Origin of the sequence: Streptomyces sp. NPDC059524, from assembly GCF_042749255.1 — a bacterium.
Classification (GTDB): domain Bacteria; phylum Actinomycetota; class Actinomycetes; order Streptomycetales; family Streptomycetaceae; genus Streptomyces; species Streptomyces xanthii.
In genome coordinates this window covers 1-55,845 of sequence record NZ_JBHYTK010000014.1, presented here as the reverse complement: position 1 = coordinate 55,845, position 55,845 = coordinate 1, and the positions used below count along the sequence as shown (strand labels likewise).

General features: G+C 72.2%; 53 protein-coding genes (1 of these 53 only partly in view). 21 read left to right on the top strand and 32 right to left on the bottom strand.

The window, feature by feature from the left end:
* The 6 genes from ACFW9D_RS06675 to ACFW9D_RS06650 all read right to left on the bottom strand — a co-directional run.
* Positions 1-529 carry the 5' portion of an ABC transporter permease gene (locus tag ACFW9D_RS06675; RefSeq protein ID WP_384618664.1) on the bottom strand. The gene continues 269 nt to the left of window position 1, outside the view, so the window shows 529 of its 798 coding nt (coding positions 1-529); the start codon lies at positions 527-529; its stop codon lies beyond the left edge, outside the window.
* A complete protein-coding gene (locus ACFW9D_RS06670; RefSeq protein ID WP_384618718.1) occupies positions 516-1,361 on the bottom strand; it encodes a 2-aminoethylphosphonate ABC transporter permease subunit in 846 nt (281 codons plus the stop codon). Before ACFW9D_RS06670 ends, ACFW9D_RS06675 begins: the two co-directional genes overlap by 14 nt.
* Before the next feature lie 22 nt (positions 1,362-1,383).
* Positions 1,384-2,496, bottom strand: coding sequence for an ABC transporter ATP-binding protein (locus tag ACFW9D_RS06665; RefSeq protein ID WP_384618662.1), 1,113 nt, complete (start codon positions 2,494-2,496; stop codon positions 1,384-1,386).
* A 180-nt stretch (positions 2,497-2,676) separates the two neighbouring features.
* Positions 2,677-3,444 carry a GntR family transcriptional regulator gene (locus tag ACFW9D_RS06660; protein ID WP_384618656.1) on the bottom strand — a complete coding sequence of 256 codons (768 nt, stop codon included), beginning with the start codon at positions 3,442-3,444 and terminating at the stop codon, positions 2,677-2,679.
* A 47-nt stretch (positions 3,445-3,491) separates the two neighbouring features.
* Positions 3,492-4,277, bottom strand: a complete 786-nt coding sequence (locus ACFW9D_RS06655; RefSeq protein ID WP_384618654.1) for a hypothetical protein — start codon at positions 4,275-4,277, stop codon at positions 3,492-3,494.
* A 314-nt stretch (positions 4,278-4,591) separates the two neighbouring features.
* The gene (locus ACFW9D_RS06650; RefSeq protein ID WP_384618652.1) at positions 4,592-5,743 is read right to left on the bottom strand and encodes an ROK family transcriptional regulator; all 1,152 of its coding nucleotides are present in this window, start codon (positions 5,741-5,743) and stop codon (positions 4,592-4,594) included.
* 55 nt (positions 5,744-5,798) lie between these two features.
* On the opposite strand from ACFW9D_RS06650, the gene ACFW9D_RS06645 reads away from it, so the two are divergent.
* Both ACFW9D_RS06645 and ACFW9D_RS06640 read left to right on the top strand, forming a co-directional pair.
* Complete coding sequence (locus ACFW9D_RS06645; protein WP_188338700.1) at positions 5,799-6,908, top strand: Gfo/Idh/MocA family oxidoreductase; 1,110 nt, start codon at positions 5,799-5,801, stop codon at positions 6,906-6,908.
* Positions 6,905-7,375 (top strand): heme-degrading domain-containing protein, encoded by a 471-nt coding sequence (locus ACFW9D_RS06640; RefSeq protein WP_384618648.1) that lies wholly within the window; start codon positions 6,905-6,907, stop codon positions 7,373-7,375. The genes ACFW9D_RS06645 and ACFW9D_RS06640 overlap by 4 nt, the downstream gene beginning before the upstream one ends.
* 149 nt (positions 7,376-7,524) lie before the next feature.
* Here the strand turns inward: ACFW9D_RS06640 and ACFW9D_RS06635 are convergent, their stop codons facing one another.
* The 6 genes from ACFW9D_RS06635 to ACFW9D_RS06610 all read right to left on the bottom strand — a co-directional run bounded on the left by ACFW9D_RS06635 (position 7,525) and on the right by ACFW9D_RS06610 (position 12,313).
* The gene (locus tag ACFW9D_RS06635) at positions 7,525-8,382 is read right to left on the bottom strand and encodes a fumarylacetoacetate hydrolase family protein (RefSeq protein WP_384618646.1); all 858 of its coding nucleotides are present in this window, start codon (positions 8,380-8,382) and stop codon (positions 7,525-7,527) included.
* A gap of 143 nt (positions 8,383-8,525) precedes the next feature.
* Positions 8,526-9,296, bottom strand: coding sequence for a YidC/Oxa1 family membrane protein insertase (locus ACFW9D_RS06630; protein ID WP_384618715.1), 771 nt, complete (start codon positions 9,294-9,296; stop codon positions 8,526-8,528).
* 116 nt (positions 9,297-9,412) lie between these two features.
* Positions 9,413-9,730, bottom strand: a complete 318-nt coding sequence (locus ACFW9D_RS06625) for a DUF6412 domain-containing protein (RefSeq protein WP_384618643.1) — start codon at positions 9,728-9,730, stop codon at positions 9,413-9,415.
* A 50-nt stretch (positions 9,731-9,780) separates the two neighbouring features.
* Positions 9,781-11,292: a sodium:solute symporter gene (locus ACFW9D_RS06620; RefSeq protein ID WP_384618641.1), complete on the bottom strand. Its 1,512-nt coding sequence runs from the start codon at positions 11,290-11,292 to the stop codon at positions 9,781-9,783.
* Positions 11,289-11,525, bottom strand: coding sequence for a DUF3311 domain-containing protein (locus ACFW9D_RS06615; RefSeq protein WP_384618639.1), 237 nt, complete (start codon positions 11,523-11,525; stop codon positions 11,289-11,291). Before ACFW9D_RS06615 ends, ACFW9D_RS06620 begins: the two co-directional genes overlap by 4 nt.
* 26 nt (positions 11,526-11,551) lie before the next feature.
* Positions 11,552-12,313 (bottom strand): class E sortase, encoded by a 762-nt coding sequence (locus tag ACFW9D_RS06610; protein WP_384618713.1) that lies wholly within the window; start codon positions 12,311-12,313, stop codon positions 11,552-11,554.
* Between the two features lie 232 nt (positions 12,314-12,545).
* Here ACFW9D_RS06610 and ACFW9D_RS06605 point away from each other — a divergent pair, with 232 nt between their 5' ends.
* On the top strand, positions 12,546-13,580 hold the full coding sequence (locus tag ACFW9D_RS06605) for an SEC-C domain-containing protein (RefSeq protein ID WP_384618636.1): 1,035 nt from the start codon (positions 12,546-12,548) through the stop codon (positions 13,578-13,580).
* Between the two features lie 64 nt (positions 13,581-13,644).
* Here the strand turns inward: ACFW9D_RS06605 and ACFW9D_RS06600 are convergent, their stop codons facing one another.
* Complete coding sequence (locus ACFW9D_RS06600; RefSeq protein WP_384618633.1) at positions 13,645-13,983, bottom strand: hypothetical protein; 339 nt, start codon at positions 13,981-13,983, stop codon at positions 13,645-13,647.
* Between the two features lie 166 nt (positions 13,984-14,149).
* Here ACFW9D_RS06600 and ACFW9D_RS06595 point away from each other — a divergent pair, with 166 nt between their 5' ends.
* Positions 14,150-14,575, top strand: coding sequence for a hypothetical protein (locus tag ACFW9D_RS06595; protein ID WP_188338690.1), 426 nt, complete (start codon positions 14,150-14,152; stop codon positions 14,573-14,575).
* A 111-nt stretch (positions 14,576-14,686) separates the two neighbouring features.
* Here the strand turns inward: ACFW9D_RS06595 and ACFW9D_RS06590 are convergent, their stop codons facing one another.
* The 3 genes from ACFW9D_RS06590 to ACFW9D_RS06580 form a co-directional block, all read right to left on the bottom strand.
* Positions 14,687-18,214 carry a tetratricopeptide repeat protein gene (locus ACFW9D_RS06590; RefSeq protein WP_384618630.1) on the bottom strand — a complete coding sequence of 1,176 codons (3,528 nt, stop codon included), beginning with the start codon at positions 18,212-18,214 and terminating at the stop codon, positions 14,687-14,689.
* Between the two features lie 98 nt (positions 18,215-18,312).
* Positions 18,313-19,389, bottom strand: a complete 1,077-nt coding sequence (locus ACFW9D_RS06585; RefSeq protein WP_384618628.1) for a hypothetical protein — start codon at positions 19,387-19,389, stop codon at positions 18,313-18,315.
* Between the two features lie 59 nt (positions 19,390-19,448).
* Positions 19,449-20,888 carry a serine/threonine-protein kinase gene (locus ACFW9D_RS06580; protein WP_384618625.1) on the bottom strand — a complete coding sequence of 480 codons (1,440 nt, stop codon included), beginning with the start codon at positions 20,886-20,888 and terminating at the stop codon, positions 19,449-19,451.
* A 201-nt stretch (positions 20,889-21,089) separates the two neighbouring features.
* On the opposite strand from ACFW9D_RS06580, the gene ACFW9D_RS06575 reads away from it, so the two are divergent.
* Positions 21,090-21,635: an AAA family ATPase gene (locus ACFW9D_RS06575; RefSeq protein ID WP_384618622.1), complete on the top strand. Its 546-nt coding sequence runs from the start codon at positions 21,090-21,092 to the stop codon at positions 21,633-21,635.
* 11 nt (positions 21,636-21,646) lie between these two features.
* Here ACFW9D_RS06575 and ACFW9D_RS06570 read toward each other — a convergent pair whose 3' ends face one another.
* Entirely contained in the window at positions 21,647-21,955 is a 309-nt protein-coding gene (locus ACFW9D_RS06570; protein WP_188338685.1) for a hypothetical protein, read from the bottom strand.
* A 240-nt stretch (positions 21,956-22,195) separates the two neighbouring features.
* Here ACFW9D_RS06570 and ACFW9D_RS06565 point away from each other — a divergent pair, with 240 nt between their 5' ends.
* From ACFW9D_RS06565 to ACFW9D_RS06530, 8 genes are all read left to right on the top strand, one after another.
* Positions 22,196-22,585 (top strand): hypothetical protein, encoded by a 390-nt coding sequence (locus tag ACFW9D_RS06565; RefSeq protein ID WP_384618620.1) that lies wholly within the window; start codon positions 22,196-22,198, stop codon positions 22,583-22,585.
* 213 nt (positions 22,586-22,798) lie between these two features.
* On the top strand, positions 22,799-23,194 hold the full coding sequence (locus ACFW9D_RS06560; protein ID WP_384618710.1) for a very short patch repair endonuclease: 396 nt from the start codon (positions 22,799-22,801) through the stop codon (positions 23,192-23,194).
* 229 nt (positions 23,195-23,423) lie between these two features.
* A complete protein-coding gene (locus ACFW9D_RS06555; RefSeq protein WP_384618617.1) occupies positions 23,424-26,021 on the top strand; it encodes a Z1 domain-containing protein in 2,598 nt (865 codons plus the stop codon).
* On the top strand, positions 26,018-27,034 hold the full coding sequence (locus ACFW9D_RS06550) for a PD-(D/E)XK motif protein (protein ID WP_384618614.1): 1,017 nt from the start codon (positions 26,018-26,020) through the stop codon (positions 27,032-27,034). Before ACFW9D_RS06555 ends, ACFW9D_RS06550 begins: the two co-directional genes overlap by 4 nt.
* Positions 27,031-29,001: a hypothetical protein gene (locus ACFW9D_RS06545; RefSeq protein ID WP_384618612.1), complete on the top strand. Its 1,971-nt coding sequence runs from the start codon at positions 27,031-27,033 to the stop codon at positions 28,999-29,001. The genes ACFW9D_RS06550 and ACFW9D_RS06545 overlap by 4 nt, the downstream gene beginning before the upstream one ends.
* On the top strand, positions 29,001-29,900 hold the full coding sequence (locus tag ACFW9D_RS06540; protein WP_384618609.1) for a hypothetical protein: 900 nt from the start codon (positions 29,001-29,003) through the stop codon (positions 29,898-29,900). Before ACFW9D_RS06545 ends, ACFW9D_RS06540 begins: the two co-directional genes overlap by 1 nt.
* A complete protein-coding gene (locus ACFW9D_RS06535; RefSeq protein WP_384618607.1) occupies positions 29,897-31,804 on the top strand; it encodes a DUF6339 family protein in 1,908 nt (635 codons plus the stop codon). The genes ACFW9D_RS06540 and ACFW9D_RS06535 overlap by 4 nt, the downstream gene beginning before the upstream one ends.
* Before the next feature lie 10 nt (positions 31,805-31,814).
* Positions 31,815-32,921: a DNA cytosine methyltransferase gene (locus ACFW9D_RS06530; RefSeq protein WP_384618604.1), complete on the top strand. Its 1,107-nt coding sequence runs from the start codon at positions 31,815-31,817 to the stop codon at positions 32,919-32,921.
* A gap of 42 nt (positions 32,922-32,963) precedes the next feature.
* Here the strand turns inward: ACFW9D_RS06530 and ACFW9D_RS06525 are convergent, their stop codons facing one another.
* Complete coding sequence (locus tag ACFW9D_RS06525) at positions 32,964-33,653, bottom strand: DUF4352 domain-containing protein (protein ID WP_384618602.1); 690 nt, start codon at positions 33,651-33,653, stop codon at positions 32,964-32,966.
* A 211-nt stretch (positions 33,654-33,864) separates the two neighbouring features.
* Between ACFW9D_RS06525 and ACFW9D_RS06520 the strand changes: the two genes are divergently transcribed.
* A complete protein-coding gene (locus ACFW9D_RS06520; protein ID WP_384618600.1) occupies positions 33,865-34,803 on the top strand; it encodes a hypothetical protein in 939 nt (312 codons plus the stop codon).
* Between the two features lie 7 nt (positions 34,804-34,810).
* Here ACFW9D_RS06520 and ACFW9D_RS06515 read toward each other — a convergent pair whose 3' ends face one another.
* Positions 34,811-35,296, bottom strand: a complete 486-nt coding sequence (locus tag ACFW9D_RS06515) for a hypothetical protein (protein WP_384618597.1) — start codon at positions 35,294-35,296, stop codon at positions 34,811-34,813.
* Positions 35,297-35,495: 199 nt separating this feature from the next.
* Here ACFW9D_RS06515 and ACFW9D_RS06510 point away from each other — a divergent pair, with 199 nt between their 5' ends.
* A complete protein-coding gene (locus ACFW9D_RS06510) occupies positions 35,496-35,696 on the top strand; it encodes a superinfection immunity protein (protein WP_188338676.1) in 201 nt (66 codons plus the stop codon).
* A gap of 2 nt (positions 35,697-35,698) precedes the next feature.
* On the opposite strand, the gene ACFW9D_RS06505 is transcribed toward ACFW9D_RS06510, so the two are convergent.
* Positions 35,699-36,574, bottom strand: coding sequence for a GyrI-like domain-containing protein (locus tag ACFW9D_RS06505; RefSeq protein ID WP_384618595.1), 876 nt, complete (start codon positions 36,572-36,574; stop codon positions 35,699-35,701).
* Positions 36,575-36,696: 122 nt separating this feature from the next.
* Here ACFW9D_RS06505 and ACFW9D_RS06500 point away from each other — a divergent pair, with 122 nt between their 5' ends.
* Positions 36,697-37,428 (top strand): alpha/beta fold hydrolase, encoded by a 732-nt coding sequence (locus ACFW9D_RS06500; protein ID WP_384618592.1) that lies wholly within the window; start codon positions 36,697-36,699, stop codon positions 37,426-37,428.
* Here ACFW9D_RS06500 and ACFW9D_RS06495 read toward each other — a convergent pair.
* The 3 genes from ACFW9D_RS06495 to ACFW9D_RS06485 form a co-directional block, all read right to left on the bottom strand.
* Entirely contained in the window at positions 37,408-37,725 is a 318-nt protein-coding gene (locus ACFW9D_RS06495; RefSeq protein WP_384618589.1) for a hypothetical protein, read from the bottom strand. The genes ACFW9D_RS06500 and ACFW9D_RS06495 overlap by 21 nt on opposite strands.
* On the bottom strand, positions 37,722-38,516 hold the full coding sequence (locus ACFW9D_RS06490) for a class I SAM-dependent methyltransferase (RefSeq protein WP_384618587.1): 795 nt from the start codon (positions 38,514-38,516) through the stop codon (positions 37,722-37,724). Before ACFW9D_RS06490 ends, ACFW9D_RS06495 begins: the two co-directional genes overlap by 4 nt.
* A 109-nt stretch (positions 38,517-38,625) precedes the next feature.
* Entirely contained in the window at positions 38,626-39,084 is a 459-nt protein-coding gene (locus tag ACFW9D_RS06485; RefSeq protein ID WP_384618585.1) for a GNAT family N-acetyltransferase, read from the bottom strand.
* Positions 39,085-39,235: 151 nt separating this feature from the next.
* Here ACFW9D_RS06485 and ACFW9D_RS06480 point away from each other — a divergent pair, with 151 nt between their 5' ends.
* Positions 39,236-39,709, top strand: coding sequence for a carboxymuconolactone decarboxylase family protein (locus ACFW9D_RS06480; RefSeq protein ID WP_188338671.1), 474 nt, complete (start codon positions 39,236-39,238; stop codon positions 39,707-39,709).
* 42 nt (positions 39,710-39,751) lie between these two features.
* Here the strand turns inward: ACFW9D_RS06480 and ACFW9D_RS06475 are convergent, their stop codons facing one another.
* The 4 genes from ACFW9D_RS06475 to ACFW9D_RS06460 form a co-directional block, all read right to left on the bottom strand.
* Complete coding sequence (locus tag ACFW9D_RS06475; protein ID WP_384618581.1) at positions 39,752-41,959, bottom strand: acyltransferase family protein; 2,208 nt, start codon at positions 41,957-41,959, stop codon at positions 39,752-39,754.
* 202 nt (positions 41,960-42,161) lie between these two features.
* On the bottom strand, positions 42,162-42,473 hold the full coding sequence (locus ACFW9D_RS06470) for a hypothetical protein (RefSeq protein WP_188338670.1): 312 nt from the start codon (positions 42,471-42,473) through the stop codon (positions 42,162-42,164).
* Between the two features lie 130 nt (positions 42,474-42,603).
* A complete protein-coding gene (locus ACFW9D_RS06465; RefSeq protein WP_384618578.1) occupies positions 42,604-42,975 on the bottom strand; it encodes a VOC family protein in 372 nt (123 codons plus the stop codon).
* Positions 42,972-43,964, bottom strand: a complete 993-nt coding sequence (locus ACFW9D_RS06460) for a GlxA family transcriptional regulator (protein WP_384618576.1) — start codon at positions 43,962-43,964, stop codon at positions 42,972-42,974. The genes ACFW9D_RS06465 and ACFW9D_RS06460 overlap by 4 nt, the downstream gene beginning before the upstream one ends.
* A gap of 72 nt (positions 43,965-44,036) precedes the next feature.
* On the opposite strand from ACFW9D_RS06460, the gene ACFW9D_RS06455 reads away from it, so the two are divergent.
* Both ACFW9D_RS06455 and ACFW9D_RS06450 read left to right on the top strand, forming a co-directional pair.
* Positions 44,037-45,269 carry an MFS transporter gene (locus ACFW9D_RS06455; protein ID WP_384618574.1) on the top strand — a complete coding sequence of 411 codons (1,233 nt, stop codon included), beginning with the start codon at positions 44,037-44,039 and terminating at the stop codon, positions 45,267-45,269.
* 10 nt (positions 45,270-45,279) lie between these two features.
* Positions 45,280-45,720, top strand: a complete 441-nt coding sequence (locus ACFW9D_RS06450) for a GNAT family N-acetyltransferase (protein ID WP_384618573.1) — start codon at positions 45,280-45,282, stop codon at positions 45,718-45,720.
* 920 nt (positions 45,721-46,640) lie between these two features.
* Here ACFW9D_RS06450 and ACFW9D_RS06445 read toward each other — a convergent pair.
* Positions 46,641-48,044, bottom strand: coding sequence for a DUF445 domain-containing protein (locus ACFW9D_RS06445; protein WP_384618570.1), 1,404 nt, complete (start codon positions 48,042-48,044; stop codon positions 46,641-46,643).
* A 214-nt stretch (positions 48,045-48,258) separates the two neighbouring features.
* Here ACFW9D_RS06445 and ACFW9D_RS06440 point away from each other — a divergent pair, with 214 nt between their 5' ends.
* A complete protein-coding gene (locus tag ACFW9D_RS06440) occupies positions 48,259-49,581 on the top strand; it encodes an SGNH/GDSL hydrolase family protein (protein ID WP_384618568.1) in 1,323 nt (440 codons plus the stop codon).
* Between the two features lie 157 nt (positions 49,582-49,738).
* Here ACFW9D_RS06440 and ACFW9D_RS06435 read toward each other — a convergent pair whose 3' ends face one another.
* From ACFW9D_RS06435 to ACFW9D_RS06420, 4 genes are read right to left on the bottom strand one after another with little or no spacing between them, the layout of a single operon-like run.
* The gene (locus tag ACFW9D_RS06435; protein ID WP_188338664.1) at positions 49,739-50,500 is read right to left on the bottom strand and encodes a DUF1707 domain-containing protein; all 762 of its coding nucleotides are present in this window, start codon (positions 50,498-50,500) and stop codon (positions 49,739-49,741) included.
* 10 nt (positions 50,501-50,510) lie between these two features.
* Complete coding sequence (locus ACFW9D_RS06430; RefSeq protein WP_384618564.1) at positions 50,511-51,503, bottom strand: ATP-binding cassette domain-containing protein; 993 nt, start codon at positions 51,501-51,503, stop codon at positions 50,511-50,513.
* A gap of 9 nt (positions 51,504-51,512) precedes the next feature.
* The gene (locus ACFW9D_RS06425) at positions 51,513-52,289 is read right to left on the bottom strand and encodes an ABC transporter permease (RefSeq protein ID WP_384618708.1); all 777 of its coding nucleotides are present in this window, start codon (positions 52,287-52,289) and stop codon (positions 51,513-51,515) included.
* Between the two features lie 43 nt (positions 52,290-52,332).
* A complete protein-coding gene (locus tag ACFW9D_RS06420) occupies positions 52,333-53,127 on the bottom strand; it encodes an ABC transporter permease (protein WP_384618705.1) in 795 nt (264 codons plus the stop codon).
* A gap of 174 nt (positions 53,128-53,301) precedes the next feature.
* On the opposite strand from ACFW9D_RS06420, the gene ACFW9D_RS06415 reads away from it, so the two are divergent.
* Positions 53,302-55,593 (top strand): transglycosylase domain-containing protein, encoded by a 2,292-nt coding sequence (locus tag ACFW9D_RS06415; RefSeq protein WP_384618561.1) that lies wholly within the window; start codon positions 53,302-53,304, stop codon positions 55,591-55,593.
* Positions 55,594-55,845 lie beyond the last annotated feature (252 nt).

Below are 55,845 nucleotides of genomic sequence, written 5' to 3'. Positions count from 1 at the left end.
CGGGCCGGGCGCCGAGCGACGCCGCGGCCTGCTCGTACGCCGGGTCGAGACGCACGATGGCGGCCGAGACCGACTGGTAGGCGAACGCGGTGACAAGAATGGTGTGCGCGAGGATGACGATCCAGCGGGTGCCGTTGAGCAGCATCGGCGGCTTGCTGAAGGCGACGAGGACGGCGAGGCCGACGACGACGGACGGCACGGCGACCGGCAGCATGAACAGGGTGTCCATCGCACGCCTGCCCCGCTTCTTCAGCGCGGCGGCGGCGAGCGCGGCCCAGCCGCCGACGACGAGGGCGAGCACGCCGGCGGTGACGGCGGTGACGAGGCTGGTGGTGAGCGCGGTGAGCGAGTCACCGCTGGTGGCGGCGTCGTAGTGCCCGGTGGTGAACCCGGAGGGCAGGGCCCCGGACCAGTTCCCGGCGAACGACGCGGCGAGGATCACGAGCAGCGGCACCGCGAAGAGCGGCAGGAAGAGCGCGAAGAAGAGGACCCAAACGGCCCACTTCCCGGCCCGGCTATGCACCAGCACGACGGCTCACCGCCCGGTAGACGCCGTAGAGCCCGACGGAGATCAGCACGTTGACGACGGCGACGACGCAGGCGCCGGGGTAGTCCGACTCCAGGATCGCCTTGCCGTAGACGAGCATCGGCAGGGTCGTGACGCCCTTGGCGCCGGTGAACAGGACGATCCCGAACTCGTTCAGGCACATCACCAGGACGAGGGACCCGCCGGCGGCCAGCGCCGGCAGCGCCTCGGGGAGCACGATCTGCCGGACGATCCGCCAGGGCCGGGCGCCCAGCGACGACGCCACTTCCAGCTGCGCCGTGTCGATCTGGGAGAACGCCGCGAGCAGGGGCCGCATCACGAACGGCGTGAAGTACGTGATCTCGGCGAGGAGAACACCCCAGGGCGTGGACAGGAACTGGAACGGTCCGGTGGCGGCGCCGGTGACGTCCGTCCACAGCCCGTTGGCCATGCCGGCCTGCCCGTACACGAAGAGCAGGGCGAGGGTGATGAGGAAGGACGGGAAGGAGAGGAAGACGTCGATGAACTTGGCGACGGCCTTCCCGCCGGGGAACGGCACGAACGCGATGACCAGCGCGAGGGCGAAGCCGAGGACGAGGCATCCGGCGGTCGATCCGGCGGCGAGCCACACCGTCGTGCCCAGCGCATCGCGGAACGCCTCGGAGGCGAACACGTCGCGGTACGGCTGGACGGACGTGCCGCCGCTGTCGGGCCGGAAGGACTGCTGGACGACGAGGAACAGCGGGTAGAGGAAGACGAGCGCGAGCCCGGCGACGGGTGGCAGCGCCCACACCCAACCGCCCATGCTTCTACGGGACTTGAGGGCACCGCGCATTGCGGGCGCCCCGATGGCGGCACTAGTCATCGCGCGCCCCCGTTCCCGCTCCCGCTCCCGCTCCCACACCGGCGCCGATCAGTACGGCGTCCTCGGGCGCGAAGTGGACGGTGACGGTGTCGCCGGGGGCGGGCGGGGTGCGCAGTTCGCGCAGGTCGGCCTTGACCTGGTGGCCGCCGATGTCGACGAGGAGGCGGTGGGTGGAGCCGCGCCACTGGACCTCGGCGACCTCGCCGGTGAGCGCGTTGGGCCCGTCGCCGAGTCCGACGAGGTGGGGCCGGACGCAGAGGGTGGCGGAGGCTCCGGCCGCGGCGTCCGGGGCGGCGACCTTCAGTTCGGCGGTCCCGAAGGTGACGGCGGAGCCCGAACCGACCTGGACGGGAAGGAGGTTGGCGTTGCCGACGAAGGAGGCGGTGAACTCCGTGCGGGGCTTGCGGTACAGGTCCTGGGGTGTGCCGACGTCCTGGAGCCGGGCGCGGTCCATGACGGCGATCCGGTCGGCGAGGGTGAGGGCCTCGACCTGGTCGTGGGTGACGTAGAGGATCGACACGTCGGGCAACTCGCGGTGCAGCCGGGCCAGTTCGGCGAGCATGCCGGAGCGGAGCTGCGCGTCGAGCGCGGAGAGCGGTTCGTCGAGGAGCAGGACGTCGGGGCGGACGGCGAGGGCGCGGGCGATGGCGACGCGCTGCTGCTGGCCGCCGGAGAGCTCGCGCGGGTGGCGTTCGGCGTAGGCGCCCATGCCGGTCATCTCCAGCGCCTCGGTGACCCGGCCGGGTATCTCGGCCTTGGGCACCTTCCGCGCGCGCATGCCGAAGGCGACGTTGTCCTTCACCTTCATGTGCGGGAACAGCGCGTACTGCTGCACGACCATGCCGATCCCGCGCCGGTGCGGCGGCAGGTCGGTGACGTCGCGCCCGCCGATGAACACGCGCCCGGCGGCGGGCCGCACGAAGCCGGCGACGGCCCGCAGCGCGGTCGTCTTGCCGGAGCCTGAGGGCCCGAGCAGGGCCATGACCTCGCCCGGCTCGACGGTCAGGTCGAGGGAGTCGAGGACGGTGTTCCCGCCGTAGGCGACGGACACCCGGTCGAACCGGATGCCGCTGCGGGCGCCCGGAGGGTCGGTCAGCTTTTCCATCAGTCCCGCTCGTTCGCAGTCGGCTCGATGACTCTCACGGCGGCTACGTTCGTGGGATCGGGTGTCCCGGACGGGTCCGGCCGGGAACGGGCCGGTGAACGACCCCCCAAGCTTGGCCCAGACCCGTTATCGCGGCGTTACATACGGAGTTGGGGGCGGGCCCGTCGAGTCTTTCGCCGACTACTGGCTGTCGGCGCCGAGGCGGGTCGTGAAGGAGAAGCGGTCGCCGCGGTAGAGGGTGCGGACGCGTTCGGTGGCGCGGCCCGCCGGATCGTAGGAGACGCGGTGGATGAGGAGCATCGGGAGGGCGGGCGGCGTGCCGATGAGGAGGGCCTCGCGAGGGGTGGCGAGGACGGTCTCGATGCGTTCGTCGGCCGAGCCGAAGTCGATGCCGAGCCGCTCGTGGACGTAGGAGTAGAAGGAGGAGTCCGGGTCGAACTCGGTGTCGAGGTGCGGCATGCGGGCCACGGCGACGTAGGTGGACTCGAGGCCGACGCGTTCGTCGTCGGCGAGCAGGACGCGCTCCATGTGCCAGACGGGCTCGCCGTGTTCGAGGCCGGTCTCGGCGGCGAGCGCGGGCGGGCAGGGGAAACGGTCGAGGCCGATGAGCGTGCGGCCGGGGCGGCGGCCCTGGCGGCGGACGCCCTCGGTGTAGGAGGCGAGGGAGAGGGGCTGGGCCAGTTTGGGGCCCGCGGCGACGGTCCCGCGGCCCTGGCGGCGCAGCCGCCCCTCCAGGAGCAGTTCGCGCAGGGCCTGGCGCACGGTGTCGCGGGAGACGGCGTACCGGACGGCGAGATCGCGCTCGGTCGGCAGCGTCTCGCCCTCGGCCAAGTCGTTGAGCAGTGCGGTCAGTTGGGCCTTGACCGCGTAGTACTTGGGGATGCGTCCGTGCTCGGGCACGCCGCCGCGCACGGGGGCGCCGGGGTCCAGGTCGTTCGGGTAGTCCACGCGGGGATCGTCGCAGACGTGGGTGAACCGCCGGCGCCGGGTACCGGTCAGTGGCGCCGGGCCGCCGTGCGGCGCCGGATCAGGAGGAGTGCGGCGGCGCCGCCGAGCAGGCAGAGGCCGGCCGTGGCGGCGAGGGCGGTGAGGGGGGCTTCGGGGCCGGTGCGGGCCAGTTCGCCGGCGAGGGTGGTTCCGCCGGGGCGGTCGGAGGTGGCGGCGTCCCCGCCCCCGTTCTCCGCGTCGGCCCGGGCCTCCCCTGCCTCTTCCTCTCCTCCTCCCTCGTCGTCGGTGACGATGTCGAAGGGGTAGTGGCCGGACTCCCCGACCCAGTCGCCGTCGTCGTCCCTGCGCTGGACGAGGGCGGCGTCGGCGACGACGTGGTCGGGGCGGGCGTCCTCGCTGAACGCGAGCCGTACCGGCACGGTGACCGTCTCGCCGGGCTCCACGGAGAAGCCGCCGGTGTCCGCGCCGATGACGCCCACGTTCTCGTCCTGGTCGGTGTGCTCGAAGGCGACGGGGTGCCAGCGGGTGCCGTCGCGGAACTCGAGCCGGATGCCCGTGGGGCGGAGTTTCCTGCTGTCGTCCACGAGGACGAGGACGGGGTGCAGGGCGGTACAGCGGGTGAGGGTGCGGTTGGTGAGGGTGATCGACCAGGTGCGGGGGTCGGCACCGGGGAGGTAGGTGTCGGGGCCGGCGTCGATGCGGGTGGTGATCGGGAAGCGGGCGGGGGCGGGGGCGGTTTCGCAGGCGCGGGGGGCGGCGGTCGCGGTGGGGTTCAGGGGGAGGGTGAGGGCGGCGGCGGTGAGGGCGAGGGCGGTCGGGCGGCGCAGTCGCATGCGGTTGCTCTGCCTTTGCTGGTCGCGGAACCGGGTCAGCCAGGCTGGCACCCTTGCCGGTCCCCGCCTCGCCCGGCACGCCTGGGCTCCGCCCGGCTCCCCTCGATCGGACCAGTACGACTGTCATTCCGGGGGGGTGGGGCAGGGGCCCGCCGTGAGGGCCTCGCGCCGTCGCTGACTGCTGCACCGTCGTGGTTGCTCGCACAGTTCCCCGCGCCCCTGAAGGGCAGACTCCGTGCGCCCCCAGGGGCCCCGTTGGTCGCACCCCGTGACGGAGTCGCTGATCGGGCACAGCCCCGCGTCGGAGGCCCCGGTCAGGCCCGCCGGGACGGGACCGCGCCCGTGCCTCGGCCGAAGAGCGGGGCCAGGATGAGTTGGGCGGCGCCCTCCACGACCAGGGTGGGGCCGCCCGGCGCCGAGCGCACCGGTATCGAGCGGCCCCCGCCTCCGCGCCGGGCCCGCGTCTCCACGACGGCGCCGACTCCTCGTACGAAGAGGTCCTCCGCCGCGCTCACCGTCCGGCCCCCGAGCAGCACCGCGTCGATGTCGAGCAGGCCGACCAGGTTCCCGGCGCCCTCCCCGAGGACCCGTGCCGCCTCCTCGACGTCCCCGGCGGCGACGGCGGCCAGGCAGATCGCCTCGATGCAGCCCCGGTTCCCGCACTCGCACGGAGGCCCGTCCAGCTGGATCACCTGGTGCCCGAACTCCCCGGCCCCGGTCCGCTCCCCCCGGTACAGCGCCCCGTCGAGCACGAGCCCCGCCCCGAGTCCCGTCCCCAGATGCAGATACGCGAACGAACGCCCGCCCTCCCCCGCGGCCCCGACCAGCGCGAGCCCGAGCGCCGCCGCGTTCGTGTCCTTGTCGACGACGACCGGCAGCCCGAGCCGCTCGGCGAGCGCGTCCCGCAGCGGGAAGCCGTCCCACTGCGGGAATCCGGTGACCCGGTGCAGCACGCCCCCGGCGTGATCGAGCGGTCCCGGCACGGCGACGCCGACCCCGAGCACGGAGTCGCCCCCGGCCGCTTCCCCTTCGGCGAGCAGCTGGTCGATCTCGCAGGCGGCGGTGGTCAGGACCGCGTCGGCCCCGGCCCCGAGGTCCAGGGGGGCGCGCCGCGCGGCCACCACGTCCCCGGCGAGGTCGGTCAGCACGGTCCGCAGTTCGTCCCGGTCCAGGTGGAGCCCGACCGCGTGCCCGGCTCCGGCGACGAGCCGCAGCACGGTGCGCGGCTTGCCGCCGGTCGAGGCGCGCCGGCCCGCCTCGACGACGAGTCCGTCGGCGCGCAGCCGCGCCGTGATCTTGCTGACGGCCTGCGGGGTCAGACCGGTGCGCTCGGCGAGCTCCAGGCGGCTGATACCGGGTTCGCCCGCGGTGCGGAGGAGGTCGAGGACGAGCGCGGCGTTGTGCCCGCGCAGGGCCGCGAGGTTCACCCCCGTGCTGGGGCCGACATGGGTGACGTGCGTGTTCACCTGGCCATTGTGCCTCCCGCTTGCACTTTGGCAACAGCGTTGCTTAAGTGGGTGCATGACTGGCACGACTGGTACGACTGGCATGAATGGTGGAAGCGGGCCGCTCCGCGTGGGGCTCGTCGGATACGGCCTGGCGGGTTCCGTCTTCCACGCCCCGCTGATCGCCGCGACCGAGGGCCTCGTCCTCGACACGGTCGTCACCTCGAACCCCGAGCGGCAGGAGCAGGCCCGCGCCGAGCACGGCGCCGGGCTGCGCTTCGCCGGGCGCCCCGAGGAGCTGTGGGCGCGGGCCGGCGAGCTCGACCTGATCGTCCTCGCGTCGCCGAACAAGACGCACGTACCGCTCGCCACCGCCGCCCTGGAGGCCGGCCTGCCGGTCGTCGTGGACAAGCCGATCGCGGGCACGGCGGCCGAGGCCCGGACGCTCGCCGCCCTCGCCGAGGAGAAGGACCTGTTCCTCTCCGTCTTCCAGAACCGCCGCTGGGACAACGACTTCCGCACCCTCCAGCGGCTCCTCGCCGACGGCACGCTCGGCGACGTGTGGCGTTTCGAGTCCCGCTTCGAGCGCTGGCGCCCGCGCCCCAAGGGCGGCTGGCGCGAGTCGGGGAACCCGGAGGAGATCGGCGGTCTCCTCTACGACCTCGGCAGCCACGTCGTCGACCAGGCCCTGGTGCTGTTCGGCCCGGCGGCCTCCGTGTACGCGGAGTCGGACGTGCGCCGGGCGGGCGCGGAGGCGGACGACGACACGTTCATCGCGATCACGCACGCGAACGGGGTCCGCTCGCACCTCTACGTCTCCGCGACCACCGCCCAGCTCGGGCCGCGCTTCCGCGTCCTCGGCTCCGAGGCGGGCTATGTGAAGTACGGCCTGGACCCGCAGGAGGCGGCGCTGCGCGAGGGTGAGCGGCCGCGGGCGGGGAAGCCGTGGGGCGTGGAGCCCGAGACGATGTGGGGCCGCGTCGGCTCCGGAGAGTCCCCGCTGACCGGCGGCGGCACCCCGGTCCCGACGGCCGACGGCGACTACCCGGCCTACTACGCCGCCGTCGCCGCGGCGCTGCGCGACGGCGCCCCGAACCCGGTGCCGGCCACGCAGGCCGCCGCCGCGCTCGACGTCCTGGAGGCGGCGCGGCGCTCCGCCCGCGACGGACTGGTGGTGACCCTGTGACCGCGAACGAGACCCCTTCGGTGGCGGAGCTGGAGGAGCAGGAGCGCACTCTGATCCTCGACTCGTTCTCGTACGAGGACGCGTGGCGGCTCGGCACCCTGCTCGTGGAGCTGGCGCGCGGGCGCCAGGCGCCGGTCGCGATCGACATCACGCGGGGCAGGCAGCAGGTGTTCCACGCTGCGCTGCCCGGTTCGACGCCGGACAACGACGCGTGGATCGCCCGCAAGCGGCGGGTCGTGGAGCGCTATCACGCCTCGTCCTACCTGGTGGGGAGCCGGTTCCGCGCCAAGGGCACGACGTTCGAGGCGTCCTCCCGCCTCGACCCCGACGTGTACGCGGCCCACGGCGGCGCGTTCCCCCTCCGGGTACGGGACGCGGGCGTCATCGGCGTCGCCACGGTCTCGGGCCTCCCCCAACTGGAAGACCACGCCTTGGTGACAGAAGCCCTGACCGCGTTCATGGCGTAACGGGCACGCCAAGGCCGAGATGCCCCTGGGGGCGCACGAAGTGTGCCCCTCAGGGGCGCGGGGAACTGCGCGACCAGCCACGACGGCGCAGCACCCGACCACGACACAAACCCCTACGGCGCGAACCGCCCGCCCCCCCCGGCGGAGCCCTACGCCGGCTTGAGTTCCTGACGCTGGCGCCCGAGCCCGTCGATCTCCAGCTCCACGACGTCCCCGGCGCGAAGGTACGGCTTGGGCTCGGGCTGCCCCATGGCCACGCCGGCCGGCGTCCCGGTGTTGATGACGTCGCCGGGGTACAGGGTCATGAACTGGCTGACGTACCGCACGACCTCGGCGACCGAGAAGATCTGGTCGGCCGTGCTGCCGTTCTGCTTGAGCTCGCCGTTCACCCAGAGCCGGAGGCCGAGCGCCTGCGGGTCGGCGACCTCGTCGGCGGTGACGAGCCACGGGCCCAGCGGGTTGAACGTCTCGCAGTTCTTGCCCTTGTCCCACGTGCCGCCGCGCTCGATCTGGAACTCGCGCTCGGACACGTCGTGGGCGACCGCGTACCCCGCGACACAGGCGAGCGCGGCCTCGTGGGACTCGACGTAGCGGGCCGTACGTCCGATGACCACGGCCAGCTCCACCTCCCAGTCGGTCTTCTGCGAACCGCGCGGCACGAGCACCGTGTCGTGCGGCCCGACCACCGTGTCCGCCGCCTTGAAGAAGACGACGGGCTCGGCGGGCGGCTCGGCACCGGTCTCGGCGGCGTGGTCGTGGTAGTTCAGGCCGATGCACACGACCTTGCCGATCCGGCCGACCGGGGCCCCGACGCGCAGTCCGGCGGCGTCGAGCGCGGGCAGCTCGCCGGAGGCCGCGGCGGCACGGACCCGGTCGAGCGCGGCGTCGTCCGCGAGCAGCGCCCCGTCGACGTCGGGCACGAGGCCCGACAGGTCGCGCAGGATGCCCCCGTCGTCGAGGAGCGCGGGGCGCTCGGCTCCGGCGGGACCGACTCGCAGCAGCTTCATGGTGTAACTCCCTCTGATCTAGGAGGAGCCCCGAAGGCCAGGTGCGGCGTCAAGCCATCGGAGGTCTGGTCGATCCTCCAAGCTCCCCGTCCAGTCCGCAAGACCCCGTTCACGGACTGGACCCACCGGGGCCGCGGGGCCCGTCAGAGCGCGGGCGCGGCGGCGGCCCCGTACGGCATGTCCCGGTACAGGACGGCGCGCTCGACGGCGCTCCACGTCGTGGAGGTCACGATGTAGAGCGCGGCGGCGAGCGGCACGAACGCCACGGAGAAAAGGGTCATGAAGGACATCAGCGGCATGAGCCGGTTCATCGCCGCCATGCCCGGCACCTGCTGGCCTCCGCCGTCACCGCTGGCCTCGGGCCGCGCGGACAGCGCCATCTGTCGCTTGGTCCGCCGGTAGTTGAACGTGGCCACGGTCGCGACGAGCGCGAACAGCGCCACGTACACGAGCCCCTGCTCGCCGAGGAGCCCGCCGTGTCCGAGCGCGTCCGCGAACCGGCCGCCGAGCGGGGCGCCACCCAGGGTGTGCCCGAGGAGCTCGTTGGGGTCGCCGCCGATGCTGCGGCTGGAGAACAGGTGGTAGAGCAGGAAGAACGCCGGCATCTGGAACAGCATCGGCAGGCACCCGGACAGCGGCGAGACCTTCTCCTCGCGGTGCAGTTCGAGGATCGCCTTCTGCAGCGCCTCGGGGTTCTTCTTGTGCTTCTTGCGCAGCTCGGCGATGCGCGGCTGCAGCTTGAGGCGTTCCCGCTGCCCGCGCGCCCCGGCCCGGGACAGCGGGTGGACGAGGAGGCGGACGAGCGCGGTGAACAGGACGATGGCGGCGGCCGTGGAGGCGCCGTGGAAGAGCGGGTCGAGCACGTCGGCGAGGCCTGCGACCAGGCTCGCGAAGACGGACATGAACGACGACAGGATGGACGACATGAGTGGTGAGCCCTCCGGGGGTCTCGTCGTGCCGGGACAGAGAACGGACTGCGCGGCGTGACGGACTGCGGAGGGAGGGGCCGGTCACCGGGGACCGGGCCGGGTCAGCAGGCCGTCGGGACGAGACGTCCGGGTGCTCGGGGCCTGGTGCGGCCCCGCGCGTCGGGATCGCGCTGGGGCAGGAACGCGGTGCGCTGCTCCCGGTCGCGGATGGCCGTGCGGACCCGGGTGGGCGGCACGGCGGGCGCGCTGCGCGCGGCGAGCACGGAGCAGACGGTGAGGGCGGAGCCCACGGCGGCGGTCGCGGCGAGGGCGACGGCCCCGGCGAGGCTGCCGGTGTCGACGACGACGGCCTCGACGAGCAGGAACAGCAGGAGCGCGACGGGGCGCAGGGCGGCGCCCCAGGTGTTCTTCCTGTCCATGCGCTCCCCTCCGTTCCTCGTCCGCTCCGGGTCCTGTCCCGCTCCGTCAGTTATACAGGCACCCGGTCGTGCGGCGGCGGGTCGATCGGGTCCCGGGCGAGGAGCTCGTGGTCCGGCCGGGGATCGCGGTCCGCCGGCCGCACGTAGGTGATCAGGAGGGTGACGGCGAGGTTCGCGGCGAGGGCGACGATGCCGGCGTTCACTCCGAGCACCGGATCGTGCTCGCTGAAAACGAGCGCGCACACGACAGCGACGCCGACCGTGAGCCCGCCGACCGCCGCGGCGAAGCTGAGCCGCCGCCACAGCAGCCCGACGAGCAGCATGGGGACGAGCTGGGCCATGCCCTCGTAGGAGATGAGGGAGAGCCGGACGAGGGTGTTGGGCGCGGCGTAGGTGAGGATCAGGGCGAGGCCGCCGGCGATGACGACGACGATCTGCGAGCCGGTCTTCTGCGCCCGTGACGAGTCCTGCCAGCGGGGCACGAGCGACAGCACGCTGCTGCCCCACATTGTGCCGATGACCAGCATGAACACGGCCATCGGCACGATCGAGGAGAGTGCGGCGGCGACCCCGATGACGCCGACGGCCCAGGCGGGCAGCGAGTCGACGACTAGCTTGAACAGGGCGAGGTTCGACTCGGCGCCGGTCAGTCCGGGCACGACGAACAGGGCGGCCATGCCGAGCAGCATCGGCACGAAGAGCAGGACGTTGTAGGCGGGCAGCCAGATCGCGTTGCGGCGCAGCGCGTCGGCGTTGCGTGCCCCGAGGTAGCCGGCGACGGTGGTCGGGAAGATGACGACGGTCAGCGCGTTGAGGACGGTCGTGGTCGCGAACCAGCCCTGCCCGTACGGGCTGCCCCCGGCGCCCGGCAGCGTCAGCCACGCGCTCTTCTCGTCGACGAGCCGCCCCATGAAGTCCCCGTAGCCGTCGAAGTAGTGCAGCGGCACGTACACGGCGAGGAGGGCGAGCGTGACGATGACGAGGAGGTCCTTGAGGACGGACACCCAGGCGCTGCCGCGCAGGCCGCTGACGACGACGAACGTGGTGGTGACGGCGAAGCCGACGAAGTAGGCCCAGTTCAGGCTGACGGCGCCGTAGGAGATCGTCGAGACGACGACGCCCATGCCGGTGATCTGCAGCTGGATGTACGGGAGCAGGAAGACGGTGACGAGGATCGCGACGGCGGCGCCGAGCCAGGGCCGGCCGTAGCGGTGGGCGATCATGTCGGTGATGCTGACCAGGCCGTGGGTGCGGGCGTACGACCACAGCATCGGACCGACGACGTAGCCGACGGCGTAGCCGCAGGACATGTAGGCGACGACGTAGAGGACGGGCGCGCCGAAGTTGTAGCCCCAGCCGGCGGCGCCGAGGTAGCTGAAGCTGGTGTAGCCCTCGCCGGCCATGAGGACCCAGATGAAGACGGCGCCGAGGCTGCGGCCGCCGACGGACCACTCGGTGAGCCCGCCGCCGCGTCCCTTGCCGCGCACGGCGAGCAGTCCGAGGGCGACGGTGGCGACCATGAAGGCGCCGAACAGGGTGGTGGCCACGGCCGCGTCGCTCATCGCCGGCCCCCTTCGGCTTCGGTTTCCGCTTCCGCTTCCGTGCGCAGCCTGCGGTCCCCGCGCCAGGTCAGCCCGACGGCGACGGGCGTGAGCAGGGTGGCCGCGAACAGCCATACGAAGAGGAAGGGCACCCCGAGCAGGACCGGCTCGACCCGGTTCGCGAGCGGGAGCGCCCCGGCGTACAGCACGAAGGGCACGAGGAGCCAGAGCAGATGGGGCCGTCGCTTGATCACGGACGACGACCTTACTCAGTGACGGTTCAGCGGGGCCGCATGGACCGCAGCTCGCCCCACACGACGAGCCGGTACCGGGAGGTGAACTCGGGGGTGCAGGTGGTGAGCGTGATGTAGTACCCGGGTTCCGTGTATCCGGCGCCGCGCACGACGCGGCTGCGCGGCACCGGTGCGATGACGCCGCCGTCGCGGGCGGAGGTCTGCGCGAGGCTCTTGTCGACGACGTACGTGTAGGTGGCCTGTTTCGTCTCGACGGTGAGGGTGTCGCCGCGGCGCAGCCGGTTGATGTAGCGGAACGGTTCGCCGTGGGTGTTGCGGTGCCCGGCGAGCGCGAAGTTCCCGGCCTGGCCCGGCTGGGCGGTGCCCGGGTAGTGGCCGGCGTAGCCGTGGTTGAGCACGCTCGCCTTGCCGACGCCCTGCGCGACGGGCACGCGCAGGCCGAGGCGCGGGATGCCGAGGACGGCGTAGGCCTGGTCCCAGCGGGGGGTCTGGCGGGCGGCGCGGGCGCCGGTGCCCGTACCGGTACGGGTGCGCGGGCCGCTGTCCACGGCGGGGTCGTCGTCCTGCGGCGTGGACTCCTCGGCGGGATCCGGCGACCGCGCGGCCCCGCCGGCGTCGGGCGGCGAGTCCCCGGGCCGCTCCCACTCCCGCTCCAGGGCCTGCACCTGCCGTTCGGCGCCCGCCTTCGCCTCCCGGTTGGTCCACCACAGCTGGTGCGCGACGAACAGCAGGAGCACGAGCCCGAGTGTCACGGCGCCCTCGGCCCCGTTCCACAGGGCGCGGCGCATCCGGGACCGGCGGGGCGGTGCCCCCTGGGCCACGGTCCGGGGTCGGCGTCGGTCGTCCTCCGTACGCTGCAGCAGCACGCGCGCAGGGTAGACGCCGCGGCCTCAACTCACCAGGGTCGTGCGAGGTGCGGGCCCCGGAGCCGGGGCGCGGGGCGTCTCACCTGTGTCTGTCGCAGGTGTCTTGGGCGGGCGATCGGCCCCTCCCCCGGCCCGCGGCAGTACCGTGTTCTGCATGCGCCCCGACACGCCTGCCACGCCCGCCGAGAACGACCACGCCGATCACGTCGCGGAAGCCGAGCGCCTGGAACGCACCGCGTCCCTCTACCCCGAGGACTCCGAGCCCCTGCTCCTGCAGGCCGCGGCCCACTACGAACTGGCCGAGGCCCGCGACCGCGCGACCGGCCTCTACGACGGCCTGCTGTCCTCCGAAGGCCTGCACAACGGCTCCCTGGTCCGCGCCCTGAAGGCCGCGAACCTGTGGGAGTACGGCCACGAGGCCGAGGCCCGCGCGATCATCACCGGCCTGCGGGCGACCGCGCCGCAGGACCCGGCGCCGTGGGTGATCATCGCGGAGTCCCTGGAGGCGCACGACGAGCTGGAGCAGGCGCACGAGACGTTCACGGAGGCCCTGACACTGCTGGTGTCCGAGGCGGAGCGGGACGCCGGCGAGGTCCCTTACGCCCGGCATCCGCTGGTCCTGGGCCGGCACCGGGTCCGCCGGCTGCTCGGCGCGGACCACGACGTGTGGGACGCGCTCGCGGACCGCGTGAACCGCGCCTCCGTCTCCCTCGACGAACTCCACGACCCCAAACGCCTGTGGGCCCTCGGCTCGGACAACCCGGCCGACCTCCAGGCCGAGATCACGCGCCTGCGCGCGGAGTTGGGCTCGTACCGCGAGGCCCTGTCCCGCCCGTTCCCCGTCGCGGTCCTGCACTGGCCCTCGACCGAGTACGCCGAACTCATCGCCGCGTACCCCGCCCTCTCCGCCGAATACCCCTCCTACGAAGCCCACTTGGCGTCGATAGAGGGTGCGCTGCGGGAGCTCGCCGCGTCCGGCACCCGGAACCTGGGCATCGTCACGGGCACGGTCCCCTCCTACGAGGCCTTCGCCGCGTCCGAGGCCTCCTCCCCCGACGACGCGACCCTCCTCCCCCAGTACGCCACGACCCTCGCCGCCCGAGGCCGCGCCGTACCGTGGCCGCCGGAGGCGGGGGCGGCCTGCTGGTGCGGGTCGGGGTCGGCTTACGGGGAGTGTCACGGGGCGTAGGGCCCAGCGTCCGTCGCCCGGCGTGTCGTGCGCGCCGGGCGACGGCGGGCTCAGGAACCCCACCTCAACTCCCCCCACCTGCACCCCACTTGACGACGCCCACCACCTCCCGGGCGATCTCGCCCACGGACCACCCGTCGGTCGCCACCCGCACCGTGTCCGCGGGCACCTGCTCGTCCAGCAGCCGCGCCTTGCGCGCGCTGCTCCTCAGCTCGTCCTCCAGTTCGGAGCCGATCTCCCGCCCCGCGAGGCGGGCCCGGGCCGTCTCGTGCTTGTACGTCTCCGAGACCGCGATCTGGTGGTACGCGCTCTTGACCCTGCCCTCCGCGCAGGCCAGCGGAAACTCCAGCCCGATCGGCCGCACGGTCACCTTCAGCGCGCCCCTGCCCTGACAGTTGACCATGATCGACAGTGGCCGCTTCCTCGACTTCCTTACCCCACCGTCGAGTTCGACCACGCGACTCCCCCGCGCCGAGGTCCGGATCGCGCTCTGTTCAAGAAGCTGACTGACCGTCACCATGAGACAGGCGCGGAGCTTTGGCGCGCGGGCGCATCGCGAGGGGGACGGGATGAGCGAGTCAGCGAACGACACCGAGGGCACCGGCGTACTCATCGTGCTCGGACTGACGATCGCGCTCTCCGTGGCGTGGGCGTACGTCGTCAAGGACCAGGGGGAGCTGATCACCTGGGGCGCCCTGCTGATCGCCGGGATCACCGGGGCCGCGGCGGGCAGTCAGAGCAAGGGCAGTCAGACGGTCGGCCTGACCTGCGCGATCGCCGCCCCGCTCGGCACGTACCTGGGCACGCTGCTCGGCATCAGCCTGATCGCCGTCACCCCGCTCGGCGGCGACTTCAGCGACGCCTGGACCCTCCTGACCGAGCACACGAGCGAGGCGGCGAAGGTCTTCAAGATGGAGGCGCAGGACCGGGACTGGGTGTTCCTGTTCCTGTCGGCGCCGGTGGGGTACGTGGCGACGACGGCGATGGACGACTGACCTCCCTCAGCACGGGTGGGCGAACCCGGTCGTCCGGCGTCCGTCGGGCGAGGTCGACGGAACCGGCCGTCGCGGCGGCGCGGATGCGGGCTCGCCCTCGCCTTCCGCGCGTCACACGGCGGGCCACTCCGCGACGATCTCGCGGCAGCGGCCAGCGCGCCGGGCGGTCGGGCCGTCCGTAGCGGCGAGCTCGGACAGGGTCACGAGCGTATAGGTGACGATCTCGCCGTCGGGGGCTGTCCGCCGGAACGCCGCGGCGGCGTCCTCGACCGTGCGGTCCGGTTCGAGGAGGAGCGCCCTGAGCAGGCCGAAGACCTTGCCCCAGTCCTCGTCGTCCACGGGAGTGCGGAGCAGTTCGCGCCACCGTGTCTCGCATGCGACGAATCCGTGCACCAGCGTGTCGAGCAGCAGCAGTTCGAACTGCGCCTCGTACTCCTCGACGCCCTCCAGTCCTGCCGCTCGTTCGAAGTCCTCGCGTGCGCGCTCATGGTGTCCCGCCTGACGCAGCCAGCGGCCGCGCTCCCGAACCACCCAGCCCTCTTCGGGACTCATCGCGAGGGCGGCGTCCAGGTCCCTGAACGCCTCCTCGGTCCTGCCTGCCAGATGGTGGGCCTGTCCGCGGGACGCCAGGACCCAGGACTCGTCCGGGTCGATCGCGAGGGAGGCGTCGAAGTCCGCGATCGCGCTGTCGAGCCGGCCCGCGAGCCGGTGCGCCTCGCCGCGCAGGGCGAGGGCCTCCGCGCGGTCAGGGGGGTCGAGGGCCAACACGGCCGTGCGGTCACGCACCGCGGCGTCGTAGTTCCCCGTCATCCGGTGGGTGTTGCCGCGCAGGGCCAGGGCCCAGCCGTAGTCGGGGGCGAGGGCGAGGGCCGCCGTGAGATCCCGTACCGCGGCCTCGTAGCGGCCGGCCAGCCGGTGGGCGAAGCCGCGCCCTGCCAGGACCTCGGGATCGTCGGGAACGAGAGCGTGCGCGGCGTCGAAGTCGGCGACGGCCGCGTCGTACCGACCCGCCTGACGATGGGTGCTGCCGCGCTCCTCCAGGGCCCAGGCGTAGTCGGGCCTGACGTCGAGCGCGGCGGTGAGGTCCGCGACCGCGTCCTCGAGCCGCCCTGCCGACCGGTGGACGAGGCCTCTCCTGGCAAGGGCCCAGGCGTAGTCGGGCGAGAGCTCCAGCGCGGCGGTGAAGTGTGCCACAGCCTCGTCCCACCGCTCGGCGGCCTGATGTACGGCTCCCAGCTCGGCCAGGATCCGTTCCTTCGTCGGCGCGAGAGCCAGCGCGGCAGAGAGATCGGTGATCGCCTCGTCCAGGTGGCCGGCCTGCCGGAGGACGGTCCCCCGCACGGCCAGCGCCCGGGCATTCGCCGGGTCGATCTCCAGAGCGGCGGTCTGGTCACGCACGGCGTCGTCGTAGCGGTCGGCCAGCCAGTGCATCTCGCCGCGAGTGATCCTGAACGACGCGTTGCCCGGGTCGAGTTCGATCGCGGTGTTCAGGTCGGCGATGGCATCGTCCAGGCGGCCCGCGTCCCGGTGGGCCTCGCCGCGCGCCTCGAAGAGGAGCGCCTCGCCCGGCATCAGGTCGATCGCGGTGGTCAGGTCGGCGACCGCCTCGTCGTGCCGGCCCGCGTCCTGGTGGGCGTCACCGCGGTTCGTGAACGCCCACGCGTCGGCCGGGTCCCGCTCGATCGCCGCCGTGAGGTCCGCGACGGCCTCCTCGTAGTGGCCCGCGAGCCGGTGGGCCTCGCCGCGCCACGCGAGCGCCCAGTACGTGGGTGAGAGGTCGAGCGAGGCGGTCAGGTCGGCGATCCCCTGGTCATGACGCCCCTGCCAGGCGTGCAGGGCACCGCGGGTCGCGAGGGCGTGCCGCCGAATGTCGGTGGGTGTCTCCACGCGGTCCAGTTCGCGGTCGAGCGCGGCGAGCACCTCGTCGTCCCGGTCGGCGTAGAAGAGCTGCCGGCAGCGGTGGACGCGGGCCCAGGAGGCCACCTCGGACGGCAGCACGCCGCGCGCCAGCAGCATGTCGAGCACGGCGAGTTCGGAGTCGGCGGTACGCAGCCGCGCCGCCCACGCCCGCAGGTCGCGGTCATCGGTGTCCCGGGCCGCCTGCTCCCACGTGTCGACCCACTCCTGCAGCATCGCCGCGGTCCGGCCCGCCGCGTGCACCGTGAGTTCGAGTGCGCCCTCCAGCCCGGCGACCGGGTCGGCGCACATCCGGTGGTACTCCTCGGCCATCCGGTGCCGCCGCCACCGGGCGTCCTGCCACAGCCCGTCGGCCGGGAGCCGGCTTTCGATCGCGGCCCGCCATCCCGCCTGCGCCTCGGCGAGCCGCAGATGCGCCGCCGTCCAGCGCTGCGGCGACTCCAGGCGCTGCTGGCGCACCATGCCGGCGCGCACCACCTCGTGGTACTGCTTGAAGTCCCCGTGGCCGCTGACGAACGGCTGCTCGTTCAGCCATCCCCACAGGTGCCGCCCTTCCTCGGGCGCGACGGCGGCGAACACGTCCTCGTTCAGCTGTGGCGCCAGCGCGCAGGCCAGCACCGTCTTCTGCTGGTCGGCGTCGCTGATCCACCGCACGAAACGCTTCACGACGGCCTCGATCGCGTCCCCGCCGTCCACCAGCCCCCCGCCGTTCACCGACCCCCCGGCGGCGTGCGCCCGCCCGCCGGCGTCGGTCTGCTCGGGTGGGGTCAGCGCCAGCAGTTCCACGAGCAGCGGCAGCCCCAGGGACAGCTGGTACACCGCGTCGACCCGGGCCGGGTCGGACACTCCGCGCGCCGCGAGCAGGGCCCGCGTCTCGTCCTCGGTGAACACCTCGAGGGGCAGGTCGTTCACGAGGTGCCGCAGCGGAGCCCAGTCCCGCTCGGACAGCTCCTCCCGCCCCGCGAGCACCACCATCACGTTCACCGGCAGCGGCCCGAACGCGTCCTGCACCAGGTCCCGTACCCACGCGTCCAGATGGCGCCCGGTCTGCTCCCACGTGTCGAAGAACAGCACGACCCAGCGGTGCTGGCGGCACAGCCGCTCCAGCTCCGTGACGAACGCGCGGGACAGCCCGCTCGCATCGGCGGCCATCCCGCGCCGGCCACGGCCCCGGGCGCTCTCCCGCAGCCGGTCGATTCCCAGCGCCGCGGTGTCGGGGTTCGCCATCGAGGTCACCGCCCCGGCCCCGGGGACGAACGACAGCGCCCCGAACGTGGCCTGTGCCACCACCCGGCTCGACAGCGAGGCTCCACCGGCTCCGTCCGCCGGCTCCTCTCCCGCGGCCGCCTGCTCCCGCGCCTGCTGCTCGAACTGCTCGACGGCCCGGTCGAACCCCTTGAGCACCCCGGCCTCACGGGCGATCTGCCGCGCCAGCTCCGTGAGTGCCTGCGGCACCCCGTGCGCGTCGTTCTCGTCGACCACCGCCGTCAGCGCCCCGGCCCGCTGCGCGGCCTCCCGCCACTGCCGCAGCAGCGTCGACTTCCCCACCCCGCCGAGCCCATGGACGCAGAACAGGAAATCCGCGGGGTCGCTCTCCGAGAGCGGGTCCTTGGCGAGGTTGTCGCTGAACAACGAGAGCTGCGCCCGCCGTCCCACGAACTGCGCCTGGGTACGCTGCCGGATCAGCTCCCCGCGCGACCGCCGCCGCTCCTGCGCCGCCATTCCCGCCCCCTCGTCAGACCCGCCTGCGCTCCCGTTCTACACCGGACGCGGCGGCCGGCGGGTCCGGTACGAGTCACTGACCCGCCCCCGCCCGACGATCACCCTCGCGGGCAGTCCATCTGCCCGCGCGCCGCCGGTTCGCACTCCTGAATCTCCTGGGTGCTGAACTCGTACATCTGCGCGGGGTGCTCCGCGATGCCGTGCACAGAGAACGGCTTCCCGTTGTCGGTGATGTCCTGGGTGTGGGTCCCGTCCGCGTCGACGTACGTGACCTCGAACGCCTTCCAGGTGCAGTCCTTCGTACCGGACGTCACCTGCACGCGCAGCCCGCCGGGCGTGGCCCCGTTGCCGAGGTCGATCTTCTTGTGGGCGAAGTACGGCTTGCCGTAGTCGTTGGTGGGCTCGGTGAGCAAGGGGACGTCCGCCGAGCGCGTGAGATCGAACAGCATGCCCTCGTATCCGCCGTCGCCCTCGCCGCGGGTCACGACCACGGTGTTCGCCTTGGCCGGCGTGCACTTCACGCCCTTCGCACGCATGCCGTTGATGACGAAAGCGGCCTTGCGGTCGCTGATCAGGTCCACGAGCCACGCCTGGGAGTAGCCCCTCCATGGCGAACGCATCGAGGGGTTCCAGACGTCGGACAGGTACACGCCGCGGGCGTGATGCGCCTTGGCGAACGGCCGCAGGTCCTTGGGCGGCCCGACGAGCTGCGCCTTCTCCGCGTCCGTGAACGGGGCGTCGTAGAGCGACGCCTCGGTGTACTCGGTGTCCGCCTTGACGCTCGCGGTGAACGCGGGCCCCGCTCTGTCGACCTTGTCGTCGGCCTCGCTGGCGACCTTGGCGTCGTGCTCCGAGAAGATCCAGTCGACCCCCTTGGTCACGAGGAACAGCACGACGGAACTGGCCACGAGCCAGCCCACCCGGAGATAGATCTTCCGGTTCCGCGTACGCCGGTCGGCGCCGGCGGCCTCGGGCATGACGCTCTGCACGACGTCGTCGACGAACGACAGCCGATTCCTGCCGCCGTCGTCGGCTCCGGCCGGACTGCCGACCCCACGGCCGGTTCCGGCCCCACTGCCGGTGCCCGTCGGACTGCCGGTGCCCGCCGGACTGCCGGTTCCGGCCGGTCTGCCGTCCGAAGGCGCGGCCTCCCCAGGCCGCCCTCGTTCCGCCATAGGTACGTACACCCCTACCCGATGTAAATGACAACAGTGAAACGGCAGTTGATGCTACGTCACTGACTTTCCGTCACCCGGATCCGCTGCCATCGCGCGAACGCCCGCACACTCAGGTCCAGTTGAGGAGCCGCGCCCACCGGCGTGAGCCGGCGCGTACGGATGTGAATGACGTCCGCGGGGTCGCTTCGGACCCAGCTCGGATGGTGGTAGCCCGTCGGGAGCGGACGCACCACGCTGAGGCGGACGGTCAGATCCGTCCACCCCGGGCGCCGGTTCAACTCCAGGGACTGGATCTCGTCCCAGGGCATGACCAGGAGATTGTTCGGCGGGCCCAGTCCGATGCCGCGGCTGTTGAGGGTGAGGTTGTCCTTGGCGGCGCCGAGCAGCCCCAGGAGCCGTACGCCCAGGAGAAAGGCGGCGACCGCGCACACCACGACGAGCCATGCGGGCCATTGGGCCTGCGCGCCCACGACCGCTACGGCGACGAGTCCGGCCACCCCGGCCACGTTGCGCAGGACCTGCAGAAACCAGACGCTCCGGTCGACGAGGTACATCGCGAGCGCCGGTGACGGGTTCGGCGGCGCTGTCTCGGTCGGCCGCTGTGACGGGTCATCCGTCCTCGACGGCGGCGGGGCCGCGCGAGGAGGAGGCGGGGCCATGCGAGCAGGAGGTGGCCCGTCGTCCACCACGGTGGCGTCGTGCCCGGGTGCGGCGGCGGCCCCGGCATGCGCGGCGCACAGATCGAGCAGTTCGAGCGGGGTCGGGCGGCCGGAGGGGTCCTTGGTGAGGCAGGCGAGGACCAGGGGCCGCAGCGACGTCGGCACCGTGGAGACGTCGGGCTCCTCGTGCACCACCCGGAACATCAGCGCGGTCGGCTCACCGTGCCCGAACGCGCTGCCGCCGGACGCCGCCACGAGAACCGCGCCGAGGGCGAACACATCGCTCGCGCCCGTGACCGCACGCCCGAGAGCCTGCTCCGGCGAGTGGAAGCCCGCGGTGCCGACCACCACGCCGTCGGTCGTCAGCCGGGTCTCCTCGACGACCCGGGCGACCCCGAAGTCCAGGACGCGGGGCCCGTCGGAGGCCAGCACGATGTTGGAGGGCTTCAGGTCGCGGTGCACGAGGCCGTGCCGGTGGATGGCCGCGAGCGCCTCGGCCAGGACCGCGGTCAGCCGCCACAGCTCCCCCTCGGAAAGCCGCTCGCGCCGCGCGACCTCCGCCTGAAGTGTCGGCCCCTCGATGTACGCGCTGGCCATCCAGGGCCGCACGGCATCCGGATCGGCGTCGACCACCGCGGCGGTATGGAAACCGCCGACCTTGCGAGCCGCCTCGACCTCCTGCCGGAAGCGCTCCCGGAACCGGGGATCCGCGGCGTACTCGGGCCGGATGACCTTGATGGCCACCAGCCTCTCGGACCGCGAGCGCGCCAGATAGACGGAACCCATGCCGCCGCTGCCCAGCAGCCGCAGCACCACGTAGCCCCCGATCCGCTCCATAGCCACTCACCCCCGCCCCAACACCCGTACCCCACCGACCACTTGGGCTTCCCCCGAGCGTATCGAAGCCGGTACGGCCGCACAGCAAGAACGATCCGCTCACGCCCCTGCGGCGCCGGCCCCGCGGTCGATATCCGGCGGCGCCCGTCCCACGACCCTGACAGCATGGTCGCCCCCACGTAACGCCGACGGAGGTCGTCAGTGCAGGAGCTCGACTCGGCAGTCATCCTCATCACGGGCGCCATGGCGGCCGGCAAGTCCACCGTCGCCCAACTCCTCGCCGAACGCCTCCCGCGTTCCGTACACCTGCGCGGCGACACCTTCCGGCGCATGATCGTGTCCGGCCGCGAGGAGTTCCTGCCCCAGCCGAGCGCGGAGGCGACGGCCCAGCTCCGCCTGCGCCACGAGGCGACCGCCACGATCGCCGACCTGTACGCCCGCTCGGGCTGGACCGTCGTGGCCCAGGACATCGTCCTCGGCGACCACCTCACCGCGTTCCTCACCTCGGTGACCACCCGCCCCCTGTACCTCGTGGTCCTCTCCCCACCCCCCGAAACCCTCACGTCTCGCGAGGCGTCCCGCCCCAAGACCGGCTACGGCGGCCCCTGGACCCCGACCACCCTCGACGCCACCCTGCGCCGGGAGACACCGCGACTCGGCTTGTGGCTCGACACGTCGGAGCAGACGCCGGAGGAAACGGTGGACGCGATCCTCGCGGGCCTCACCACGGCCCGCATCACCGACTGAGAGAACCCAGGTCACCTCAGGTAATCGGCCATCCCAGGGTTCTCCGAGAGGGCCAGCTCGACCAGCTCCCCCACGTGCAGTTCGCCCGCGCCCAAGTCCCCCAGGCACCGCTCCAGAGCAGCCCCCACCCCCAGCACCCCGGGCGAGGTGGTCTCCTGCGCCCCGCCCTCCGCGAACTCGTTCCGCTCCAGCGTGAGCCTGCGACAGATCACCGCCGCGATGGCCAGATCCTGAGCTGAGCACTCCCGTGCCCCCCGGCTACGGGCGAGTTCCTGAGTGACGGTGAGGATCTCGCGGGCGCCGTCGGACATTCTGCGCACGCCGTTTCCCTTCTGATGGACCGGCAATGACCAGCCCATGCTGCCCGGCCCCCCGCCTGCGGTACGGGGTGACACACCCCCGGCCTTGACCTGCCCTGGTCACCTCCCGAGCACCACGCCACTTGGAGGACCCCCGACAGTAGGCTGCACCGACGCACGCCGACGGGATCGCGGACGGCCCGGCACCTCGAGCGGCAGACGCGGCCTCGGGCAGGAACACGTCCCAGGAAGAGGTGGACGATGCCGCACGACACAACAAGGGCCAGCGAACTGCTGACACCCCCAGAGGTCAAGCTGCTCGCTCGCGCGCTCACAGAGTGGGGCGGCCCGGCGCACTGCAGCGATCAGCTCGCCTACGGCATGGGATTCGCGGACAGGCAGAACCTGCTCGACGAGTGCCGACGCCTCCGGACCGCGCTGAAGTCAGACACCCCGCTCAGCCCGGCGGACTGGGCACGCACCCTCTTGGCCGCGGAGATCGTATTCGTCAGTGACCTGGTCGGCTCTGGCGTCGAGTGGCCGACGACCACGGGGTACGACGACGCGGAGACGCTTGCCACCCTGCGCTCGATCCAACGGAAACTGTCCCGAACGATCAGCCCCTACTACGGAAGCCGCCCGGGTTCATAGCCCGGCTGGGGAGCGCGGCTTCCGACGTGGGCGCAGACGACACCGCAGCATGCCGACCGGTCCAGATCGAGCCTGGATGCTCTCGGTCCGACCACGCCGTACGTGGTTCCGGTCCCGCACCGTTCCGTACGATCGACCCCGTCAGGAACAGCTCGGCAGGCATGAGGCCCCCAGCAGATGATCACGCCCTCCTCCCCCGGCGTATCCGCCCGTATGAAGCGCCAGGTCAGCAAGGACACCGGCGCCGAGCTGGCGGTGCGGCGCCTGCTGCACGCGGCCGGGCTCCGGTATCGCGTCGAGTACCCGGTGCCGGGGATGGCCCGGCGGCGGATCGACGTGGCGTTCACTCGAGCCAAGGTCGCCGTGCTGATCGACGGTTGCTTCTGGCACGGCTGCCCGCAGCACGCGACTCAGCCCAAGGCCAACGCCGAGTGGTGGCGCCAGAAGCTGGACAGGAACATGGCGCGGGACCGTGAGACGACCGAGCATCTGACGGCAGCGGGATGGACCGTGCTGCGGTTCTGGGAGCACGAGGCCCCGGAGGACGTGGTCGAGCGCGTGATGCGCGCCGTGCGCGAGCAGGGCCAGAGCTCAGGACCCGGAACTTGATCAACTGATCCACCCTGAATGCCGCACATGACCTGGGCATATCCAGCCAAACTCGCCCTCTGTCAGGAAGTAGTGCCTCCACTGTCTGCCGCGCTGTCGTGACCACCCGCTACGGTTTGCTTGGTTCGAGACAAACAGGTGCGGAACCGTGCGCAGATCCGTGTCTGCGTTGCCGACCCGGCCCCGCCCCCTGGTTGTTCTCCGTGGTGACAGGGGGAAGAGAGGCACCGTGTCCGACGAGATCGACGACATGTACGACACCTTCAGCGAGATGCTCGACAAGTGGCCGCCGGCCGAGACGGTGAAGCGGCTGGAGCAGTTCGGCATCGACGCCGAGAAGATCGAGCTGATCCGGGAACGGCACGAGCAGAAGCTCGCCCGGATCCGGGAGCTGGAGGAGCCGCAGACCGTCGTGCGCGGCAATCGCGACACCTGGTACACCGGCCCGCGCCCCGGGGACCGGTGTTGGCCGGCGCTGGAGCGCTCGCTGCAGGACCGTGGCTGGAGCGACGCGTCGATCAAGTCGCTGGACGAGTCGTCGTCCCGGGTCGTGTCTCTCCTGGACCACCCCCGCGAGCCCGCCTTCTCCACGCGGGGCCTCGCGCTCGGCTACGTGCAGTCGGGCAAGACGACCAACTTCACTGCGGTGATGGCCAAGGCGGCTGACCGTGGCTACAAGCTCTTCATCGTCCTCTCCGGGATCCACAACGGGCTGCGCCGGCAGACGCAGGCCCGACTCGTCTCCGAACTCGTCGAGCCGAACCCGGATCGTTGGAGCCAGCTGACGAACCTCGACCACGACTTCGTGCCGCCCGCGAACGCCGCGTCCTTCTTCGGCAACAGCAACAAGACGCGCGTCCTGTGCGTGGTGAAGAAGAACGCGACGGTACTGCGCAAGCTCGCGAAGTGGCTGGAGGGGGCCGAGAGCTATCTCGAGGGCTGCCCCGCGCTGATCATCGACGACGAGGCCGACCAGGCGACCGTCGCCACCAAGTCGATCAATCCCCTGATCCGGCGCATCATGGCCGGGCTTCCGCGCAGCGCCTACATCGGTTACACGGCGTCGCCGTTCGCCAACCTGCTGATCGACCCCAGCGCCGACGACCTCTACCCCCAGGACTTCATCGTCAACCTGCCCAAGCCGGTGGGTCACTTCGGCACCGAGGTGCTGTTCGGCCGCTACGCGCTGGACGGCGAGGACCCCTCGGACATCGACGACGGCCACGACATGATCCGTACGGTCCCCTGGACGGACATCGAGCACGTCCGCCCGAGCACCCGCGCCGAGGTGGACGGGTTCACGCCGGAGATCACTGAGACCCTGCGTCGCGCGGTGCTCTACTTCTGGCTCGTCGTGGCAGCGCGGCGGGTGCGTGGCACCGGGAACCCGCACAACACGATGCTCATCCACACCAGCGTCAACACCTCGGTCCACAACAGCTTCCGCGCGCCGCTCGAGGAGCTGAGGGCCGAAGTGCGTGACGCGATCGACGACCCGAGCCTCCTCGAAGAGCTGCGCGTCCTGTGGGAGAAGGAGACCGGCCGGGTCCTCGCGGAGGAGTTCGGCGAGACGGCAGTCCCCTTCGACGCCCTCCTGACCGAACTGCCCGGCGTGCTGGGCAGCTGCCGGGTCATCATGGACAACTCCAGCAGCCAGGACCGTCTCGACTACGAGAACGGCCCCTTGGTCGCCATCGCGGTAGGCGGCAACACGCTGTCGCGTGGTCTGACCCTGGAGGGTCTCTCGGTCAGCTACTTCGTGCGCGCGGTGTCCGCCTACGACACCCTGCTGCAGATGGGACGCTGGTTCGGCTTCCGCAACGGCTACGCCGACCTTCCTCGTATCTGGATGACCGACGAACTCTCCGAATGGTTCCGTCATCTGGCGACCGTCGAGACGGAGATGCGCCGGGACATCGACGTCTATCTGCACAACCCGAACGAGAACCCGCTGACCTTCGCCGTACGTCTGCGCACCCATCCCTCGCTCCAGGTGACCGCCGCGGCGAAGATGAAGAGCGCCGTGAAGGCCGTGTCCTCGTACGGCGGCGCGCGCGTGCAGACACACTGTTTCCGTACCGACGCCCCGTGGCTGGGGCAGAACCTGGCGGCCGCCCGGGAGCTGATCTCCCAGATCACGGCCAACAACGCGGTGGCCAAGGAGGACCGTTCCTCCGACGGCAGCATCATCTTCCGTGACGTCCCCTACGACGTCGTCCTGAACTTCCTGGGCGAGTACCAGTTCCACGAGGGATCGGGCGAGAAGAGCACCAAGCTCGCCCGCGAGAACAACGCCAAACTGATCACCGAGTACATCCAGAAGCGTGTCCGCGGTGCCGGCGCACTGCGCCGCTGGAACGTGGCCGTCATCGGCAGGCCGCCGAAGGGCCCCGACAGCGATCTCGAGTTCGCACCGGGCGTCACGGTCGGTCGCGTCACCCGTGCGAAGCTCGCCACGGGGTCCCAGGGCTTCGCGGACATCAAGACGCTGATGAGTCGCAAGGACGCGGGCATCGACCTCGAGGGCGAGATCAGCTCCATGACGGAGCACCAACTCCGGGACGCACGACGCGTACAGCTCCCCACCACGGGCTTGCTGACTCTGTATCCCATCGACCGCTACTCCGAGCCCGTCCCCGCCAAGAAGCAGCGTCAGCCGCTCGACGCGGAGGAACACGTCATCGGCGTGGGCCTCGTCTTCCCGGAACCCGACGGCCCGGACTCCGCCGTCGAGCCGGAGTACGTCTCGGCCGACCTCTCCGGCGTCCAGCTGGAGGACTTCGAGGAGGAGGAGATGCTGCGCCTCATCGAGGGTGAGGACGCATGAGCACCGACTCGTGGCGAGACCTGCTCGACGAGCGCTGGGCCGAGCTGGAGGCCGAGCCGGTGACGGCCGAACGTCGACTCCGGGTCACCGACCTCTCGATCGGTACGGACGACGGCGCGCTGATGGCGGCGGTCGACTACGAGGGGCACCGCCATCTCCTGGTCCCCATGAAATCCCGTCAGCAACTGCGCCGGGGCCCCGACGGCCCCGTCCTCAAGCTGCGCAAGCGGCCCCTTGAGGACGAGACCAGCTACCGCACCTACGCGGACCTCAGCTGCCTGGAGCGGAACCTCAACGACCTCTTCGCCACCCTCTGTTCGGATGTCCTGGACACCGCCGAGCAGCTTCCCGCCAACCCGGTCAAGGCGCTCTACCGGGCCATGGATCGATGGAAGTCGCTGTTCCGCGTCCAGGGGGCACCACTGAGCGGTGAGCGGATCACAGGGCTGTTCGGCGAACTGCTCGTGCTGGTCGCGATGCTCGAACGTGACCCCAGTGCGCACCGCCTGTGGCTCGGCCCCTCGGGTCACCGCCACGACTTCGCCTCTCCTCACGGCGCCGTCGAGGTCAAGAGCTCCACGTACACCGAAGGCCGCCGCGCCCGGATACACGGCCTCGACCAGCTGGAAGCACCGGAAGGGGGCCCGCTCCACCTGGTGTGGTTCCGACTCGAGGCGTCCGCTTCAGGCACGTCGCTGCCCGAGCTGGTCGACCGGGCGCTGGAACTGTGCGACGACGAGACGTCCCTGCGCGGGTTGCTGAGCCACGTCGGCTATCAGCCCGCGGATGTCGAGCGATACGCCGAGGCGCGCTTCGTGGCGACGGAGCAGCGTTGGTATCCCGTGGACAAGGACTTCCCCCGGCTCACCGGACGTGAGCTCGAGCAGGCGGGCGTGCCGGTGACCGTCGAGGACGTCGCGTACACCGTGGACCTCACCGGGCCGTCCCTCGCACCACTCTCCGAGGAAGCCGTCACCGAGGTCCTCGATGCCCTTCTGCGGGAGCCCGCGTGAGCGCCCCGGCCTGGCACTCGCAGCCCTATCCTCCGGAGGGTGCCAGCGCGGCGGAGGGCATTCGCAATCAGCTCGGTCGACCGGAGCTGGACCTGTTGACCATCCTGGTCCGCGAGTCCACGCAGAACAGTTGGGACGCGCGCCCGCCCGGCTCGTCCGACCCGGTCGACTACCGGATCGACCTGTCCACGGTGGGGCCCGCGCACGGCCCGGTGTGGCGTGAGCTGCTGCTCAACAAGGCGCCGCTGAAGAGCGAGCACCTGCCCCTGCGAGCTTCGCTCTCGCGCAGCACCATCCCCCTGCTGATCGTGTCCGACCGAGGCACGACAGGACTGGGCGGGCCGACGCGCGCCGACCGTACGACGGACGAGGCGTCCCGGGACTTCGTGTCGTTCGTCCGCAATATCGGTGAACCCCGCGACACCCCGTTCGGCGGTGGCACCTACGGGTTCGGCAAGGGCATCTTCTACCTGCTCTCCCGCTGCGGCACCGTGCTGATCCACACCCGGTGTCGCAACCCGCGCGGCGAGCTGGAGACCCGGCTCATCGGGTGTGCCATGTGGGAGAGCTACTACGGGGACACACCCGAGAACCCCCTGCGCTACACGGGCCGGCACTGGTGGGGCGACACCTCCGGCGATGTCATCGAACCGCTGATCGGCGATGAGGCCGATGCCGTGGCGCACCAACTGGGGCTGCGTCCGTTCGGCCCCGAGGAGACCGGCACCTCGGTCGTCGTGGTCGATCCCAAGCTGGAGCGCGACGAACAGCGGCTGGAGGTCCCTCAGGCCGCGGAGTACCTGGCCGAGACGATCAGCTGGCACCTGTGGCCGAAGATGCTGGAGAAGGACGGGGCCGCTCCTCCCATGCGGTTCGAGGTCAGGAGAGACGGTCAGACCGTCCCTGTTCCGGATCCGCGCACGCACCAGCCGCTCAAGCTCTTCGTCGCCGCGTACGAGCAGATGCGCGGCGAGAAGGGGCGAGAGCTCTTGTGCGGCAAGCCTCGGAAGCTGCTCGGCCGCTTCGGCGTCGTGAAGCGGATCATGCCTGCGCTCCGGTCGTCCTCCGCGTCGAGCATGGTCGGGATCACTGATCTGGTCCACCACGTCTGCCTCATGCGCCCGGCCGAGTTGGTGGTGACGTACCACCCGGGCCCGAAGCCGCCCAGCGAGAACCAGGGATATGCCGGCGTGTTCCGCGGCGATCACGGCATGGACGAGGTGTACGCCAAGGCCGAGCCGCCCACGCATGACGCCTGGCACCCGCACTCGCTCGAGGCCCCGGACAGCACTTACGTCAGGACCACGTTCCGCCGTATCCAGGAAGAGATCAGCAACCTGCTGTCCCTGAGCGGCGGGGCCAAGTCCGGCGGGGCTCAGGTACCGCTCGGTGCGGCCAGCAGTCGCTTCTCCGGGCTGGTCGGCGGGGCCTGGGGCATCGGTGGCGCGACATCGTTCACCAGGCCCGGCTCGGGACTCACCTCCCGCAAGCGGGGGAACGACGAGGAGGAGGGCCCTGAGACCGAAGTACCCGTGCGCGGGTCTCGAGGAACAGCGCGGGACGGGGCCGATCGGCACTCGGAAGGCGGCGCAGACGGACCGGCCGTTTCGGAACCTTCCGCGGTGCGACGCATCAGGCCTCGCGTCCAGTACGTGGGTGACCCGTACTTCGACGACCTGGGCGAACGGTCCGTGCTCGTGCAGGCGTTCCGGCTGCCCGTCGACGCTGTTCAGCGGGTGTCAGCCGATCTGGCCGTCACGCTTCCGGGCACGGGCGGGCGGGAGACCGACCCACCGGCGGGAGCACGCGTGCCCGTGCTGCTCGGTTGGCAGGATCCCGAGGGCGCGCTGCACACGTCCCCCGAGTGCGACATCAGCGGTGGTGACGCGGTGTGGCGGGCTCTCGTGGAGCCGGCTCCGGACACCATGACCGAGATCGCGATCAAGGTGCGGGCGGTGACGGACTGATGCCCCGCCAAGCACTTCCCTACCGTGTCCCGCCCCGGGACGTCGTCACTGCCGAGGCGTGGTCCCTGGTCACACCGGACGGCGAGGTGCCGCTGCCGCGGGCCATCGACGACTGGGACTACCAGATGGACCTTCACCTGCGCAGGCGCGTGACCGTCGATCTGACGCGCGCCCGTGCCGATTCGGGGCTCCCGGAGGACACCGATCTCCTGTTGTCCGTCGTATGGACGGCCACGGGGTCGAACCTGCGGGGGCCAGGTCGGCTCATCCGCTTGAACGGAGTCGAGGAGAGCACGGTCGATCTCGACTTCCGGCTCCGGGGCGCCGACCTCGGTGGTGTCCTTCTCCTGGACACGGCTCTCGTTCTGGCGGAACGGCGCGACGACGCCCGACCCGCGGCACCGAGACGCGCCGGCTCCGTTCTCTGGGACGACGGTGTCGAACTGCGCCTCCAGGGCGATGCCCCGCAGTTCCCCATGGCTGTCATCGACTTCGCGCACACCACGTTCCCGAACGGTGCCGCCTGGCACATCCAGATCAGCGGTGAGTTGGACAGCGCCGCGATGGGCTCCCTGCTTCTGCTCGTGAACGAGAAGAACACGACCACGTCCGAGGCGTTCCAGAACGCGGCCCGTCCGCGACCGGTCGACCGCGTCGTGCTTTCGGCGGTGTACGCGGATGTCGCGCGCACCATGATCGAGTACGCCCTGTCGCAGGACGAATTCACGGACGACGCCGACCACCCCGAGGAGTCCTTGGGGGCGACGCTGCTGTCCCTGTTCCACCGGCTGTTTCCGGAGCAGTCGATCAACGACGTGCGGCTGCGCCGGCAACATGACCCGAGCCACTTCGCCTCCGAACTCCAGGCCGCCGTGAAGATCTTCGAGGAGCCGCAGTGAGCCTGCTCTACCCTCGCCTGCTCGCGGGCCAGGCCAAGCCTCTGTTCGACGAGTACCGCGACCTGTCGATCATCGACGTGGCTCGACGTGTGGATGTGTCGCATCCGTCAGCCGTCTACGTCGCGACGGGCGGCGACCGGATCGGTACCGAGCAGCTGTGGACGCTGCGGGAGTCCGTCGTGGATCTGGCCCGGCAAGCGGGGTTCCCCGAGGAATCGGACCGCACCCGTAACGCCGATTTCGATCTTCGGCTCGCCGAGCTGTTGCACTCCCAGATGAATCTCGTGCCCGCAGAGGCGGCGTCGCGCGATCTCTGGGCGTTCCTCGGGCTGGTGCTGCTCCCGGATGTCGCCTTCTGGCGCTATCCCCACCCTCCGCGCGATCGTGTGCTGGGCACCGACCTGACGCGCCACGTGTTCGGGCGTCTGTGGTGGCGCGCGCAGTTGGTGTACTCGCCCGGTGATCCCAGCCCGTACGAGGCACTCGGCATCCTGGGTGAGGCGGCGTTCGACCAGATCTACGCCCGCCGAGCGGCGCTCGGTGGAAGCCCGCACCTGGTCAAGGCGATCCTGCGCGTGTGGAACGAGCTGGACCTGAAGGGGCTCAACCAGCGCGAGACGCTCCAGGACTTCCTCAAGAGACTGCTGCGTCTGGCACCCTTCGTGCTGTTCGACGGGATCGAGGAGGAGACGCTCGACGCCGAACTCCGGGCCGTCGCAAGAGAGTCGGTCGCCGCGCTGCTGCACGTCAAACACGGTGAGTCCCCGGAGAGCGCCTCCGTGGTGGAGGAGCACCTCGCCACCGTGTTCGCGCAGTCCTCCCAGGACAGTGCGCGGGGCCCGGCTCCGGATGAGACGCCCGTCGAAAGGGCGTGGCCCACGGTCGAGGCCGTCGCCGTGCCCGCCGCGGCGACAGCCTCGACCCACGTCACCGCAGGCCTCCCCGAACCCTCCAGGGTCCTGTCCTCGTTCGAGGTCTGTTCCGGATCGGGTGCCCAGGCCCTCGGGTTGGAACAGGCGGGGTTCCGTCCGGTGCTGCTCGTGGACAGGAAGGCTCACGCCTGCTGGACGATCGAGATCAACCGACCGGAATGGAAGGTCGTCTGCGGCGATCTTCTCCACTTCGACCCCGCGGATCACCCCGAGGTCCAGGGCGTCGACCTGTTCAGCGCGGGCCTGCCTCGGATCAAGTCCGCCGCCACCACGAAGCGCCACGACGACGAGGAGGAGCGCGCCGTGCTGCGGCAGGCCGTGGCGCTCGTTCCGCAGATCCGCCCCAGGGCCGTACTGCTGGAGAACCTCTCGGAACTCGTCGAGGGGGACGACTTCAAGAACGAGCGCATGTGGATGGAGGCCGAACTTCGCGACGCGGGATATCGCGTGTTCTGGAAGGTGCTGGACGCCGCGGACTTCGGTGTTCCCCAACATCGAAAGTCCGGGTTCCTCGCGGCCCTGCGGGAGCCGTACGCCGATCGGTTCGCCTGGCCGTCCCGGAACGTTCTGCGCGTCCCCACCGTCGGTGAGACGCTCGGCCCGTCCATGGCCTCCGGGGGCTGGCCCGGTGCGGATCAGTGGATACGCGGCGCCTGGCGGCCGGCACCCGCGCTCGTCGGCGGTTCGGATCGGCGAGGCGGAGCGGACCTGGGGCCCACGGGTTCCAAGAAGGCCTGGCAGCAGCTGGGCGTGAACGGGAACAGTCTGGCCGACCACCTTCCGGACGCGGACACCCCGCTCACCGAGCAGCCGAAGCTCACGATCGCCCAGACGGCGATGCTGCAGTCGATCCCCTCGACCTGGCAGATCGCCGGCGGGAAGACGGCCGCCTACCGTCAGATCGGCAACGCGCTCCCGCCCCCGCTGGCCCGAGCGGTGGGAGAGGCGATCGCCACCGCACTCGCCGGCTAGGATTCGCCCTATGAACGCAGCACCCCCATCCACCTCCCCGTTCAAGATCATTGATCTCTTCGCGGGGCCCGGTGGGCTCGACCAGGCCGCACGGCAGCTCAAGGTGCCGTCGATGGGTATCGAGTGGGACAAGGACGCCTGCGCCACCCGCGCCGCGAACGGGCTGCCGACCGAAGCCGGCGACGTCCGCGACTACGGGCCGACCACCGTGGGCGAGGATTTCAACGTCCTCGCCGGTGGACCCCCGTGCCAGACGTTCACGGTCGCGGGCAGGGGTTCCGGCCGACGGGCGCTCGACCATGTCCTCACCTTCGCCGACCGGCTGCGCAACCGTGACCCGCTGGCGAAGGTCAGGGAGGACCTCGCGGCGCTCAAGGACGAGGAGACCGACAAGCACGACGAGCGCACCGGCCTGGTCCTCGAACCGCTGCGCTGGGCGCTCGAGGCCATCGACGCCGGACGCCCGTTCCAGGTGATCGTCCTGGAGCAGGTGCCCGCCGTTCTGCCTGTGTGGCAGCGGTACGCGCAGATCCTGCGGGCGGAGGGGTACGCCGTGGCCGAGCCTCAGGTGCTGCACACCGAGGAGTACGGCGTGCCTCAGACTCGACGCCGCGCGATCCTCATCGCCCGGTGGACCGGGGAGGGGCGCCTGCTGCAGGGTGCGCCGTGCATGCCCGAACCGACGCACGGGCGGTACCACAAGCGCACGTCACGCCAGGACCACGGCCTTGGGCTGCAGCCGTGGGTGAGCATGAGGGACGTTCTCACCGACCGTGACGAGCCCTTCACCGTGGTCTCCAATTACGGAACCGGCGGTGATCCCAAGGCTCGCGGGCAGCGCGGATCTCACGAGCCTTCGGCCACGGTGACGGGCAAGATCTCGCGCAACCGCATCGTCGGACCTGACGGCCGTGACCGCCCGCGCCTGACGGAGTCCGAAGCGGGTCAGCTCCAGACCTTTCCCGCGGTACCGGACTGGCTGTGGGCCGGCGCCGCTGTTGCCCAGCAGATCGGAAACGCCGTTCCACCTCGCCTCGGCATGCACGTCCTGGCCTCGGCGCTGGGCTTCGAACGTGAGCGGCTGAACAAGTCGCTGAAGGAGCACTACGCGTACTGATGCCTCGCGCCAGGCGTGGAGGCAGGCCGGCGAACACCCGCCTCATTCCAGGCGAACCAGGTAGCCGGGTTCGACACCGTCGATGGTTGTGATCGCTGTACCGGAGGTCACCCACAGGCTGGTGGGCTCATCGCCCGCCGGAATCTCGAATACACCGTACGCAGGACCATGGCTGCCGGGGTTGAGTCCGAACGTCGCCCCGGGCCGCCCCTGGGAGTTGGCGTACTGCGCGTAGTCCAAGGCGTATTCGGCCTCTTGCTGTGTCTCCGTGTACTGAGTGTCACGGACATTCAGCCCAACGGTTCCGCCGGCGTCCCAGCTCTGCCGGCTCTTGCCCACGTTCTCCACGTTCATGAGTACGACGCAGAATTGCTTTCCACTCTCCGGCACCGGTGATTCGGTGGCACTGGCCCCCACCGAATCAGCGGCATAGGCAAGCACCTTCGGGTCCAATGAGTCATCGCAGGTCACTCCGTCGACCGTGATGCGGAACTCAGCTGGTTGCGAGCCGTCGGAGAAAGTGACGGTGACCTTGAACGGCTCGCCCTCTCGCGTGATCCCGAGAATCTCGGCCCCCGGAGGCGCTCCTACGTCGGCCCCCTCGCTCGAGGCCGCCGACGCAGGACTGGCGGAGGCACCCGAATCGGCGTCCGATCCATTGGAGCAGCCGGCCAGCGCCAAGGCGCCGAGGGCGGCACCGGCGGCGATCAACGTGCGTGGACGAGTACCCATGGGATGGCCTCTTGACGGTTCGGGCCCACCTCGATTCTGTCTCGCTCCGGTGCCTCCCGCGAGTGCGAGCCGCGGGCTCGAAGCCGGTGGCCGACAACGCGCAGGGATTTCACAGGACGCGTCACACCCATCACTCTGCGTGCGATACGGTCACCGAACAGCAAACGGCCCCCGCGACGGCTGCAACCGCCAGCGAGGGCCTGAACCACAAGTGGACGGAACCTCCACCGTGATCTACCGGCACAGTATCGCGCCCACGCGCGCCTTCACCCAGCTCTCCAACGAGCTCATCCGGCACCCCCGGCTCTCCTCCGACGCCGTGCGGCTGCTGACGTGGCAGCTGTCGCTTCCCGAGGGGGCCCGGGAGAATCTCTCCCGGACCGCCGAGCGCGCCAACATCAACAACAGCGCCTTCACCCGGGCCAAGAAACTGCTCAAGGAAGAGGGCTTCGTTCATGAGCGCCGGATGCAGGGGCCCGGCGGGCGGTGGATCACCCAACAGCTGGTGTCCAGTACGCCGTTGAGCGCCGAGCAGGCCGCCAAGTTCATGGCGCGGGAGGCGTCGCCGCAGGTCGTACCGAGTCGGCCTCAGCCGACGGTCGGCCGGCCGACCACCCCGCCGACCGGCGGTCATCCCAACGGCGGCCACAACACCGGGGAGAAGACCCCCAACCTTCCGGGCCCGACCGGGGCGGCCGTGACGGCGTCAACCGGCCGCGCCCGCACCCTCGTTGAGGCGTACCGAGTTCTCGACCCCGCGCTCAGTCGCATCCCCCGCGCCATGTACGCCGAGCTGGCCGCCCTCACCGAGCGGTGGCTCGCCGCCGGGCACACGCCGGGGGACGTGCGGGCCCACATCCTGCGCGGCCTGCCTGCCGACGGGACGCCCGTACGGCATCCCGGCGGGCTGCTGCGGTATCTGCTCTCCGATGTGCCGCCGGTCGAGGCCGCGGCGAAGGGGCCGGAAGACACCCAGGGCACGCACGGCATCGATCGGCCCCGGGTCTCCGCGCGCCTCGCCGGCCTGCGTGAATGCGAGGGGCCCGGCCATATCCAGGCCCACCTCTTCCGGCCGGTCGCCGACGAGGCGTGGTGTGCCGCCTGTCGCACGTCGCCGTCATCGGCGGAGGTGGACGCGGAGGCGGAGTGAGCCTGGGCTAGCCGATCGCCTCCGACGCCGCCCTCGCGTAGCCCGCCACATTGTGCGGGCAGCGCCATACCGATTCCGGGTCCGTGGCCGTGCCGGTCGCCTCCGCCAGGTCGTCCCACGTGTAGTCGTCGGACAGGTCGATCAGGAGCGTCAGGAGTGGTTCGAAGGCCTCCAGGTGGGTGTCCAGGCCGTCGTCGCACGGGTGCGCCTCGTGGGCGGCGCACGGGGAGTCCGTGACGGCTAGGGCGGCGAGGGTGGTCGTGACCTGGCGGGTCAGTTCGGGGTCCGGGTCGCCGGACGCCACGTAGCCGTGCGTCCAGACGAGGCCGAAGGCGTAGAACGCCGAGGTCGCCGGGTCGTACGGCTGGGTGGAGCGGGCTCGGGCGAGCCCGTTCAGGGTGTCGCGGAGGATCTCGTCGGGGTCGCCCGGGAAGTAGCCCTGGTAGACCGATTCCCAGTCCCCGATCAGTTCGGCCGCGTTGTCGATGATCATGGTGAGTAGGGACGTTCGGGGGCCCGGCGCAGTTCCCGGCGGCTGTCGCGGTTCCGGTCAGGGGCGCGTCGTGGGCGTTTCTCCGCACATCGGCTCGGGCACATCTTACGAGCCGTCAAGTAACGGGCAGAGAGCGGTAGTTCAGAGACCCAGCCGTGCGGATCACGGGCCGCTCATCGCGAAATCTCAGGGGGAACACATGGATGGTTCGGCGTCCGGAGTCGTGATCGTCGTCGTAGCGCTCTTCTACTTCATCCCTACGCTCGTGGCGTTCGGCCGGGGTGTCCGCAACGCCGGTTCCGTCCTCGTCATCAACCTCTTCCTGGGGTGGACGCTCGTCGGCTGGGTCGTCGCACTCGCCATGGCGGCCCGGTCCACCGACGGGGTGCCCCGCGGATAGCGTCACGTCGCCGGTTCTACAGGCAGCCACAGCTCGCAGGTCGCCGTCGTGAAGTCCGGGGAGCGGTCCAGGGTCGCCACGATCGACGGGCCGGGGCGCAGGCGCCACGGGTTGGAGGGGAACCAGTCCGTCGCCGTCGCCGCCCACATCGTCTGGAGGGCCTCGGGGAAGGGGCCGCTGCTGCGGAAGACCGCCCAGGAGCCCGGCGGGAGTTCGATGGTGTCCAGGTCCTCGGGGACCGGGGTCTCGGTGGTGACGGCCACGCCGTGGAGGTAGGTGAGTTCGGTTCCCTCCGGGGCGTCCTGCGCGGCCAGGTCGTCGGTGACCTGGAGCAGGCCCGCCGGGTCGGTGTCGCTCAGGGACTTGAGGCGGGTGTGGGCCTGCGGGGGCAGGGAGGCGATGTGCCGCTGGATGTGCGGGTTGACGCCCTCGTAGATCAGCGGCACGCGGGCGGCGTGGCCGATCAGGCGGAAGGCGGGGCGGTCGGCGATACGGGTGTCCATGGGGGTGCTTCCTTCGACGGTCAGGCGGAACCTGAGCTGGGGCTGGGTGCGCAGGGGGCCTCCGGTGCGGCGTACGTCGCCGGGGGCGGCGCCGTGCACGGCGCGGAAGGCGCGGCCGAACGCCTCGGTCGAGCCGTAGCCGTGGCGGACGGCGATGTCGAGCAGGTCGCCGCCGCCCCGGACGACGTCCGCCGCGGCCACGGTCATGCGGCGTCGGCGCACGTACTCGGAGAGCGGCATTCCGGCCAGGGACGAGAACATCCGGCGCAGGTGGTACTCGGTCGTGCCGTGGGACGACGCGAACGCGTCGACGTCCAGGTCGTCGCCCAGGTGCTGTTCCACCAGGTCGACCAGTTGGTTCAGTGCCGCGATCACGGGGCCTCCTTTGCGTGGTTTCCACCCTGGCAGGGGGGCCGCGGGGAGTGCCCGATCGCCGTGGACCGATCCGGTCGGACATCCCGGGCGGCGAGGCGTGCCGCCCCGCTACCGTGCCGGGCATGGCGAACTTCGTACTGGTGGCAGGGGCGCGGCTCGGGGCGTGGGCGTGGGACGACGTGGTGCCGTGGCTGGAGGCGGCAGGCGGGCACGGGGTGTATCCGCTGACCTTGTCGGGTCTCGCCGAGCGGGCCGACGGTGCGGCGCCCGTGGGGCGGCAGGGGCATGTGCGGGATGTCGTGGACTTCGTGGAGCGGGCCGGATTGCGGGACGTCGTGCTCGTGGGGCACAGCTACGCCGGGGTGCCGGTGGGGCAGGCGGCCGGGCTGCTCGGCGAGCGGCTGCGGCGGGTGGTGTTCGTGGACGCCGGCGTGCCGGTGGACGGGGAGCCGTTCGTCGCGCAGTGGCCGGACGGCGGGGCCGGTGTGCGGGCCTCGCTCGCGGAGAACGGGGGCTGGTGGCCGTGCGCGCCCGCCGCGCACTTCGAGGGGCACGGGCTGAGCCCGGAGCAGATCGCGCGGATCGTCGCGGGCTCGACCCCGCACCCCGGTACGACGCTGACGGAGCCGGCGGTACTGGCCCGGCCGCTCGACGAACTTCCCGCTACGTACGTCCTGTGCGAGCTGGGCGGAGACGAACACGAACTCGACGGCCCCGTCGCCGAGTTGGTGAAGGGTGAGCGGTGGCGGCTGGCAAAGCTGGACACCGGGCACTGGCCGATGTTCTCGCGGCCCCGGGAGCTCGCGGACGTGCTCCTGGAGGCGGCGGCCGTCTCACCGGCCGGGCGGGAATGACCCCGGCGCGCGGTGCGCGGCGGGCTGGTCCGGGTGGAGGCCGAGGCGGCGCAGGGCGGCGGCGCTGACACGGATGTCGTACCAGCCGCGCGCGTGTCCGTCGGGGTCCCGGGCGCAGGCCAGGTCGACGCCGACCTCGGCCGTCAGGTCGAACGGCATCCAGTCGACGCCCCGGGCGCGCAGCCAGGCGCGGAGAGCGGCCAGGGGGCCCGGGCCACCCGGCAGGTTCTCGTACGCGATGACGGAGACCCGGTCGTCGGGGCGGCGGGGCGGCGAGCCTTCCGGGCCGCGTCTCACAGTTTCCGGGTGCGCAGCACCGCCGTACGCATCGGGAGCGTGAAGTCGCCCGAGGCCGTCTCGGGGCGGGTGGCGAGGTAGTCGCGGATACGGGTCAGGGTGGCCGTGCGTTCCTGTGCGGGCATGACCAGGAGGCCGGCCCGGGTCGCCAGGGTCGCGACCAGGGAGTCGGCGCTGCGGCGCTGGCCGTGCGGGAAGGTGTCCTGCTCCGGTGAGCCGAAGCGGGCGGCGGCGTCCGCGTCCGGGCGGGGCAGGTGCATGCCGGTCGTCTCGGCGCGCCAGGCGGCCGGGGTGTCGCGCGGGCCGATGACCGCGCCGCCCGCGATCCGGGCGAGGCCGGCGACCCAGTCGACCTCGTCGTCCAGGACGTTCCACAGCCCGGCGAGGACTCCGCCGGGGGCGAGGACGCGGGCGATCTCGGGGCCCGCGACGGCCATGTCGAACCAGTGCAGGGCGTTGCCGGCCAGCACGGCGTCGACCGAGCCGTCCGGGAGCGGGATCGACTCGGCGCTGCCCTCCAGGGCGCGGACGGCGGGCAGGGCGCGGCGCAGTTCGGCCAGCATCGCGGGGTCTGGTTCGACGGCGGTGACCTCGGCGCCCTGCGCGACCAGACCGGCGGTCAGCTTGCCCGTACCGGCCCCGAGGTCCAGGACGCGGGCGCCCGGGGCGAGTTGGCGCGCCCAGGTCAGGGCGGCCTGTGCGTAGTCGGGGCGGTGGGCGGCGTAGGCGGGGGCGGCCGCGCCGAACGAGGAGGCGTGCAGGCGGCTTTCGCCCTGGCTGCTGTCGGTCATGCGGTGACGCTACCGATCCGGCACCGGGGCCGGGCGCCGGATCGGTCAAGTCGCCGTCGCCTGCGGCTGGTTGGCGTAGAGAGCGCGGGGCTTTCGGAAACCCGGCGGCTCAGAGGTCCAGTTCGCCGACCGCGTCGCCGCCGCTCGTCTCGCCCGTGGGGCGGAACCCGAGGCGGACGTAGAACTCCTCGGGGCCGGTCGGTCCCGGGTGCCAGGTGGTGGTGAGGCGGCTGCCGCCGCGCCGGCGGATCTCGGCGGCGACCGCGTCGACCGCGAACCGGCCGTAGCCGCGGCCCTGTTCGGCGGCCGCGATGTTCAGGCGCCACAGGCCGGAGCGGATGTCGTCGCCGGAGCCGTCGCCCTTCCAGTCGATGTCGAAGAAGGCCATGAGGAAGCCGACGGGGCGGTCGCCGTCGACGATGAGGCGGGGCCAGGCGACGCCGGGGTGGACGTACGCCTCGGCGAGCGACTTCACGACGGGGGCCACGCGGTGCTCCTGGTCCGGGTGGACGCGGACGGCGAGGGCGGCGTCGAGGTTGGCGGGCGTGAGCTCTTCGAGGCGGGGCACGGGCAGAGCCTAGCTCCCGCGATTCGCGCGTGACGCAGGTCACATTCCAGGGCGGTCACATCCCCGGCGGGCGCTCCGTCATCCAGACGTAAGCGACCGGGAAAGCCCCCAGCGGCGACCGGGAAAGCCCACCGAGCAGCAGGAGATCGCCATGGAAGCTCGTCTCAACGTCTTCGGCAACGCCGTCGCCTCCAAGTTCATCCGTCACATCAACGCGGCGGGCAAGGCCCTCGAGGCGGTGGAGCTGCCGAAGTTCACGGCGGACCTCGTCCTGGTCCGCGTCAGCCAGATCAACGGGTGCGGGTTCTGCCTCGACATGCACACCAAGGACGCCGCCGCCGCGGGCGAGAGCGCGCAGCGGCTGCACATGGTCGGCGCCTGGCGCGAGGCGAAGGTGTTCACCGACGCCGAGCGGGCCGCGCTGGAGCTGGCCGAGGCGGGGACGCGGATCGCCGACGCGGCGGGCGGGGTCTCCGACGAGGTGTGGGAGAACGCCGCCAAGCACTACGACGAGGACCAGCTCGCGGCGCTCGTCTCGCTGATCGCCCTGATCAACACGTACAACCGGCTGAACGTCATCACGCAGCAGCCGGCGGGCGACTACCAGCCGGGCATGTTCGGCTGAGCCACGGGGGCCCGTGCCCGCGCGGAAGCAGGGGCGGTCCGGTCAGGGCGTTCCCGGCAGAGGGCCGAGCCGGGCGCCCAGGACCGGGGCGAGGGCGCGGGCGTAGGCGTCCGCGAGGTGGCCGTCGTCCCGGTAGACGAGGGTGTCGGCGACCAGGACCGGGCAGACGCGGGGCGCGCACACCCAGGGGCGCGGGTCGACGAGCGTGGCACCGGTGGCACGGGCGGCGGCACGGACCGCCGCCGCCTTGCGCGGGTCCTTCGCCGCCCGGGCGGGGGCCGACGAGCAGCGGTCCAGTTCCAGCGGGTGGGTGCTCGCGCAGTCGACCGCGTCGGACGCGGGCCAGGGCGTGTCCTGGAGGGCGACGACGCGGGCGCCGGTCGCCCGCAGTTTCCGGTAGGTGCGGGTGTAGCCGGCCGTCCACTGGGCGACGGGGCCCGCCGCGGCCGGGCGCACCGGGTCGCCCGACTCGGACGACGAGGCGATCACGAGGCGGGGGCGCAGCCCGGCGATCCGGTCCAGGGCGCGGGCCCGCCAGGTGTCGCACGCGGTGTACGGGCCGCCGCCGTTGACGATCGTGACGTCGGCGGTCTTGCAGGACGCCTTCGTGAGGGACACGAGCCGCCAGTGCCGTTCGCGCGCGAGCCGTTCGAGCGCCGGGAACCACTGGGCGGCGTGCGAGTCGCCGAAGAGGACGACGGTCGTGGCCGAGGCCGGGTCCCCGTACGCGCAGGGGCCGGGCACGGCGGTGACGCCGGGGTTCACGTGGCAGCCGTCGCGGTAGACGGCCGAGCGCCCGTCCTTGACGCGGGTGAGGGCGGGCCTGAGGTTCGCGGGGACGTCGTCGTTCGGCGCGGCGAGGAGGTCTGCGAGGGCGGCCGCCGGGTCGGGGGCCGCGTCGAGGCGGGCGGCGAGGCGCGGGGCCGGGCGGCCGGAGTCGATCGCGGGCGGCACGAGAGCGGCGAGCAGTGCGACGGCCGCCGTGCCGGCGGTCAGGGACGCGCCGAGCGTGAGCGCGCGGCCCGGCCGGCCGCGGAAGGCGGCGGCGAACCGGACCGGGTTCTCGACGAGCCGCAGCGTCAGCACCGCGAGCCCGAGCCCCAGCGCGCACACCGCGAGCCGCGCGGGCACCCCCGCGTCGGGCCGGCCGAGCGCCACGGGCACGATCACGAGCAGCGGCCAGTGCCACAGGTACCAGCCGTACGAGACTCCGCCGATGCCCGTCAACAGCCTTCGGCGAAGCAGCAGTTCGGCGCCGAAGCGGTTCGGCGCGCTGCCGCCCGCGAGGACCAGGACCGTGCCGGTGACCGGGACGAGGGCCGCGTATCCGGGGAACGGGGTCGCGTCGTCGAACACGAGCGCCGAGCCGACGATCGCGGCCAGGCCCGCCCAGGAGAGGACCCCGGCGAGGGGCGCCGGCAGACGGCGTGCGGGACGGGTGGCGCGCGTGGGGGCGAGGGTGAGGGCGAGCAGCGCGCCCGCCGCGAGCTCCCAGGCGCGCGTGTGCGTGCCGAAGTACGCCCAGGAGGGCGCGGCGCCGGTCGTGGCGACGCTCAGGGCGAGGGAGGCGGCGAGCACGGCGACGCCGGCGAGGGCGGCACCCGCGCGAAGGCCCCGGGCAGGTGCGGTACCGGCGAGGGCCGTACCCGGGCGAGGGCCCCGGGCGGGCGTCCGCCCGGAGCGCGCGGTGGTCCGGGCGAGGGCGTACACGGCCGTGAGCACCAGCGGCCACACCACGTAGAACTGCTCCTCCACCGCCAGCGACCAGAAGTGCTGGAACGGCGACGGCGGGGCCGTGGCCCGCAGATAGTCCGTGCCGGACGCGGCGAGCCGCAGGTTCACGGCGTACAGGCCGCTCGCGACGGCGTCACCCACGTACTCCGTGAACCGCGCCTTGGAGAGGAAGAGATACGCCCCGGCCAGCGCGGCGACACCGACGAGCGTCGAGGCGGGCAGCAGGCGCAGGGCGCGGCGGGCGTAGAAGCGGCGGATCGACACGCGGCCGTCCCGGTCGAGTTCGCGCACGAGCAGCGAGGTGATCAGGAAGCCGGATATGACGAAGAAGACGTCGACGCCGACGTATCCGCCGCTCAACTGCCGTACGCCGGCGTGCGCGAGGACGACGAGCCCGACGGCCACGGCGCGCAGCCCCTGGATGTCGGCCCGGTGGCCGGGCGGTTCGCTCGCCGCCCCCGGCGGGGCGGACGGTCGGCGCGGTCCGGTCTGTGGCAGCGGGGGCGCTTGGGTCACGGCGGGTTCGTCTTCCTGAGGGGCCACGAGGTGCACGGGCCCCTGGGGAGGACAGGGGCGCACTCAGGGGACGGCCGCCCGGTTCGAACAGTTGCGCCTACCGGGAGGAGTTCGCCGGGTCTCCGACGGCGGGTGAACCGGGGCTCATACGGAGTTGGCCCCGGGTTCACGCGCGGCGGACGAAGTCACGCACAGCGGGCGGTCAGGCTCCGGCGCGCCGGTCCACCAGGACGTACGACGCGGCGGCGACGGCCCCGGCGACACCGAACACCGCGGGCCAGGCGCCGACCTTCTTGGCCAGCGGGTGCGAACCGGCGAACGCGGCGACGTACGCGCCCGTCAGCGCGCCCGCGACCTTCCCGCCCCGCGCCTTCGTCCACTGCGTCGCGGCGGCGGCCCCGGCGACGGCGAGCACGGCGCCGCCCAGCGGACGCTTCTTCGTGAAGCGGGCGGTCGCGTAGCCGCCGATCAGTCCGGCGGCGGCGATCGGCGCGGTGGGAAGGGAACGGGCCATGACTGGAGCCTCCTGGTCATACCGGGCAAGTCTGTTCGAAGAGGCTACGCCTCGGGGGGCCGCGCCACGTCACGGGCCGGGGATACGTGAGCACGGTCACGGGGCGCCGCGGCCGGTGACGTCCGGCGGTTCACAGATGCGCGAGGACATTGACGACGCGCCCCTGCGGGTCACGGGCGAAGAAGCGGCGCACGCCCCACTCCTCGTCGCGGATGCCGTGCACGATCTCGGCGCCCGACGCGCACAGCGCCGCGTACACCGACTCCAGCTCCCCGACGGATTCCACCTCGATGCTCAGGTCCGGGACGACGGGGGCCGTCGCGTCGTGCGTGAAGAGGCTGATCTGGGCCGTGGGGTGCGTCGGCGAGGCCAGGGTGCGGACCCAGCCGAGGTCCATGACCTGCTCCAGGCCGATCCGCTCGTAGAAGGCCCGGGCCGCGTCCAGGGCCTCGGGGCCGGCGGGGGTGACGGGGTGGTTGGGGACGATGCGTCGAACGGTCATGGGGTGCCCCTCCCCCGGAAGGTCGACCGGTACGCGGCCGGTGCCACCCCGAGCGTGAGCTGGAAGTGCTGGCGCAGCGAGGTGGCCGTACCGAAACCCGACTCGGCCGCGACCCGGTCGACCGTGTGGTCGGTGCGCTCCAGCAACTCCCGCGCCCGGTCCACCCGTTGACGGGTCAGCCAGGTCATCGGCGTCAGACCCGTCTCCTCACGGAAACGGCGGCTGTACGTACGGACCGACATCGCGTCCCGCGCCGCGAGCTGGGCCAGGGTGAGCGGTTCGGCCAGACGGCGCAGCGCCCAGGCGCGGGAGCCGGACGTCGAGGCGAGGCCCGGCTCCTCGACGGGGCGGCGGATGTACTGCGCCTGGCCGCCCTCCCGGTGCGGCGGCACCACCGTGCGGCGGGCGACGTCGGCGGCGACGCCCGCGCCGTGGTCGCGGCGGATCAGATGCAGGCACAGGTCGATGCCGGCCGCCTCGCCCGCCGAGGTGAGGACCCGCCCCTCGTCGACGTAGAGGACATCGGCGTCCACGGTGACCTGCGGGAACGTACGGGCGAAACGGTCCGCCGAGAGCCAGTGCGTGGTCGCCCGGCGCCCGTCGAGCAGTCCGGCGGCGGCCAGCAGGAAGGAGCCGGTGCAGATGGAGGCGACCCGGCCCCGGGCGCCCGTCAGCGCCTCCCGCACCGACTCCTGCGGTCCCGCGTCCGGGGTCAGCGACTCGTCCGCCTCGTGCGAGGCCGGGACCAGCACCGTGTCGGCCGCCGCCACCGCCTCCAGGCCGTGCCCCGCGTGGATCGGGAAGTCGGCATCGGTGCGGACCGGGCCGGGGCGGGGCGCGCAGGTCGTGACCTCGTAGAGGCGCTCACCGGTCACCGGATCGCGGGCGGCGCCGAACAGCTGGTGGACCAGACCCAGCTCCATGGGCAGAACCCCGTCCCTGACCAGCACGGCCACCGAGGCGGGCCGGCGTACCCCTGCTCCACTCATGGCCAGATTCTTTCAGCTCGTGGCCATCTGGCCAGTCGTCCGGGAGGACGGCCCGGACGGAGGGTCGTAGTCATGACGACACACACCGGAACAGGCCGCACCGCGATCGCTCCGCCCCGCGACCGGAGGTGGGTGGTCGCCGCGGGCGCCGCGCTCGCGATCGTCGTCGCCGGGTCCTTCAGCACGCTGGCCGGTCTGCTCGTCGGCCCGCTGCACACGGAGCTCGGCTGGTCCCGCTCCGCGATCGGCCTGGGCACGCTGGTGAACATGGTCGTGTACGGGGCCACGGCGCCGTTCGCGGCCGCGCTCATGGACCGGATCGGGATGCGGCGGGTCGCGGTCGGCGCGCTGGCGCTCGTCGGCGCGGGCGCGCTGCTCACCACGGCGGCGCGGGCGCCCTGGCAGTTCGTCGTGGCGTGGGGCGTGCTGGTGGGGCTCGGCACGGGGGCCACGGCGACGACGTTCGCGGCGACCGTCACCGAGCGCTGGTTCGTGACCCGGCGCGGGCTCGTCGCGGGGCTGCTGACGGCGGCGAGCGTGGTGGGCCAGTTCGTGTTCCTGCCGCTGCTGTCGTGGGTGATCGACGGGTACGGGTGGCGGACGGCGGCGTACGGGCTCGCCGGGGCGGCGGCGGTCGCGGTGCCACTGGTGGGCGCGGCGGTACGGGATCCGGCCACGCCCCGGACGACCGGTGCCCGAACCGTGCCGCTGCCGACCGGCCTTCTGCGCAGCGGCCCGTTCTGGCTGCTCGCCGGGACGTTCGCCGTCTGCGGCGCCTCCACGAACGGCGTCATGTGGACCCACTTCGCGCCCGCCGCGCACGACCACGGCATGCCGACGACCGTCGCCGCCTCGCTCCTCTCCCTCGTCGGGATCTTCAACGTGGCCGGGACGGTCGCCTCCGGCTGGGCCACCGACCGGCTCGACCCGCGCCGGCTGCTCGCCGCGTACTACGGGCTGCGCGGCCTGACCCTGCTCGCGCTGCCGCTGCTGCTCGGGGCGGTGGTGGACGCGCCGCTGTTCGCGTTCACGGTCGTCTTCGGGCTGCTCGACGTCGCGACGATCCCGCCGACCCTCGCGCTGTGCCGGGCGCACTTCGGGGAACGGGCGCCGGTCGTGTTCGGCTGGGTCAGCGCCGCGCATCAGGTGGGCGCGGGCGCGGTGGCGTTCGCCGGGGGCGCCGTGCGGGACGCCTTCGGCTCGTACGACCTCGTGTGGGTGGGGGTGGCGGGGCTGTGCGCGGTGGCGGCGCTGCTCGCCCTCACGGTGACCACCGGCCGCGAGGGCGTCCGGGGCCCCGGGTAGCCTCGCGATCATGGCGGACTGGATGCTGCGGGCGGCCACGGCCGACGACCTCGAACCCCTCGTGGAGCTGCGGGCCGTCGTGATGCGGCCGGATCTGGAGCGGCTCGGGCGGTTCGACGCGCACCGGGTGCGGCAGCGGTTGCGGGACGCGTACGCGCCGGAGCACACCTGGGTGATCGAGGTGGGCGGGGAGCTCGCCGGGTGCGTGGCGCTGCGGCCGGCGCCGGACGCGCACTGGCTGGAGCACTTCTTCCTCGCGCCCGAGCTGCAGGGCGTCGGTATCGGAGGCGCCGTCGTCACCCGCCTCCTCGCCCACTGCGACGCGGCGCGCGTCCCGGTCCGCCTCAACGTCCTCCAGGGCAGCGCGGCCCGCCGCCTCTACGAACGCCACGGCTTCGTGACGGAGTCGGAGGACCCGGTGGACGTCTTCATGCTGCGGCCACTCCCGTGACCAGCCCCTGGGCCAAGCGGAGCGCGTCTCCGGCGGCACGGTCCCGAATCCCCGGGGCGCACGACCAATGGTCGAAGCGCGCATCCCCGCCAGGTAGGACCGCACCCGATCAGCGACTCGGTCGCGGGGCGGGACCAACGGGCGAATTGCGCCTCCCTGCCGGGTAGGGCCGCGCACCCGATCAGCGACTCCGTCGCGGAGCACGACCAACGGGCGAAGCGCGCCTCCCTGCCGGGGTAGGACCGCACCCGATCAGCGACTTGTCGCGGGGCGCAACAGCGGGCCCTGGGGCACGCGGAGCGTGTCTTCAGGGGCGCGGGGCTGTGTCTGTTCAGCGAATCCGGCGACCCCTGGGGCGCACGGAGTGCGCCTTCAGGGGCGCGGGGAACTGCGCGAGAAGCCCCACCGGGCGGCACCCGGCGACGATCCTCAGCCCCTGCGGCGGCGGCGCGTTAGCCGAGGCCCAACGAAACGCGCACCCGGCGCCGGGGGTGCCGCCTTGCCCACCCGTGCCGCCCCAGGCGGCAGACTGCCCAAGGCTGGGTCGACCCGACCTGGTACGCACCCGGGGCTTGGGCGCACGCCCGAGGTGAGGGCGACCGGAACGCACTACGGCCAGGCGAGGGTGACCGGAACGCTCACCTCGGCCAGGGTGCTGCCCAAGGCAGGGCGCCGGGCCGACGCCCCCGGAGGGGGCGGGCGGGTGGGAGAAGGGCTCGGGCCATGGCCCGCCGTGGCGTCAGGGCTCGGGCAGGGCCCGGGCAGCAGTAGCCCCGCAGCGGCCCGAGGGGTGGCCCAAGCAGCCCCCGGCACAGCGAGGGAAGGGCCCCGGCAGGGGCGCGGGGAACTGCGCGATCAGCCACGACGGCGGGCGAGCCGAAGGACGGACGGGCGGAGGGACCGCTCAACCCCCGGAGGGATCACGCTCCGAAAGCCTGCGACACCGCATAGATCACCAGCCCCGCCAAAGACCCCACCACCGTGCCGTTGATACGGATGAACTGCAGGTCACGGCCGATGTGCGCCTCGATCTTGCGGGAGGTGTGCTCGGCGTCCCAGCCGGCGACCGTGTCCGTGATGAGGGAGGTGATCTCAGCGCGGTACGTCGTGACGACGTAGACGGCGGCGCCCTCCACCCACCCGTCGACCTTGGCCTGCACCTTCGGATCGCTGGACATCCGCGCCCCCAGCGACAGCAGCGAGGCCCGCACCCGCAGCCGCAGCTCGCTGCGCTCGTCCTCGGCGGCGGCCACGATCATCTGCCGGACCGCGGACCAGGTGGAGGCGATCAGGTCCTGCACCTCGGAGCGGCCGATGACCTCGGACTTGAGGCGCTCGACGCGCGCCCGGGTGTCGGAGTCGGACTGGAGGTCGGCGGCGAAGTCGGTGAGGAAGCGGTCGACGGCGCCGCGCGCGGGGTGCTGCGGCATGTCGCGCATCTCGGTGACGAAGCGGAGCAGTTCCTTGTAGACGCGCTCGCCGATCCGCTTGTCGACGAAGCGGGGCGTCCAGCCGGGCGCACCGCCCTGCACCGCGTCCATCACGGAGTCCCCGTGCAGCACCAGCCAGTCGTGGGCCCGCGTGCACACGAGGTCGACGACCCGTTTGTGGCCGCCGTCCGCGACGACCTTCTCGAGCATCTTGCCGAGGCCGGGCGCGATCTCGGCGCTGTCGGCGCGGCGGGTGATGGCCTCGCCGACGACGGCCTGCACGTCCTGGTCGCGCAGCACGGTGAGCGCGCCGCGCAGGGCGGTGGCGAGTTCGGCGGTGACGCGGTCGGCGTGCTCGGGTTCGGCGAGCCAGGCGCCGAGCCGGGAGCCGATGCCGACGGCGCGCAGCCGCTCCCGTACGACGTCCGAGGACAGGAAGTTCTCCCCGACGAACTCTCCGAGCGAGACGCCCAGCTGGTCCTTCTTGCGGGGGATGATCGCGGTGTGCGGGATGGGGATGCCGAGAGGGTGCCGGAACAGGGCGGTGACCGCGAACCAGTCGGCCAGCGCGCCGACCATGCCGGCCTCGGCGGCGGCCGCGACGTACCCGGCCCAGGCCCCGGCACCGGAGTGCTCCGCCCAGGTGGCGAGGACGTAGATCAGCGCGACGACGCCGAGCATCCCGGTGGCGATCGCCTTCATCCGCCGCACCCCGCGCCGCTTCTCCTCGTCGGCGGCGGTGAACTCGGCCCCGAAGCGACGGGCGGGCCGGGACGCGGTACCGGCCCCTGACCCGGGACCTCCCGCCGCGGGAAGGGATGACCGTACGGCCGGCCGGGCATGCTGCCCCGTGTCGTCGACGTCCGATCCGTCCGGTTTCTCCGACCCGCTCATCGGTCACTCCAGCTCGCCGCGTCCGTCATATGTCATTCCCCTCACACATTGCCCCTTCCTGACGTACTCCCGGAACGAACCGCAAGTTCCCGGCGTCTCAAGGGTCGGAGGGGGGCAGAGTCGGCCCCCTCGTCATCCATCGCACCCCATGCCTCATCATGGGATGATCACATCGGAGCCTCGGGCTCCCCCTGCCCGAGGAGACACACACCGCATGACCAGGCGAAACGGTTATGCCCTGTTGGCGGCGCTCGTCGCCGTCGTCGTGCTGATCTCCGGCGGTATCTACCTCGGGTTCTCCGGCCTGCTGCGCGGCAAGGACGGCTCCGTCCGCGCGGACGGCGCGCACCCGCGCAGTTCCGCCGCTCCCGCCTCCACCGGCACCTGGGCCGGCAGCTGGTCGGCGGCCCCGGCCGGCGCGGAACCGGGCACGGAGACGAACGGCTTCTTCGGCCGCTCGATCCGCAACGTGATCCACACCAGCATCGGCGGCTCCAGCGCCCGCATCACGCTCTCCAACCTGTACGGGCAGCAGCCGCTCAGCATCACCCACGCCTCCCTCGCCCTCGCCTCCGCGCCGAACAGCCCGACCGCGCTGGCCGGCACGGTGCGCCGGCTGACGTTCTCCGGGAACACGTCGGTGGTCATACCCGCCGGCCGGCAGGTGCTCAGCGACGCGGTGCGGCTGCGCGTGCCCTCCGACGCGGACGTGCTCGTCACGACGTACTCACCGACGCCGTCCGGCCCGGTCACGTACCACCCGCAGGCCCGGCAGATGTCCTACGTGGCGAACGGGGACCTGACCGAGGAGGAGAGCGGGGCGCGGTACACGGAGCAGAGCCCGTACTGGCGCTACCTCAGCGCGCTCGACGTGCTCAGCAACGAGGCGGAGGGCACCGTCGTCGTCCTCGGCGACTCGCTCACCGACGGCATCACGTCCACGGTGGGGGCGAACCGGCGCTGGACCGACGTCCTCGCCGAGCGTCTGCGCACCGAGGCCGGGGCTCCGCGCTACGGGGTCCTCAACCAGGGCATCAGCGGGAACCGGCTGCTGTCCGACGGGTACGGCCGGCCGGCCGGGAACCCGAGCGGGCTCGCGCGCTACGAGCGTGACGTGCTCGGCCGGGCCGGGGTACGGGCCGTGGTCGTCGACCTCGGGATCAACGACATCCTGCGCAACCCGCACCAGACGGACGCCTCCCGGATCGCGGACGGCCTACGGGAGCTGGTGCGGCAGGCGCACGCGCGCGGGCTGCGGGTGGTCGGGGCGACCCTCATGCCGTTCCAGGGACACCGGGGCTACGAGCCCCGCCTCGAAGCCGTACGCGAAGAGGTCAACGCGGAGATCCGCTCCGGCAAGGTCTTCGACAGCTACGTCGACTTCGACCGGGCCCTGCGGGATCCGTACAACCCGCGCCGGCTGCTGCCGGAGTACGACTCCGGCGATCACCTGCACCCCAGCGACGCCGGCTACCGCAAGATGGCCGAGTCCTTCGACCCGGCCACCCTGACCCCCACCCGCGGCGCCGAACTCTGACCCCGGTCCCGCCGTGGACGGTCGGGCGTCGTCACCCGCCCACCCGCCGGTGGGGCTTCTCGCGCCCCGCGGCGGAGCCCCTGACGTCACAGCCCCGCGCCCCTGACGGGGCACGCCTGCCCCGGCATCCCGGCGCGCGGTGCGCATGCGGTCCGGGTCAGTCGTCGTCGTGGTGGCGCCGGTGACGGTCGGCGTGCCGGTCGTGGATGCGCAGGTGGCGGTCCTCCAGCTCACGGCGCCGCTCGTCCCTCCGCTCCAGCTTCTCGCGCCGGCGCTCGTCCTTGAGGCGCAGCCGCTCCTCCCGGGGGAGCTTGCGCTCGACCCCGACGCCGCCCATCAGCGCGAAGCCGCGGACGACGACCCGGGGCGAGCCCGGTGTGCCGGTGCCCGTGGCGCGGTCGTCGACGCCGCCCATGATGCCGAAGCCCTTCACGGTGACGTCGAGCTCCGGCGGCACCTTCACATGGATCCCGCCCATGATCGTGAAGCAGCGGATCTCGACGTCCCGCGCCGCGAAGTTCGCCTCGCGCAGGTCGATCTCGCCGCCGCCCCACATGGCGAACGCGGTGAACCGCTCCCCCACCGTCCAGCGCCCCTTGCGGCTGAACCCGCTCCAGAACGCGAACGCCCCGCCCGACGTCGCCTGCCCGCCGGTCCGCGCCGCCCAGTCGACGGCCCCTTCCGCGACCGGCGCCTTCACCAGGTCCACCGGCGCCGTGCTGCCCGCCGCCGGCAGGTCCCGGGTCAGCGGCGCCAGCTCCCCGTACGTACGCGCCGCGTACGCCGCCTCGAGCCGCTCCTCGAACTCCCCCATGTCGAGCCGCCCCTCGGCGAGCGCGTCCCGCAACCGCTCGGCGACCTTCTCGCGGTCGGCGTCGGAGGCCCGCAGTTCGGGGAGGTGCGATGCATCGTCGGTCATGACCGCCAGCCTACGGGCGGGAGGTGACGGCGGAGGGATCTCGCGCGTACATCCGTGCGATCACACTCTCGATGTCCGGCTCCCGCACCGAAAGGTCCGCCAGCGGATACCGTTCGGCGATCCGCGCGACCAGCGGCGCCGCCGACTGCCCGGCCGGGAACGCCAGCCACTGCCGCGCCCCCTCCACCTTCACCACCCGCGCCGACTCCACCTCCAGCGGCGGGAGTTCACGTTCGAGGTCGACCACCAGCGTGCGCTCCGCCGCCGCCCCGTCACCCACCGCGTACAGCCCCTTCAGCTCCCCGTCGTACACGATCCGCCCGTGGTCGATGACCATCACGCGCCGGCACAGCTGCTCGATGTCGGTCAGGTCGTGCGTGGTCAGCAGCACCGTCGTACCCCGGTCACGGTTCAAGTCCCGCAGGAATCCCCGGACTTTCACCTTGGACACGACGTCCAGGCCGATCGTCGGCTCGTCCAGGTACAGCACCTCCGGGTCGTGCAGGAGCGCCGCCGCGATGTCACCGCGCATCCGCTGCCCGAGCGACAGCTGCCGCACCGGCGTCTCCAACAGGCCCGCCAGTTCGAGGAGTTCGACGCACCGGTCGAGGTTCTCCGCGTACCGGCGCTCCTCGATCCGGTACATGCGGCGCATCAGCCGGTACGAGTCGATGAGCGGCAGGTCCCACCACAGGGTGGTGCGCTGCCCGAAGACGACACCGATGCGGTGGGCGAGCCGGGAGCGCTCGCGGGCCGGCTCGATGCCCGCGACCCGGATCCGCCCCGCGCTCGGCGTGAGGATCCCGGTCAGCATCTTGATCGTGGTCGACTTCCCGGCCCCGTTCGGCCCGATGTAGCCGACCATCTCGCCGCGCGGCACGGTGAAGGACAGCGTGTCCACGGCCCGCACCCGGTGCCGCTCGCGCCGCAGCAGCCCGGCCCTGCGCCGCACGTCGAAGAACTTCTCGACCCCGTCCACCTCGATGAACGCCTCGTCACCCATCGCGCAGCCTCAACTCCCCGTGCTTCGGTAGGCGCGCAGCGCGGCCCGCCACGCGAGTCCCGCCGCCGCGAGGCAGCAGGCGGCCACGAGCGGCGGCGCGAACGCGACGGCGCGCGGCAGGTCCAGCGGATAGGGGCGGCCCAGGATGTAGAGCGCGGGCAGCCAGTTCACGAAGGCCAGCGGCAGGACGAAGGTGACGCCGCGCAGCAGGCCGTCGCCGAAGACGGTCGGCGGGTACTGGAGCATCGTGTTGCCGCCGAACGTCGCCGCGTTCTGCACCTCGGCCGCGTCCTGCGCCACGATCTGGAACGCGGCCCCGGCCATGAACACGGCGACGAAGATCCCGGCCCCGCTGACCAGCAGCACCGGCACGAGCAGCACCTTCACCGGCGTCCACGCCACGTCGAGCGCCGTCACGGACCAGCCGAGCACGATCAGCCCCTGGGCGAGCCGGCCGACCCGGCGCAGCGCGAACCGGTCGGCGGCGACCTGCGCCAGCACGGGCGCGGGCCGTACGAGGAACGCGTCGAGCGTCCCGTCCCGCACCCGGGTGCCGAGCCGGCCCAGGGAGCCCGCGAACAGGTCGGCGAGCCCGAAAGCGGTCCCGGCCGTGCCGTAGAGGAAGGCGATCTCGGCGAGCCCGTAGCCGCCGAGCCGGTCCACCTGCGAGAACATCAACAGGATTCCGACGAAGTCCAGGGCCGTGAGGGCGCAGTTGCCCAGCAGCGTCATCACGAACGACGCCCGGTAGGCCAGCGTGGAGCGGATCCACATCGCGCTGACCATCCCGAAGGCCCGTACGCCTTCCGCGGCGGCCGTACGCGTACGGTCAGCCACCCTGCACCACCACCCGCCGCGTCGCCACACCCTGCACCAGCCGCCCCACGCCGAGCAGTGCGGCCGCCCACGCCGCCTGGAACAACCAGCCGCCGGCCACGGACCCCGTCCCCATCAGCACGTCCGCCGGCACCTGGAGCAGCGCCGAGAACGGCAGCACCCTCGCCACGTCGCCGAACGTGCCCGGGAACACGTTCAGCGGCAGCAGCATCCCGCAGAAGAACGTCGCGCTGATCCCGTACATCTGCGCGACACCACCCGCCTCCAGGAGCCAGAACGCGGACAGCGCCACGAGATAGCGCAGCGCGAAACTGACGAGGAGACCGAGCAGCACCGAGATCAGGAACGCCAGCCAGCGCGCGGGGCTCGTGGGCAGCGCGAGCTCGAAGACCAGCGCCCCGACGGCCATCGGCACCACCCCGCGCCCCAGCAGCTGGAACACCGACCGCCCGAAGTCCTGCGCCAGCCACCACCCCTGCATGTCCACCGGCCGGTACAGGTCGACGGCCACGTCCCCGCTGCGGATCCGGTCGGCGAGCTCCGCCTCGAAACCGCTCGGGATGCCGAGCATCATCACCGCGTACAGCGCCTGCCCGACCCAGACGAAGGTGAGCGCCTGCGCCTGGTCGTAGCCGCCCAGACGCGGCCGCTCGTCCCACAGCGCCACGTACGTGCACGCGATGATCAGGCCGAACACCGTGTTCGTGAAGATCCCCGCGAAGGTGGCCCGCCGGTAGGTCGCGTAGCGCCGGAAGGCACCGGCGGCCACGGCCCCGTACAGCCGCACTGCTCCCACCGCGCCTCCCCGGATTCCGGCCGAAGCGCAGGAGCCTAATCGCCACGCGCGACGCCATCCACCCCTTTTTCGGCACGATGCCCGCATTTGCAGGGTGATGTAGGAGGCTTATGTGTCATACGAGGCGTACGTGACGTACGACGCGAACCAGGAGTTCCACAGGACATGAGCAGCGACGAGCGGCCCCAGACGCCCGAACCGGTCCAGCAGGGCGCCCAGGGCAAGGAGGGGAAGAAGGGCAGGAAGCCCAAGAGGCCCCGGCGCACCGGCTGGCGGCGCCTCGTGCCGACCTGGCGCATGCTGCTCGGCACCCTCCTCGGCGTCCTCCTGCTGTGCGCCGGCCTGTTCGCCCTCGGCTACGCCCTCGTCGACATCCCCGCCGCCAACTCCGCCGCCACCGCCCAGTCCAACGTCTACCTGTACGCCGACGGCACGCCCATCGCCCGCGACGGCGAGGTCAACCGGGAGAACGTCCCGCTCGCCCAGGTCCCCGAGACCGTCCAGCACACCGTGCTCGCCGCCGAGGACCGCGACTTCTACTCCGAGTCCGCCATCGACCCCAAGGCGATGCTCCGCGCCGCCTGGAACACCGTCACCGGCAAGGGCAAGCAGTCCGGGTCGACGATCACCCAGCAGTACGTCAAGAACTACTACCTCGGCCAGGAACAGACGATCTCGCGCAAGGTGAAGGAGTTCTTCATCTCCATCAAGCTGGACCGCGAGGCCAGCAAGGACGAGATCCTCGAGGGCTACCTCAACACCAGCTACTTCGGCCGCAACGCGTACGGCATCCAGGCCGCCGCCCAGGCCTACTACGGCGTCGACGTCCAGCACCTGAGCACCGCTCAGGGCGCCTACCTGGCCGCCCTGTTGAACGCCCCCAGCGCCTACGACGTCGTCGCCCACCCCGAGAACAAGGGCAAGGCCGTCGCCCGCTGGAACTACGTCCTCGACGGCATGGTCAAGGAGAAGTGGCTCGATCCCGCCACCCGCGCCCGCACCACCTTCCCCATGCCCGACGAGGCCCACAACAGCCAGGCCGGACTGTCCGGACAGCGCGGCTACATCCGCGACGCCGTCCGCGACTACATCGTCGAGCACAAGATCCTCGACGAGGACACCCTCGCCACCGGCGGCTTCCGCATCACCACCACCCTCCAGCGCAAGAAGCAGGACGCGTTCGTCGCCGCCGTCGAGAAGCAGCTCATGTCGAAGATCGACAAGAAGGGCCGCGCCGCCGACCGCAACGTCCGCGCGGGCGGCGCCTCCATCGACCCGCGCACCGGCAAGGTCCTCGCCATGTACGGCGGCATCGACTACACGCAGCAGTACGTCAACAACGCCACGCGCCGCGACTACCAGGTCGGCTCCACCTTCAAGCCCTTCGTCTTCACCAGCGCCGTCGAACACGGCTCGACGACCGAGGACGGCCGCGTCATCACCCCGAACACCGTCTACGACGGCACCAACGCCCGCCCCGTCCAGGGCTGGGACGGCGGCTACTACGCCCCCGAGAACGAGGACGAGATCTCCTACGGCCCCCTCACCGTCCGCGAGGCCACCGACAAGTCCGTCAACGCGGTCTACGCGCAGATGGCCGTCGACGTCGGCTCCGACAAGGTGAAGCAGACCGCGATCGACCTCGGCCTCCCGGCCACCACCCCCGACCTGACCGCCTCCCCCTCCATCGCGCTCGGCCCCGCCACCGCCAGCGTCCTCGACATGACCGAGGCCTACGCGACCCTCGCCAACCACGGCCGGCACGGCACGTACACGCTGCTCGGCGGACTCAGCAAGGACGGGCAGAAGATCGGCCTGCCCGAGCAGGAGACCAGCCGGGCCGTCAGCCGGGAGTCCGCCGACACGACGACCGCGATCCTCCAGTCCGTCGTCGAGGACGGCACCGGAATCGCCGCGCAGGCCGCGGGCCGCCCCGCCGCCGGCAAGACCGGCACCGCGGAGGAGGACACGGCGGCCTGGTTCGCCGGCTACACCCCGGACCTCGCCACCGTCGTCGCCGTCATGGGCCAGGACCCGGACACCGCCGCGCACACCCCGCTGTACGGGGCGGCGGGGCTGCCCCGCATCAACGGCGGCGGGTTCCCGGCCCAGATCTGGGCCCAGTACACCCGCAAGGCGCTGGCCGGCACCCCCGCCCACGACTTCGACCTCGAACTGGAGGAGGGCGCCGAGGAACCGCCGCCGCCCCCGGCCCCCGAAACCCGCGAGCCCTCGGGCAGCACCAGCCCCTCGACATCCGGCAAGCCCACCCCCTCCCACTCCCCGACCCCCACGGGCCCGACGTCCCCCGCCACCGACTCCCCGACGACCACAGCCCCCGGCCCCGACCGACCGGCCGGCCGCCCCGGCGGCACCACAGGCGGCGCGGAGGAAGGCGTCCTCAACAACCTGACCCCCACCTCCCCCCGCCGCTCCCCTCAAGCAGCACATCACTGAGCCCCTGGGGGCGCACGAAGTGTGCCCCTTCAGGGGCGCGGGGCTGTACCCGATCAGCGACTCCGGCGCGGGGCGCGAGCAACACGCCCCTGGGGACGCACGAAGTATGCCCCTTCAGGGGCGCGGGGCTGTACCCGATCAGCGACTCCGTCGCGGGGCGCGAGCAACACGCCCCTGGGGACGCACGAAGTGTGCCCCTTCAGGGGGAATATAAACAACACCCATCCCCCGAGAAATGGGGGCCGATCGGTT

What these genes read in the sequence shown, in the direction of transcription:
- ACFW9D_RS06670 (WP_384618718.1), bottom strand. Translation starts at nt 1,361, where the DNA reads ATGCGCGGTGCCCTCAAGTCCCGTAGAAGCATGGGCGGTTGGGTGTGG.
- ACFW9D_RS06665 (WP_384618662.1), bottom strand. Translation starts at nt 2,496, where the DNA reads ATGGAAAAGCTGACCGACCCTCCGGGCGCCCGCAGCGGCATCCGGTTC.
- ACFW9D_RS06655 (WP_384618654.1), bottom strand. Translation starts at nt 4,277, where the DNA reads ATGCGACTGCGCCGCCCGACCGCCCTCGCCCTCACCGCCGCCGCCCTC.
- ACFW9D_RS06645 (WP_188338700.1), top strand. Translation starts at nt 5,799, where the DNA reads ATGACTGGCACGACTGGTACGACTGGCATGAATGGTGGAAGCGGGCCG.
- ACFW9D_RS06635 (WP_384618646.1), bottom strand. Translation starts at nt 8,382, where the DNA reads ATGAAGCTGCTGCGAGTCGGTCCCGCCGGAGCCGAGCGCCCCGCGCTC.
- ACFW9D_RS06625 (WP_384618643.1), bottom strand. Translation starts at nt 9,730, where the DNA reads ATGGACAGGAAGAACACCTGGGGCGCCGCCCTGCGCCCCGTCGCGCTC.
- ACFW9D_RS06620 (WP_384618641.1), bottom strand. Translation starts at nt 11,292, where the DNA reads ATGAGCGACGCGGCCGTGGCCACCACCCTGTTCGGCGCCTTCATGGTC.
- ACFW9D_RS06610 (WP_384618713.1), bottom strand. Translation starts at nt 12,313, where the DNA reads ATGCGCCGCGCCCTGTGGAACGGGGCCGAGGGCGCCGTGACACTCGGG.
- ACFW9D_RS06605 (WP_384618636.1), top strand. Translation starts at nt 12,546, where the DNA reads ATGCGCCCCGACACGCCTGCCACGCCCGCCGAGAACGACCACGCCGAT.
- ACFW9D_RS06600 (WP_384618633.1), bottom strand. Translation starts at nt 13,983, where the DNA reads ATGGTCAACTGTCAGGGCAGGGGCGCGCTGAAGGTGACCGTGCGGCCG.
- ACFW9D_RS06595 (WP_188338690.1), top strand. Translation starts at nt 14,150, where the DNA reads ATGAGCGAGTCAGCGAACGACACCGAGGGCACCGGCGTACTCATCGTG.
- ACFW9D_RS06590 (WP_384618630.1), bottom strand. Translation starts at nt 18,214, where the DNA reads ATGGCGGCGCAGGAGCGGCGGCGGTCGCGCGGGGAGCTGATCCGGCAG.
- ACFW9D_RS06585 (WP_384618628.1), bottom strand. Translation starts at nt 19,389, where the DNA reads ATGGCGGAACGAGGGCGGCCTGGGGAGGCCGCGCCTTCGGACGGCAGA.
- ACFW9D_RS06580 (WP_384618625.1), bottom strand. Translation starts at nt 20,888, where the DNA reads ATGGAGCGGATCGGGGGCTACGTGGTGCTGCGGCTGCTGGGCAGCGGC.
- ACFW9D_RS06565 (WP_384618620.1), top strand. Translation starts at nt 22,196, where the DNA reads ATGCCGCACGACACAACAAGGGCCAGCGAACTGCTGACACCCCCAGAG.
- ACFW9D_RS06560 (WP_384618710.1), top strand. Translation starts at nt 22,799, where the DNA reads ATGAAGCGCCAGGTCAGCAAGGACACCGGCGCCGAGCTGGCGGTGCGG.
- ACFW9D_RS06550 (WP_384618614.1), top strand. Translation starts at nt 26,018, where the DNA reads ATGAGCACCGACTCGTGGCGAGACCTGCTCGACGAGCGCTGGGCCGAG.
- ACFW9D_RS06540 (WP_384618609.1), top strand. Translation starts at nt 29,001, where the DNA reads ATGCCCCGCCAAGCACTTCCCTACCGTGTCCCGCCCCGGGACGTCGTC.
- ACFW9D_RS06530 (WP_384618604.1), top strand. Translation starts at nt 31,815, where the DNA reads ATGAACGCAGCACCCCCATCCACCTCCCCGTTCAAGATCATTGATCTC.
- ACFW9D_RS06525 (WP_384618602.1), bottom strand. Translation starts at nt 33,653, where the DNA reads ATGGGTACTCGTCCACGCACGTTGATCGCCGCCGGTGCCGCCCTCGGC.
- ACFW9D_RS06515 (WP_384618597.1), bottom strand. Translation starts at nt 35,296, where the DNA reads ATGATCATCGACAACGCGGCCGAACTGATCGGGGACTGGGAATCGGTC.
- ACFW9D_RS06510 (WP_188338676.1), top strand. Translation starts at nt 35,496, where the DNA reads ATGGATGGTTCGGCGTCCGGAGTCGTGATCGTCGTCGTAGCGCTCTTC.
- ACFW9D_RS06500 (WP_384618592.1), top strand. Translation starts at nt 36,697, where the DNA reads ATGGCGAACTTCGTACTGGTGGCAGGGGCGCGGCTCGGGGCGTGGGCG.
- ACFW9D_RS06490 (WP_384618587.1), bottom strand. Translation starts at nt 38,516, where the DNA reads ATGACCGACAGCAGCCAGGGCGAAAGCCGCCTGCACGCCTCCTCGTTC.
- ACFW9D_RS06480 (WP_188338671.1), top strand. Translation starts at nt 39,236, where the DNA reads ATGGAAGCTCGTCTCAACGTCTTCGGCAACGCCGTCGCCTCCAAGTTC.
- ACFW9D_RS06470 (WP_188338670.1), bottom strand. Translation starts at nt 42,473, where the DNA reads ATGGCCCGTTCCCTTCCCACCGCGCCGATCGCCGCCGCCGGACTGATC.
- ACFW9D_RS06465 (WP_384618578.1), bottom strand. Translation starts at nt 42,975, where the DNA reads ATGACCGTTCGACGCATCGTCCCCAACCACCCCGTCACCCCCGCCGGC.
- ACFW9D_RS06460 (WP_384618576.1), bottom strand. Translation starts at nt 43,964, where the DNA reads ATGAGTGGAGCAGGGGTACGCCGGCCCGCCTCGGTGGCCGTGCTGGTC.
- ACFW9D_RS06455 (WP_384618574.1), top strand. Translation starts at nt 44,037, where the DNA reads ATGACGACACACACCGGAACAGGCCGCACCGCGATCGCTCCGCCCCGC.
- ACFW9D_RS06450 (WP_384618573.1), top strand. Translation starts at nt 45,280, where the DNA reads ATGGCGGACTGGATGCTGCGGGCGGCCACGGCCGACGACCTCGAACCC.
- ACFW9D_RS06445 (WP_384618570.1), bottom strand. Translation starts at nt 48,044, where the DNA reads ATGAGCGGGTCGGAGAAACCGGACGGATCGGACGTCGACGACACGGGG.
- ACFW9D_RS06440 (WP_384618568.1), top strand. Translation starts at nt 48,259, where the DNA reads ATGACCAGGCGAAACGGTTATGCCCTGTTGGCGGCGCTCGTCGCCGTC.
- ACFW9D_RS06435 (WP_188338664.1), bottom strand. Translation starts at nt 50,500, where the DNA reads ATGACCGACGATGCATCGCACCTCCCCGAACTGCGGGCCTCCGACGCC.
- ACFW9D_RS06430 (WP_384618564.1), bottom strand. Translation starts at nt 51,503, where the DNA reads ATGGGTGACGAGGCGTTCATCGAGGTGGACGGGGTCGAGAAGTTCTTC.
- ACFW9D_RS06425 (WP_384618708.1), bottom strand. Translation starts at nt 52,289, where the DNA reads ATGGTCAGCGCGATGTGGATCCGCTCCACGCTGGCCTACCGGGCGTCG.
- ACFW9D_RS06415 (WP_384618561.1), top strand. Translation starts at nt 53,302, where the DNA reads ATGAGCAGCGACGAGCGGCCCCAGACGCCCGAACCGGTCCAGCAGGGC.